Origin of the sequence: Taklimakanibacter lacteus (assembly GCA_003576695.1) — a bacterium.
GTDB classification, from domain to species: Bacteria; Pseudomonadota; Alphaproteobacteria; order Rhizobiales; family Aestuariivirgaceae; genus Taklimakanibacter; species Taklimakanibacter lacteus.
Window position 1 is genome coordinate 56,209 of record QOZQ01000004.1, and the last position, 55,136, is coordinate 111,344.

Here is a 55,136-nt window from a genome sequence, read left to right on the forward strand (position 1 = left end):
CGTTCCAAGAGTTCGGGTGTCTCGGCGCCCGCATATCGTTGCCTGCGGGCAGCGCCGGCTCCGGCTTGAAAGTACCAATAGCGACGTCCCTTGATGATTTTGGCGACAAAGGCGCCCTCTTCGCCGAAAGCCTCGTCGAACGCAGCATTCGCACAGCGTTCCAGAAGTTCGGCGTAGGTTGTCTGCGCGACGAGCGGGGGAACTGCCATCGCGGCCTCCCATCTATTATACTCAGTTTGCAAAAGTGAGTATAACCGCTTTCGAACGGGAAATCTATCTAATTATACTCAATTCACAAAATGAGTATAATTCTGCTGACAAGAGACAGGCCCTGGTTAACCTCCGCTACCATCCACCAAATCGCCGATCTCCACGCCGAGGGCTTCGGCGATCTTCTTCATCGCCGACACGCTTCCATCTTTCTTGCCGGTCTCGATCTCCGAAATATAGGCGGTGCTGAGTTCCGTCCTTTCCGCCAGATCGCGCGCCGACAGGCCGCGATGCCGGCGCCAGACCCGCACGGGATTTTCCCCGGCCAGGATGCGCTTGACGGTCTCGGAAGGGATCATCTCGTCACGTCCGGACGCAATATCGGCCCTGACCCGGTCCGCCGCAGCGATTTCTGCCGCATCGATCAAACGCTCATATTCCGCCAATGGCAGAAGAACGAGAGTTTCACCCCCGGGCGTGACGATCTTTTGCATCATGGCCACCTAATCATAAATTCCACCGCGCGGGCCGATCTTGAGGATACCGAGAACCTGCCCCTGATCATCCATGATCACCCGCCAATCGCCGACCCTCAGCCTTAAATAGCTCGAGCCCGTCAGCGCCTTGACATTGTTCGCCTGGCTCCCGGGATCGCTCGCATATTGCTCGATCTTATCGACGATCCGCCGGGCTTCGTTTGCTGGAATACGGCGGAGGGTCCTCAACGCCGATTTGCTGTAGGCGATCGACTCCATCACAAATCTATAGCTTATAGCGAATTGTTGTCAAGTCGATATTCGCTATTAGTGAATTATAAGAGGCGGTCAATCCGGCAAAGCGAATATCGTGCAGGGTGTGGCGATGCCGCGCAGCATGTGCTCGCCCAGCGGGATCAGCTCCGTCGCCGTCGCCTCGGCCACCGCGCCTGAGACGAGCACGCTCCTGCCCATGAGCTTGCACAGGCCTTCGAGCCGGCCCACCAGATTGACGGCCGGGCCGATGGCGGTGAAATCGAGCCGGTCGGCGGTGCCGATATTGCCCCACAGCATGTCGCCCAGATGCAGCGCCATGCCGAAGGGGAGAGGCGGCAGGCCCTGGCGCCGGCGCGCCTCATCGAGGCTCGCCATGCCGGCCCGCGCCGCAGCGGCAGCGCGCAGTGCCGCGTCGCAGGCAACGGACGGGGAATTGTCGCCAACGGGGAAAATCGCCAGCACGCCGTCGCCCACGAATTTCAACACCTCGCCGCCAAAGGCATGCACCGCGCCGGCAATGCGGTCGAACCAGGCATCCAGGGTCGCGACCACGAGATCGGGAGGCATCGTCTCCGACATTGCGGTGAAGCCGCGCAGGTCGCCGAACAGCAGGACCGCGCGAATGGTTTCGCCCGGCTCGCGGCGGGAGCGCCCGTGCAATACCTGCGCGGCGCTGCGCCGGCCGAGATAGGCTTCGAGCAAGGCGGCGAGCGTCGATCGGGTAACGAGCGCGGCAAGTGGCGCCGCGGCGAAGCGCGCCGCCTGATGCAACAGGTCAGCCTCGGCCACGGCGAGGGGACGCGACAGCGCCCATCCCAGGCGAGGTCCATCCTGTTGTGCTCCGACAACATCTTCCCGCGCGATCCCGGCGCCGAGGCCCGAGAGCCAGTTGCGTCCAACGGCGCCGGGCTCGTTCGTTTCATTGCCCAGGGTGCTGAAATCCAAGGCCTCGATCACCGTTCCGGTCTCCGCCGTCCACAGCCAGGTGCGATGCCGGATGATCGGATGCGGCGCGGAAAGGGTGAGCGCGCCGCCGGCGAGCGGCATGCCATCGGCCATCAGCCGGGTGCCGAGTGTCATCAGAAAGCGGTCGCCGCCGGGCGTGGCACTGGCCTCGTCGATCAGCCAGGTGAGTGCGGAAGGCAAGTTCATGCGAGGATCATGCGGCGATAGGGGAACATCTGTCATCGCGTAACTGTCACAAAAGCAATTTGTGTGAAAGAAAAATTGCCATGGCCGGCTTAAGGTGAAACTCTGTTGCGCTCACGCTTGTCGAAGGAGATTCCGTGATGGCTGAAACCCTGGTCGTCCGTCGTGAGGTACAGGTCGCGGCGCCGCCCGCAACCGTCTTCGCCTTCCTCACCGATCCGGACAAGATACTGCGCTGGCTGGGCACGGAGGTGACGGCCGAGCCGCAGCCGGGCGGAATCTACCTCGTCAATGTGCAGGGCAAGCACAGAGCGCGTGGTCAGTTCACCGAGGTCGTTCCCGTCCATCGCCTGGCCTACAGTTTCGGCTGGGAGGGAAGCGGCAAGACGCCGCCCGGATCAAGCCTGGTCGAGATCGATCTCGTCGATGAGGCCGGCGGTACACTGGTGCGCTTCACCCATAGCGGCTTGCCCGATCTGGAAGAGTGCGAGAGTCACGACAAGGGTTGGGCCTATTATCTCGGAAGGCTTACTGTGGCCGTCGCCGGTGGCGATCCGGGCCCAGATATTCCGCGCGACATGTGAGCCATTGCGGCATCGATGAAAATTCGTGTCGAAAAGGACGCCAGCGCCGTCGGCGTGGCGGGCGCCGATCTGGTCAGCGCTGCCACCGGCGGAATTCTTCCGCACCGATCCGGGTTCCTGAGTGCATGTGTCGCATTCATGCTCACAGGAGCGTACGATCAAAGCTCCTTCTCCGCGAGCTCGCGGAAGGCATCGGGAACCGAGCGCGTCAATCCCAGCGCGACCGAGGCATAGCCGACGGCTTCCCAGCCGAAGCGCCGGCGCAGCTTGTCGATGGCGCGGTCCGCGTGGAAGCGCGCCATGCCCAGCGCGGCGCCCGGCCGGCGATTCTCATCTGCGAGCCCCAGCGGCAGCTCGAGCTGCAGAAGCGGCCGTTCGTCGAGATGCGACACCGAAATGGCGAGCAGCGAGATGAAGCGCTCCCCCGGATGATCGGCGAGCGCCGAGCGCACCAGATCCTCGGCGATTTCGGCCAGGATCGCCGTCGCCGAGATCGGCGCATCGAGGGTGATCGAGCGCGTGACCGAACGGAGATCGGCAAAGCGGACGCGCACCGTCACGGTGCGGCCGGGGCGGGCCTTGGCACGCAGCCTTGTGGCCACCCGGTCGGCAAGGTGGCGCAGCGCAGGGCGGTAGACGTGCTCTTCCGCAGGCCTTCTTCCGAGCGCCGATTGCGCGCCGGCCGAATGGGCGCGCTGGCGGGTCCTGATCTCGCGCGGGTCGCGATTCCAGGCCAATGACGAGAGCTTCTCGCCGGCGGCCGGCCCCAGCAGCCGGGTCAAAGCCATGCGGTGCGTCCGGGCCAGCTCGCCGATCCTGGTGATGCCGGCCGCGGCGAGCCGCGCCTCGGTCACAGGTCCCACGCCCCACATGAGCCCGACGGGGAGATCATGCAGGAAGGCGAGCTCGTTGCCGGGCTCGACGGCCACGAGTCCGTCGGGCTTCGCCACTTGCGAGGCGATCTTGGCCAGATGCTTGGTGCGCGCCACGCCGATGGAGATGGGAAGACCAAGCTCGGCGCGCACGCGGTTGCGGACCGCCTGGGCTATCTCGGTAGGCGACCCAAAGAGATGCGTGCAGCCTTTGACATCGGCGAAAGCCTCATCGATGGAAATGCGCTCGACGAGCGGTGTGAAATCGCCGAGCACGCGGATCGCGGCATCGCCCAGCCTTTGATATTCCGAGAAGTGGCCGCCGACAAAAATGAGATCGGGACACAGCTCGCGCGCGGCGCGCCCCGGCATGCCGCCGCGCACGCCATAGGCCTTCGCTTCATAGGAGGCGGCCAGCACGACGCCGCCACCGACGGCGATCGGCTTGCCGCGCAATGACGGGTCGAGCAGCTGCTCGACCGAGGCATAGAAGGCGTCGAGATCGGCATGGAGGATGGTGGCGGTCGATTCCATTCCAGCAGCCTTGCACCCTATTGAGTATGGAACATAATGAGAACATTGTGACTCCGTGTCAATCCGGCTCGATCTCCGCGGCAGAAGCGGTAGGATGCTGACATTGTTCGAAAATATTCAAGGATTGCGCGTGACCCAGCCCTGCATCATCACCGTCGCCATCACCGGATCGGTGCCGCGCAAGGAAGACAATCCGGCCGTGCCGATCACGGTTTCGGAGCAGATCGAATCGACCCAGGAAGCCTTCGAGGCGGGCGCCACCATCGCCCATGTCCATGTGCGCAAGGACGACCAGACGCCGACATCCGATCCGGAACGGTTCGCGCGGCTGGGCGAGGGGTTGCGCAAGCACTGTCCCGGCATGATCATCCAGTTCTCGACCGGCGGGCGCTCCGGCAAGGGCTCGGAACGCGGCGGCATGCTTCACCTCAAGCCCGACATGGCCTCGCTGTCGACGGGCTCGTGCAACTTCCCGACCATCATCTATGAGAACCATCCGACTCTGATCCGCGAGCTTGCCGCCAAGATGCTGGAGCATGGCATCAAGCCCGAGATCGAAGTGTTCGATCTCTCGATGCTCTATCAGGCCCTGGCGCTGGCCGAGGAAGGCGTGCTGCGCAAGCCGTTGCATGTGCAGTTCGTCTTCGGGGTGAAGAACGCCATGCCGGCGATCCGCGACGTGCTCGAATTCCAGGTGAGCCAGCTCAGGAAACTGATGCCTGAGGCGACCTGGACGGCGGCCGGCATCGGGCGCCACCAGCTCGAGGTCAATCGCTGGTCGCTGGAGCTCGGCGGCCATTGCCGCACCGGTCTCGAAGACAATGTGCGCATGGATCGTGATCGGCTGGCGAAGTCCAATGCCGAGCTCGTCAAGCGCGTCGTATCATTGTGCGGCGATTATGGCCGCAAAGTCGCGACTGCCGCCGAGGCGCGGAAGATGCTGACGCTTGATTGAGCGCCGGAGCTACTTCACTCTCTCGATCAGCGCCATCGCGGCAGCAGGCGCCTTGGGCTTGAAGCCGTTGATCATGTAGATGAAGACATCGCGCGCTTTGGGTGGCTTGCTTTCGGGCTTGCCGATGGGGTTGAGATCGTCCGGGGCCTTGCCCTCGGCCCATAATTTGGCGCGCCTGGCCCATTCATCGAGTGCCTTCGGTTTGTAACCGGTCGCCACCGTTTCGTCGGCCCGCTGGAGTCTCGCATAGACGAAGGGTGCCGTCACATCGGCGATCTCGGGGAATTTCTCCTTGTCGGTATAGACGGTCGCCACCTTGTAGGCGCGCAGGAGGTCGATGAATTCCGGCACGAGGAAGCTGTCATGCCGGACCTCGACGACGTGGCGCAGGGAATGGCCTTCGTGGGAAGAGGGCAGGAGCTTGAGGAAGGCTTCGAAATCCTTGAGGTCGAATTGCTTGGTCGGCAGGAACTGCCAGTTGATGGGGCCGAGCTTCTCCTTCAGCTCGGTGACGCCGCTCGATATGAAGCGCTCGACCGACTGGCCGGCCTCGGCCAGCACGCGGCGATTGGTGCTGAAGCGCGTGCCCTTGACCGAGAAGACGAAGCCTGGCGGCGTCTCCTCGCGCCAGCGCGCGAAGCTTTCCGGCTTCTGGCTGCCATAATAGGTGCCGTTGATCTCGATCGAGGTCAGATGCTGGCCGGCATATTCAAGCTCGCGCTTCTGCGCCAGGCCCTTGGGATAGAAGGTGCCGCGCCAGGGCTCGAAGGTCCAGCCTCCGATGCCGACACGGATATTGCCGTTCTGAGTCTTGGCCATGACATGCTCCCGGAAAATTCGCCAGCTTCGGGAGAGGATACTTAAGTGCCCCTGCTGTCAATGTTTGGCAGCAGTCGCGCCATAGGCCTTGAGGAAGGTCTTCACCGCCACGGCGGCGGACTTCCGGACTTGCGCTTCCGACGGCTTGTCGCCGAGAAGCGTGCCGATATAGAGATCGGAATTGACCAGCGCCTGGAACTGGCGCGCGGCGATGTCGGGATCATCGATCTCGAGATAGCCCGCATGGTGGAGCCTGGCGAAACGCGCGCCGATCGCGGTCCAGGCGCGCTCGGGCCCAAGCTCGCGCCAGGGGGCGAAGAGCTCGGGATAGCGCCGGCCCTCGGCCTGGATCAGCTTACGCAACGCGATGCAGTCATTGTTGCACATGCAGTTGCAGGCGAGGCGCATGGCGAAATCGACAAGCTCGGCCTCGAGATCGGCCGGGTTGTCGGGAAAGCTCGATATCGCCGCGAACAGGCCGGCATTGGCGCGCTCGGTCAGATCCTTGACGACCGCGATAAAGAGTTTCTCCTTGTCGCCATAATGATTGTAGATAGTCTGGCGCGAGACGCCCGCTTCCGCGGCAATAAGCTCGAGGCTGGCGCTCGCAAATCCATCCCGGCAGAAAACGATGGAAGCCGCTTCGAGGACCGAAAGCCGCTTGGCGATATGGCTCCGCGGATGTGGGGTCGCCTGGCTGATGCTGCCCGTATCTGTCATTTCGTCTCTGTATGTTGCACGGATGATAAAAGAGCTTGACTGTTTTGACAACTATGTCCAATAATTTGGGCTAAGTTGTCCAGCGGTTTGCGAGCCAGGCCCGCCGGCACCGATTTCAGATGGGAATTCAAGTGTTTCGACGACGCGAGAGGGAACGATCGCGTCTCAGGATATGGGAAGTGTCTGCCATGCAAACGAGATTCGTCCGCAATGCCGTCATTCTGGGGCTGCTCTCGGCGATCGGTCCTTTCGCCATCGACATGTATCTGCCGGCGCTGCCCACGATCGGCCAGAACCTCAATGCCGATATCCGCTCGGTGCAGCTCAGCCTGATGCTGTTCTTCGTCTCCTTCGGCGCCTTCCAGCTCATCTTCGGGCCGATCTCCGACATGTTCGGGCGCAAGCTGCCGCTCTATATCGGCCTCATCCTGTTCGCCATCGGCGGCATAGGCTGCGCGCTGGCACCCGATATCACCACGCTCAATTTCTTCCGCTTCATCCAGGGCATCGGCGCCTGCGCCGGCATGGTCATCCCGCGCGCGGTGGTGCGTGACCTCCATACCGGCATCGATGCGGCGCGCATGATGTCGCTGCTCATGCTGGTGTTCAGCATCTCGCCGATCCTGGCCCCGGTCACCGGCAGCCTGGTCATCAGCCTCGCCGACTGGCGTGCCGTGTTCTGGGTGGTGACGGTCGCGGCCGTGCTCGGCTTCATCATGATCGCCACCATGCTGCCTGAGACGCGGCCCAAGGAATTGCGCGTCGCCAGCGGCGTCGGCACGGCGCTCTCCGGCTACCGGCTGCTGCTCGGCGACTGGAATTTCCTGGCGCTCTCCTTCATCGGCGGCTTCGGCATAGCGAGCTTCTTCTCCTATCTCGCCAATTCGCCCTTCGTGCTCATCGGCCATTTCGGCCTGTCGCCGACGCTCTACAGCGTGTTCTTCTCGATCAACGCGGTGTCGTTCTTCACCGTCGCGCAGTTCACCGGCAAGCTCGCCGACCGCTTCGGCCTGCGCAAGGTGGTGCGCATCGCCGTGGTCGGCTATTTCGCCGCCATGGCCCTCCTGTTCGCACTCACCGCGTCGGGGGTCGACCGGCTCGACGTGCTCGCCGCCTGCCTGTTCGTGGGCTACGGCTTCCTCGGCCTCGTGATCCCGACCACCGCGGTGCTGGCCATGGAAGAGCATGGCGAGATCGCCGGCACGGCCTCGGCGCTGATGGGAACCCTGCATTTCGTCACCGGGGCGGTGGCGGTCGCCGTCATCGGCCTCTTTGCCGATGGGACGGTGCTGCCCATGGTCACCGGCATTGCCGCCTGCGCGCTGATCACTTTCATCCTGTCGCAGGTGGCGTTGCGTCAAAGGCGTGTGGCGGAAGTTCCGGCCGAATAATTCGCGGGAGACACGGAACCACATTTGAGGCTTCGCGTTTTCAGGAAGTCTCAGCGGAAGGAGCCGTCCCGCAGCTGAGGCAGGGCTCGCTCCAGAGATCAGATCTGTGGAGCGGGCCTTTCATTTGGACTGGCTTTTGACAAACCTCCGGAATTCGACGAGCTTGGCGCGCCACCGAGCAAGGGAGCTGTCATGCGGGCCAAGTCGAAAGCCATCATCACCTGTGCGATAACGGGATCCATCCACACGCCGTCCATGTCGCCGCATCTGCCGGTGACGCCGAGCGACATCGCCGAGCAGGCGGTCGATGCCGGCAAGGCGGGGGCCGCGATCCTGCATCTGCATGCGCGTGACCCCAAGGACGGGCGGCCCTCGCCCTCGCCCGAGCTGTTTCTCGACTTCCTGCCGCGGATCAAGCAGGGGACGGACGCCATCATCAACATCACCACCGGCGGTGGGCAGGGCATGTCGCTCGACGAGCGGCTGGCGGCGGCGGAGCGTGCCTCGCCTGAAATGACCTCGCTCAATATGGGCACGATGAATTTCGGCCTGTTCCCGATGCTCAACCGCTACAAGGATTTCGCCCATGAATGGGAGCGCCAGCATCTCGACCGCTCGCGCGACTTCATCTTCCGCAACACTTTCGGCGATATCGAGCAGGTGCTGCAGCGGCTGGGCGAGGGGCACGGCGTCAAGTTCGAATTCGAATGCTATGATGTCGGCCATCTCTACACGCTCGCCCATTTCCTCGACCGCAAGCTGGTCAAGCCGCCGCTCTTCGTGCAGACGATCTTCGGCATTCTGGGCGGCATCGGTCCCGATCCGCAGAATGTGCTCGTCATGCGCGACACGGCCGAACGCCTGTTCGGCGATCAGTATCACTGGTCGGTGCTGGCGGCCGGGCGCTTCCAATTGCCCTTCTGCACCATGGCGGCGACCATGGGTGCCAATGTGCGCGTCGGGCTCGAGGACAATCTCTTCATCGGCAAGGGCAAGCTCGCCAAATCGAATGCCGAGCTCGTCGCCAAGATGCGGCACATATTGGAGGAGCTGTCGATCGACGTCGCTTCAGCCGACGAGGCGCGCCAGATGCTCGACCTCAAGGGCCCGCAGAATGTGAAGTTCTGATGCTGACGATCACTTCTCCCATTCCGTCATCCCGGCGAAAGCCGGGATCCATTAAACTCGCGAAATAGAGCAGCGCCGCCCGGACGGCTCCTATTCAGTGGATCCCGGCTTTCGCCGGGATGACGGAAAAGAGGGAAGGCTGATCATTTCTCGATGATCGCCACATGCGGGGCGGCTTCGCGGGGCATATGGCCGGTGAGGCGCGGATCGGGATGGACCTCGACCTGCACGTCATAAGGCGTGAAGCCCGAGCGCCTGTAGAAGCCGATAGCCGCCGGGTGATCGAACGTGCAGGTATGCACCCAGAAGCGCTTGATCGGCCGCGCCCAGGCGCGGCGAATGGCTTGCGTCATCAGGAAACGGCCGGCGCCCTTGCCGATCTCCTGCGGCACGAGACCGAAGAAGGAGAGCTCGCATTCGCCAGGGCTGGTGAAATCGAGCTCGAGCAGGCCGGCGACGGCCTCGGCGCGGAACAGGCGATAGATCTCGACATCGGGATTGCGGAAGATGCCCTGAAGCCTCTCATCCGCCATGAACAGGCGCGACTGCCATAGCCAGGCCTCGCCGACCGTCCTGAAGAGCGCGCGATAGGCGGCGGGATCGGGATCCTGCCATTGGCGGATCGACAGATCGTCTGCCTGAATTTGCGGCAGCATACCGGGTCTGGATTTCATCTCCAGGAAGGTCGCGACATTGGCGACATGGCCAGGGGGAAGGGGTGAATAGCCCGGGGGCAGCGGCGGATTGGCAGGCGTCATGGGCGTGTAACCAGCTGTTGCGCGCCGGCTTGTCAAGCCAAGGGATGCCGCATCACAGGCTGACCGACAATCCGCCATCGACGGCGAGCACATGGCCGTTGACATAGGAGGCGGCATCGGAGGCGAGGAACACCACAGCACCGCCAAGCTCGGACGGCCTGGCCCAGCGTCCCGCCGGGGTGCGGCTTTCAACCCAGGCCGTGAAGGCCTTGTCCTCAAGCAAGGCGGTGTTGAGCTCGGTGGCGAAATAGCCGGGCGCCAGAGCATTCACCGTGACGCCGTGGCGTCCGATCTCGGCGGCCATGGAGCGGGTGAGTCCGTGAAGGCCGGCCTTCGCCGCCACATAGGCGTGAATCGTCGGGCGACCGAGGATCGCCGCCACCGATCCGGTATTGATGATGCGGCCGAATTTGTTGGGCAGCATCAGCTTCGCCGCATCACGCGCAAGGCGGAAGCAGGCGGAGAGATTGACGGCGATGACGCGGTCGAAATCCGCATCCTCCCACTCGGTGAGAGGCTTGCGGTGCTGGATGCCGGCATTGTTGACGAGGATGTCGAGCTTGCCATGTTTCGCGACGAGCTTCGCCAGGCCATCGCGGCATTGCGCCGCGTCGGTCACATCGAAAGCCGAATGATCGGCGCCGAGCTTCTTCGCGGCATCGGCCAGCGATTTCGCATCGCGCGCATTGAGCACGACGGTGGCGCCATGCTCGGCCAGGGCTTCCGCCATGGCGAAGCCAAGCCCACGCGAGGCGCCGGTGACCAGGGCGACGCGTCCGGCGAGAGAGAAACGATCGGTCATTTGCGGGATTTCGAAATGAGGGACATGAGAAAGCAGGCGGGATCACCCCGCCTGCTTCAGTTCATCGCGCTTATTTGCCGATACAGGTGTCGGCGGTCTCCGGCGTGCAGACATCGAGGCCGGTATAGGTCGGATCGGCGACCGACTTGCCGTCCTTGAGGTCCTTCAGGAAGAACATCGACTTGTAGCCCATCTCGAAGGGACGCTGGCCGACCTGGCCCTTGGAGAGGCCGTCCTTCATCAGCTCCATCTGCACGGGCAGCGTGTCGGCGACGACAAGGGCGAGAGCGCCGGAGGCGATCTTGTCCTTGTAGGGCTCGACCGCCTTGCGATAGGCCTCGGGCACGAATTGCGGGAAGCCGCCGGTCGGCACGAAGGCGTCGAGATCGGGATATTTCGCCAGCGTATCTTCGAGTTGCGCCACCGAGCGCGGGAAGTCGTCATCGGTGTAGAGCGGGCAGCCCTCCGCTTCCTTCCAGCCATTCTCGCCATTGAGCCGGTCGCCAGGAGAGGCGGCACTCTGCTTGCCGGACAGCGTGTCGCGAATGCCCTGCATGCGCTCATTGTGGTTGGCGGCCGCCGCACCACCCGACTGGATGCAGATCGTGCCGCCCTTCGGCTTGATCTGCATCACGATCTTGGCGAGGTTGACGCCGATGTCATAGTTCTTCGTGCCGACATAGGCGACGCGCAGATCCTTGCTCTCGGGCAGGAGATCGGAGTCCCAGGTGAGGACCGGGATGCCGGCCGCCTTGGCCTGCTGCAGAGCGCCCGCCATGGCCGCCGCGTTGGACGGCGACACGGCGATGCCGGCGACGCCCTTGGCGATCAGGTCGTTGACGATCTGCACCTGCTCTTCGCCGCCGCCATGCTCGCCGGGGCCGATATACATGCATTCGAAGGCGCCGTTCGATTCAGCTTCCGCCTTCTTGCAGCCATCGCGCGCCTGGTCGAAGAACGGGTTGTTCATGTTCTTCGGCACAAGCGCCAAAGTCAGCTTGTCCGCGGCGGCGCCGGTGGCGCCGAGCGCCATGAGGCCGGCCACGATCGCGGTTCCCATCAGGTATTTCATCATGCTCATTCCTCCAATGTTCATTCTGGTCAGGCTAGGCACGTGAGCGTCCGCGGATCCGTTCCAGATAGACCGCGAGGACGATAAACAGGCCGACAAAGGCGCCCTGCCAATTGGCATCGACGCCCGCCATCAAGAGGCCGTTGCGGATGACTTCGATCAAGGCGGCGCCGATGAAGGCGCCATAGGCGGTGCCGGCGCCGCCCATGAGATCGGCGCCGCCAATGACGGTCGAGGCGATGACGCGCAGCTCATAGCCGATGCCGAGCGCATTGATGGCCGAGCCCTGCCAGCCGAGGATCAGGATGGAAGACAGCGCCGCCATGCAGGCCGAGAGCACATAGACCTGGAACTTCATGCGCTTGACCGGCACGCCGGTGAGCTGGGCTGCCTGCTCATTGCCGCCGATGGCGAAGAGCCGGCGCCCCCAGGATGTGTAATTGAACACGAAGCCGAAGATGAAGGTGAGAAGGATCAGCACCCAGACCGGATTGGCGATGCCGAGGATCTGACCGCCGCCGATCTCCAGCACCACCGCCTTGTCGGGGCCGAAATCGGTGATCATGCGGTTGCCGGAGAGGATCTGGGCGAAGGACCGCCCGGCGGCCAGCATGCCCAGAGTGACGACGAAAGGCGGCAGGCCGATATAGGCGATGATATAGCCGTTGATGGCGCCCAGCGCGGCGCCGGCCAGCATTCCGGCGGGGAGCGCGACCCACCAGGGATAATGCGCTTCCAGGATGACGCCGGCGACGATGCTGACGAAGCCCATGATCGAGCCGACCGAGAGATCGATGCCGCCGGTGATGATGACGGCCAGCATGCCCATCGCCATGATGCCGATGAAGGCGAAATTGCGCGTGATGTTGTAGAAATTGCGCTCCGTCGCATAGGCTGGCTCATAGAAGCTCATGAAGGCGATGATGGCGAACAGCGCCATGGTGATCCAGAAGGGCTGGCTGGCGAACAGCCGCTGAATGAAGGTCGTCTGCTGGATGCCGACGACATCCTGGATCGAGACATTGGCGGCTTCGGCTTTTTCAGGCGGCACGGATCGCTCCTGTGATGAGGCCGGTCACCTCTTCGGGGGTTGTGTGCTTGATCTCCTTGTCGGCCACCTTGGCGCCGCGGCGCATGACGATGACGCGGTCGGAGACGGCGAACACGTCGGGCATGCGGTGGCTGATGAGGACCACCGATATGCCCTGCTGCTTGAGGCGGCGGATGAGCGCCAAAACCTGCTCGACCTGGCGCACGCTGATGGCGGCGGTCGGCTCATCCATGAGGACGAGCTTCGCCCTGGACAGGCGGGTGCGCGCGATGGCGACGGCCTGGCGCTGGCCGCCCGACATGCGGCGCACGATATCGCGCGGCCGGGTCTCCGACTGCAGCTCCTCGAAAAGCTCGCCCGCCTTCTTGAACATCGCGTCGTAGTTCATGACGCGGAAGGGCCAGATGCCCTTGCGGATCTCACGCCCGAGGAAGAGGTTCTCGGCCGCCGTGAGATTGTCGCACAGAGCGAGATCCTGATAGACGATCTCGATACCCTTGGCGCGGGCGTCGAGCGGCTGGTTGAAATGCACCGTCTCGTCGCTGAGCACGATCTCGCCCGTGGTGGGCGGAAAATTGCCGGCGATGATCTTGACCAGGGTCGACTTGCCGGCGCCATTGTCGCCCATGAGGCCGACGATCTCGCCCGGATGGATCTCGATATCCACCCCGTTCAGCGCATGGATCGCGCCGAAGGATTTGGTGATGCCCTTGAGCCTGAGCAGTGCCATTCCGGAGGGTCCTCCCATCACGCAGCGCTCTGCCGGCCTGCTTTACGAAAAACTACCCGGCCGGAATTTTGCATGGCTTATGCGGACTTGTCGAGCGCCTTTGCGGCGGGTCCGGCATATTTGTCATACTAAAGACAACTCCCTCTCGTCATGGCCGGGCTTGACGAGTTGGGGCAGAGCGCGCAACCCGGTTGTTGGATGGCCGGGGCCGTGACGAATGGGTAGGGCGGCGTCCGTCTAGTCGTCCGTATCCGACAGTTTTTCCAGATTCTGGTCGGCGCGGCGCGTGGCCGCCTCGAAGCGCTCTTCCATCGACTGCATGTTCTTCTTCGGCTCCTGATAGTAAGCCGTCATCTTGATCAAAGACACGAAGGTCCTGTTGAGCACGCGTCCCCAGAATTTCATCGGACGGTCGAAGTCGAACAGCAGGATGACGCGTTCCTCATCCGTGTCGTTCCACACTTCATGCTCATAGGTGTCGTCGAAGACGAAGATCTCGCCCGGGCGCCAGACCTGGACCTTGTCGGCGACGCGGATGCGGCACTTCTCCGCATCCTTCGGGATGATCAAGCCGAGATGCGAGCGCAGGATGCCCTTGGATACGCCGCGATGGGCGGGAATGTGATAGCCCGGCCCCAGGATCGAGAACCAGGCGGTCTGCAGGTTGGGAATGCTCTCGAGGATCCGGGTGGAGAGCGGCGCCTGCTTGCAGTTCTTCTCGAGCTTGGTGCCGAAGCCGTAGAGAATGAAGGTGCGCCAGTTGTTGCCCTTGGCGATGCGCATCTGGTCGGGGGACACGTCCTGGAACAGCGGCACGGCTTCGCGGTGCTTCAGAATTTCCACGACCTCGGCGCGAATGCCTTCCCAATTGTCGACAAAGGGCTTGAGGAAGGGAAAATCCTTGTTGTCATGGATCGGCATGTCGCCGACCAGCGACTGACGGCCAAGGAAGTCGGCCAGCCCACGGATCATGTTCTTGCCGAATTTCTTGATCTTCCTGCGGCGCTGCTTCTTAAGCTTCTGGCCCAGCGTCAAGTCGGTATTGGCCATTCTGTCCTCTTAAACCATTGAAGGCATCCTTGCGGATGCCCCTCCATATAACATTCCAACCCGGTCATTCACCTTAAACTGTGTAACGGAAGTTGGCACACGGGCTGGCTTCGAGCTGGCTCTGGCGCTATGGGATGTCCGTCGAAAGGTATTTAGGCAAATGTGGGTCAGAACGCAACTCAAGATCGGCTGGATGGACCTTCTCGCCGGAGCCTGGAATTGTATTAATTCCAAGGACCGCGAGGCGCTCAAGCGCTCGGTCGAGAGCTTCTTCTCGGACAATGATGACACGATTGTAACCTATTCGGTGCGCTCGGGCTTCGACCTCCTGATCCAGGCGCTCGATCTCAAGCCCGGCGATGAGGTGATCTTCTCGGCCCTCAATGTGAAGGGCATGGTGCGCGTGGTGCGCGATGCGGGCCTGGTGCCGGTGCCGGTCGATCTCGACCCCGGCTCCATGGGGCCAAGCCTCGAGAAGCTCGAAAAGGCCATCACGCCCCGATCGCGCATTTTCGTCGCCGCCCATCTTTTCGGCACCAGGCTCGATCTCGATCCCTTGTTCGATCTCTGCCGGGACCGGGGGATCGTCACGGTCGAGGATTGCGCCCAGGCCTTCAATGGCCGGGCCTATCCGGGCAGCACCAAGGCCGACCTCAACATGTTCTCCTTCGGGCCGATCAAGACCTCGACGGCGCTGGGCGGCGCCCTGATCCGGGTGCGCGACGGCACGCTGCGCGGGCGCATGCGCGCCATCCAGGCCAACTATCCGGTGCAGCCCGACAGCAAGCAGCTGAAGCGCGTCCTGCAGTTCATGGGGCTCAAGCTCATCACGTCGCGCTTCGTGCTCGGCGCCATCTATCGCTACTATCATTCGCGCGGCCAGGACTACGAGGACTCGCTCGCCGACCGGGTGCGCGACGTGGCGCCGCTCAAGACGGCGAAGAACCTGCGCTTCCAGCCCTCGACCGCGATGCTGGCGCTGCTCAACCGCCGGCTCGAGGAATTCGACATCCAGGCGATCCGTGTGCGGACGAACAAGGGCGAGACCTTGCGCGACCTGATCGGGGCGACGGTGACGATGCCGGCGCAGACCAACAGCCATCATGACTACTGGGTGTTCCCGCTCATCGTCGATGAGCCGCGCAAGTTCATCGATGGCCTGCGGGCGGAGGGCTTCGATGCCGCCGACCTGCCGCGCTCGCAGCATATCGCAGCGCCCAAGGACCGCCCCGAGCTCGAGCCCGAAATTGCGGCCCATGTCATGCGCGATCTGGTCGTCATTCCCTGCTACGACACGATGCCTGATGCCGAGCTCAGGCGGCAGGCGGAGGTGATCAAGCGGCTCGCCGGCGCCACGCCGGCAATCGCAAAAGCCTGAATCAAATCAGTATTTTGCGAGAAATCGCTGAGAAAACGATTCAAATACGATCGGTTCCGAGCCTGTCAAATCCCGCCGCTCTTCTGTCAAGCCGCCGGGCCGCCGCCCGGCTAGTGTGAGATCACCGCAGAATTTGCCTTTGGGGTCTCGCCGATGAGCAAGAAAAAAGACGATTTCATCGCCAGGTCGAAGGAATACTGGAATCCCGGCAAGACATCCGACTGGCAGCGCATGGGCGTCGATCTCGTCATCGACCGGCGCGAGGCCTATTATCTCTGGGACGTCGATGGACGGCGCCTCATCGATGTGCATCTCAATGGCGGCACGTATTCGCTGGGCCACCGCAATCCGGAAGTGGTCGAGGCGGTGCGCGAGGGCATGGCCTATTTCGATATCGGCAATCATCACTTCCCATCGATCATGCGCACCCATGTCGCCGAGATGCTGGAGCGGCTGACGCCCCAAGGCCTCAAGCGCACGATATTCGCCTCGGGCGGAGCCGAGGCGATCGACATCGCGCTCAAGAGTGCGCGCAATGCCACCAAGCGGCGCAAGATCATCTGCATCGAGCGCTGCTATCACGGCCATACGGGCCTTGCGGTGCAGGTCGGCGATGACCGCTTCTCCAAGCTCTTCCTGTCGGATGCCCCGACCCAGGAGGTGGTCAAGGTGCCGTTCAACGATCTCGACCGGATGCTGTCGGCCATTGCGGTCGGCGATGCGGCCTGCGTGATCATGGAGACGATCCCGGCGACCTATGGCTTCCCGATGCCGAAGCCGGGCTACCTCAAGGCCATCAAGCAGGCCTGCGAGAAAGTGGGCACGCTCTATATCGCGGATGAGGTGCAGACCGGTCTCATGCGCACCGGCGAGATGTGGGGCATCGAGACCTATGGCGTCAGTCCGGACATGCTGGTCACCGGCAAGGGCCTGTCGGGCGGCATCTATCCGATCGCCGCAGTGGTGGTGAGCGAGACGGCGGGCAAGTGGCTGAGCGAGGATGGCTTCGGCCACATGTCGAGCTTCGGCGGCGCCGAGCTTGGATGCCTCGCGGCCGCCAAGGTGCTGGAAATCTGCTCGCGCCCCGAGACCCGCTCGCAGGTCCACTATATTTCGGCCTATCTCGCCAATGGCCTGCGCCAGGTCCAGGCCAATTACCCCGATTTCTTCACCGGCATCCGCCAGCGCGGCATCGTCATGGGGCTCGAATTCAACCATGACCAGGGTGCCGTCCATGTGATGAAGCATCTCTACCAGAACGGCATCTGGGCGATCTTCTCGACCCTCGACAAAAGGGTGTTGCAGTTCAAGCCGGGCCTGCTTATCGATCGCGAGATGTGCGATGAGATCCTGACCCGGCTCGATACCTCGGTCGCCCAGGCTCAGGCGGAAGTCATGGGCGGGCGGGCGAAGAGCTATATGACGACGTCCAGGCCAGCCCATTCGCGCCAGTCGGCGGCCTGATGCATGTCGTCGCCTGATGCCGCCCACCAGCAGAAGCTGAAGGAACTGCAGCAGATCGCCGAGTCAGCCCTTGCCCGCTACGACCTGCCGGCGGGCGCCACGGCGACGATGATCAACCTGTCGGAGAACGCCACCTACCGCATCGATGGCGGCGGGCAAAAATGGGCGCTGCGCGTCCATCGCGAATTCTATCATTCGAAGACAGCCATCGGGTCCGAGCTCGCCTGGCTGCAGGCGCTGCGCCGGGACGATGCGGTCATCACGCCGGTGCCGCGCAAGGGCAGGGATGGCGATCTCATCCAGAGCATCCAACCTAAAAGCGGCGCGCTGCGACATGTGGTGCTGTTCGACTGGGAAACGGGCGCGGAACCGTCGGAAGCCGAACTGCTCGGCCCCTTCGAGGTGCTGGGGGCGGCGACGGCGCGCATGCACCTGCATGCGCGGGCGTGGAAGCGGCCACAGAATTTCGAGCGCTTGACCTGGGATTTCGATGGCGCCTTCGGCAAGGTGCAGCATTGGGGCTCCTGGCGGCAGGGCATGGGGCTCGATGCCGACAAGACCAGGCTGTTCCAGCGCACGGTCGACCTCATCGAAAGGCGCCTGGCCGCCTTCGGCAAGGGACCTGAACGCTATGGCCTCATCCATTGCGACATGCGGCTCGCCAATCTCCTGATCGACGGGGATGAGACCAAGGTCATCGATTTCGACGATTGTGGCTTCAGCTGGTATCTCTATGACGGGGCGACGGCGCTGTCCTTCATCGAGCATCGCCCCGACGTGCCGGCGCTCATCGAGGCCTGGGTGAAAGGCTACCGCACGGTGGCGCCGCTCCCGGCCGAGGATGAGCATGAGATCCCAACCTTCGTGATGTTCCGAAGGCTCCTGCTCGTCGCCTGGATCGGCTCGCATGCGGAGACCGATCTCGCCAAGTCGATGGGTGTTCCCTATACGCGGGATACCGTTGCGCTGTGCGAGAATTACCTGCGCAAATTCGGCTAGTGAATGAAGCTGCGATCGAGTCCCATCTGATCGGCAAAAGGCGCTTCTTCCGCCAGCGCGGCACGCAAAGCGGGTGTGTCGATATGGCGCCGGAAATAGCGATCGAGCCTGGGAAACTGCGGCGCGATCCGATAGCCGAGATAGTGGAACAGGATCAGATTCGAAATCACCGCGAGATCGGCGATGGTCAGCCTGTCGCCAACAAGGAAATCCCGGAGGTCGAGATTTTCGAGGTAGCCGAATGCCTCAGGCGCAGCCTTGTCCCTTGCCGCTTCAATGACGGCCGAATCGCCCGGGACGTTGCGGATTTTCGGCCCCACGATCTGATTGTGGAAAATGGGGTGGATCACACTGCGAAACAGCGCCGAGCCCGCCCAGGCATCAAGTGCCAGTGCTGCGGCATACTCCCTGTCGTCGGCGGGAAGAAGCGCCGGCGTCGGCTGCTTGCGCTCGAGATAGCAGATGATCGCCGTCGAATCGGCAAGGCGGAAGCCATTGTCCTCGATTGCCGGGATGAGGCCGGTCGGGCTTATGTCGCGCCAGTTCGATGGCGGATTGCCCGGGACGACCGGGATGACGATCTCGGACTCGAGGGGAATTCCCTTGAGCCTGGCAGCGAGGATCACCTTTCTCGTATGGACCGATAGCGGCACGCCATAGACTTTCATTTTCCACTCCTGTGATCGAGTTCGGACGACAAATTCCGGGATGGTGGGTTCAGGCTGCGCGGCGCACCGGAAACTGGATTTCCACCAGCGCCTTCTCGAATCCGGACTGGCCGGTAAAGGATTCGAGAAAGACTTCGCGGCAGGGGCCGGCGATCTCGTATCTGTTGGCGTCTATCCAGCTTCCGATGGCGGCGAAGGACGAGTGGCTCGCCGCATTGGTCCCCGGTCTGACGATGGTCGCCATTGTCGGCACGGCGGGAAGCTCGCCTGCCAGCAACAGGCCGCCGCCCGAAAGACTGAGGCTTGCATTCGAGGGGCGCGTCAAGGTGAAGCCTATTTCGAGATCGAGCTTTTCGTCCTCCGTGTCGTTGCGGGCGACGACGATGAGCTTGTCGCGCAGGCCGGCGCGGATCTGCTTCGCTCCTTCCTCGGCTATGGAGCAGAGCACGCCGGGCACGTCTTCGATGCCGTCGAAGGATTGGCGCAGGGCGAGAAAGGGAGCCGCCGCCACGGACTTCACCACCACATCATAGCCCTCGATGCGACCCTGGCGATCGATCTCGGCAATGCGCGATTCGATGTGACGCAGACGCGCCTCCTCCGCCTGCAGCGTCTGCTCGACCTGCGCCCGCCTCATGGTCAGCATGCCGCGCAGCTCCGCTGCAGGTATGTCGCCATCGAGGAGAGGTCTTATCTGGTCCAGTGAGAGGCCGAGCTCCTTCAGGGCCAGGATGCGGTTGAGGGTCTGGAGCTGCCGAATGTTGTAATAGCGGTAGCCGCTGCGCTGGTCCGTATGGTCCGGCTGCAGCAATCCCAGCTGGTCGTAGTGGCGCAGCTGCCTTGTCGACACCTGGGCGATCTGAGCGAATTCACCAATCCTGAACATCTGCACTTCCTTTGTGCCAAGGTTGTGCGGGCTTGACACAGTGTTAAAGTCAAGCGGAAAAATTCACCGGGCGCCGTTCTGGCATCCTGGCGCGGATTATTCAGCGTGCAGAGATGACCCCGGCTACGACGATCATGATTCCGCCGGCCAGCAGCCCCCGTGTCGGGCTGGCGAAGCCCGCGGCGATCAGGATCAGGGCGCTCACCAAGGGCGTGGCATAGGCCAAGACGGAGAGCAAGACACGGTCGCCGCGGCGAATGCCGTAATCCCAGGCGAGGTTGCCGAGCGCCAGGGGAATGATCCCGACCAGCACGGAGCAGATCAAGGTGCCGGCGGGCGGGATCATCGTCGTTTCGAAGAGGAGATGCAGGCCTAAGGCAATGATGGCGGACAGGGCAAATCCCCGCATCAGGGCATCGGGCGCGTTCTCACCCTGCCACAGGCGGAAGACGACGAAGATGGCCCAAGCCAGGCCACCGGCAGCCGCCAGAGCGACTCCGAGCCAGTCGATCGTGGTCACCTCGGCGCCAATGACCAGCGCAGCCCCGGCAAGGCCGATCGCGACGCTCATCAGATGATTTGCCTTGAGCGCGAAGAGGCCGAGCATGACGCCGAGCAGGACCACCATCAGCGGCCAGAGATAGAGGATGAGATTGGCTTGCGCCGGCGGGATGTAGCCAAGCGCCCAGATGAAGAAGACATCCGATACGAGAAGGCCCAAAGCGACCATGAAAGCCGGCAACCACGCTGTGAGCCAGCTCCGGTTGTCGCTCGTCTCGGTGGCTTGCGGAGAAGCCTTGGGCAGACAGAAGAGAAAGACTGCGCCGACGGCGAATATAATGGCCAGGAACTGAAAGAGGGGAACCGAGGTCGAGAGGACGGCGAGCAGCGGCCAGGTTGCCCAGAGCGGGATGGCCGTCACCCCGACAATGGTCCAGAGCGTGCGCGGCTTCAGCGGGAGCCCGAGGACCCTTGGCGCCGGAAGCGAAAACACCGTGGTCGTGCCGTTCATGTCTTTCCCTATGATTTCAGGCCGTTGCCTTTGCCCGGTAGCTGCGCGGCGAGGTGCCGGTCCAGCGATGGAAGGCGCGCGAAAAGGCCGACAGCTCCGAATAGCCGAGCAGGAAGGCGATCTCCGAGAAGGGCAGTTCGCGCTGGCGGACATAGACGAAAGCGAGATCGCGGCGCGTCTCCTCGACCAGATCCTTGTAATTGAGATTGTCGCGCGCCAGCTCGCGCTGGATGGCGGCCGGCGATGACTTGATCGCCTCCGCCACATGCTCGAGCGCCGGATAGCCCTCGGCAAGACGGGCGCGCACCGCCGACCTGATCTGATCCTTGAGAGTCTGGCGCGGCACGGGGCGGGTCGCGACGCTCATCAGGCACATGCGGGTGATGGACAGCAGCTTCAGATCGGGCGCCGGCATCGGGCGCTGGAACAGATCGCGGCGGAAGACCAGCGCGTTGGTCGACTGCGAGAAGAAGACCGGCGCATCGAAAGCGCTCTCATGCTCGCGCCAGGCCTCGGGCTTGGGATGCTCGAAATGGACTTCTTCCGGCGCCCATGAGCTTCCCAGGCCTTCGCGCATGATGTTGAGGAACATGCCGAGGGAGAGCTCGGCGTCCTGGCGGCGCGCCAGGATATCGGGCATGCGGATCTGGTATTCGAGACGGACCAGGCCGCGGCCGGCATCGGCGATCGCCATATGGGTCGATTGCTGGTGCAGGCCGAACAGCCCGACGAAGTTCTCGAGCGCCGCACCCAGGGTCGGCGACGAGATGGCGGTATAGCCAATGAGTCCCAGGTCGCGCGGCTTGAAGCTGTTGCCGAACCACAGGCCGAAATTGGGATTGCGGGTGTTGCGCGCGGCTTCCTCGAAAAGCGAGCAGAAGGCCGAGAGCTCGAGGCTCAGGGTAGGCTGGCCGACCGAAGCCGGGTCGACGCCGGCTTCGCCACAGACGCGGTCGATGTCGCCGCCCCAGCGGGCAACGTGATCGGCCAGGCCGGTCGCGGCTGAGGCCAGGATCCCGGGATTGGCGCTGTCTTCCCCAGGCTGCATGCGAAGCCCCTGTTAGAGAATGCAGCCTTGCACGGAAAGCCAGGCGACGCAACTTTCCGGCTGTAGAAAGAGTTAAATAGGAGACATCTTAAATAATTCTTCTCAGTAGCGGTCGGATAGTTATGATGTCCCTATTTTATATGAACAAGGTGATGTCAAGCGCATCCCATGTGGTGTCAAGCGCCGGCTGGCGCCAAGGCCTAGTTTCAGCCCATGGCCATACATCCTCTTCTCGAAGACAGGGGCTTCACCGGTTTTCACGCCAAGCAAATGGTGGAGAAAGCGCGCTGGGCGGCGGAAGCCTTCTCGACCTATGGCCGGCCTGAGGTCCTGAGAATTGCCAAGGCGGTCGCGGAAGCCGGATACGCCAAGGCCCAGAATTATGCCCAATGGGCGGTCGAGGAAACGGGCTTCGGCGTCGTCGAGCACAAGGCGATCAAGAACCAGGCCTGCTCGCGCGGCCTCTACGAGCTCTATCAGGACGAGGACTTCACCGGTACCAGGCTCGATGCGGAGCGCAAGATCCTGGAGATCGCGCGGCCGGCCGGCGTCGTCTTCGCGCTGACGCCCTCGACCAATCCGGTCGCCACCGTCTTCTACAAGATCATGCTGTGCCTGCTGACCCGCAATGCCATCATCATCTCGCCCCATCCGATGGCCAAGGCCTGCTGCGCCGATGCGGCGAAGCATCTCGCCCAGGCGGCCGAGGATGCGGGCGCCCCCGATGGTGTCATCCAGGTCATCAAGGAGCCCTCGCTCGCCATCGTCGAGACGGTGATGAAGTCCGACCGCATCGATGTGATCCTCGCCACCGGCGGCACGCCGGTGGTGCGCGCGGCCTATAGTTCCGGCAATCCGGCCATCGGCGTCGGGCCCGGCAATGTGCCGGCCTATGTCGATGAAACCGCCGATGTCGCGCAGGCGGCCAAAGCGATCGCCGACTCGAAGTCCTTCGACAACGGCATATTGTGCACCAATGAGAGCGCCATCATTGCCCATGGCGCCATTGCAGCCGCGCTCGAGCAGGAGCTCAAGCGCAATGGCTGCCATGTGTGCAGCACGGAGGAACGCGACCTCCTCGAAAAGACCCTGTTTCCGGGGGCTAAGTTCGACATCGCATTGATCGGCAAGAATGCCGAGATCATCGCGCAGCAGGCCGGGTTCCGGGTGGCGCCGCGCACCAGGGTCCTGGTGGCGCCGCTCGAGCGCATCGGCGACGACTATCCTCTGAGCCGCGAAAAGCTCTGCCCGGTCATCGGCCTTTATGTGGCGGCGACGCGCGAAGCGGCGATGATCGCCTGCCGGGCGATGACGCGGCGCTCGGGCGGCGGGCATTCGGCGGCGATCCATGCGAAGGACGCCAGCATCATCCGGCGCTTCGGCGAAGAGATGAATGTGCTGCGCATCAGCGTCAATGTCGGCAACAGCCTGGGCGCTTCCGGCTTCGAGACGCATCTGGCGCCGACCATGACGATCGGCACCGGCTATTTCGGCCGAAGCTCGGTGGCCGAGAATGTCGGGCCGCAGCATCTGGTGCAATGGGTGAAGATGGCGTGGAACAAGGACGAGCGCGTCGCGATGCCGTCCTTCGCTGACGTCCATCCAAACGAGAAGCCGCATATCGGCACGCCGCCCAAGGGCGATATCGACTATGATTTCGGCAATCACCCGCCGGGTGTCGCCTCGCCAACCGTCGCGAGAGCGTCGGGAGAGGGCGATGACATCAGAGCCGAGATCCGCCGCATCATCCTCGAAGAGCTCAAGGAGCTGACGAGGCGCTGATGGCCAAGCTCCGTTCCTATATCTTCATCGATCAATTGCAGTCCGGCACCATGTGCTATCTGGGCTCGTTCTGCCGGGGGTTCCTGCCGCGCGCCAATATGGCGGCGATCGTCATCGAAGTGGCGCCAGGCCTCGATATCGAGCCTTTGACCGATATCGCGGTCAAGACCGTCGATGTGAAGCCCGGCATCCTGGTGGTCGAAAGGCAGTTCGGCTATCTCGAATTCCATTCGCATTCGACCGCTTCGGTCAGGGCGGCCGGCGATGCCATACTGGCGGAGCTCGGCTCGAACGAGAAGGATGCGCTGAAGCCGGAGATCCTGGCATCCAAGATCGTCAAGCGCGTCGACAATTATCATGCGCTCCTCATCAACCGGAACAAGTCGGGCTCGATGATCCTGCCGAGCGAATCGCTCTTCGTCCTTGAGATGCAGCCGGCAGCCTATGCCATCCTCGCCGCCAACGAGGCGGAGAAGGCGGCCAATGTCAAAGTCGTCGACTACCGGATGATGGGCGCCACCGGGCGGGTCTATCTCTCGGGCGAGGAAAGCAATATCAGAGCCGCCGCGCACGCGGCCGAGCAGGCCCTTGAGCTCCGGAGGGCAGCATGAGCGGCATTTCCTCGGACGAGATCCGCCAGCTGGTGCGCGATGCCTTGCGCGAGCTGCTGCCGGGGGTGGGCAAGGCGAGGCCCGAAACCGGGGGCGGCGGCACGCTGCTCGCCCGTCTCAGATCGGCCCTGCTCGATCCCAAATCGGCGCGCGTCGACGTCAAGCTCGACACCGCGGCGGATCTCAGGAGCTTCGCGCGCGATCTTCTGCAGGCGCCGGAAGACATCAAGACCGGCATACTGTCGGGCCGGATCGAGCTCGGCATCGCCTCCCAAGGCGCCGTGAGTGCTGCCGTACCAGTGGCGGCGCGCCGGAGCCAGCATCAGATTTCGAAAGGGGTGGTGACGGAGATCATGGTGGCCGAGATCGGCAAGAGCCATGACCGCCTCGTCATCGGCAAGGGCGTCGTCGTGACGCCGCTCGCGCGCGACAGAGCGCGCGAGGTGAAGCTTGAAATCGTGAGGGACCGCTCATGAAGACAGGAATAGTCGTTGGAAAAGTCTGGGCCACGAAGCGCCTGGCCGAACTGCCGGGGGGCGCGCTGCTCGAAGTCGCCGGCGAGGAAGAGGGCGGCGCGGGCGAGCGTATGATCGCGTTCGATCCGCTGGGCGCCGGCGTGGGGGAGCGCGTGCTGGTCACGCAGGGCTCCGTCGCCAAAGCATGGTTCAGGGACGGCAACAATGTCGTCGATGCGCTGGTCATCGGCATTCTCGATGAGCAGGCTTCGTCAAAGCCATCCCGGAAAACTTGATTTAGTCAGATTGCGAAAAGGAGGACAACATGTCTAACGCAATTGGTTTTGTCGAAACGCGTGGCTTCGTCGCGGCCTTTGCCGCCGGCGATGCGATGGTGAAGGCCGCGAATGTCACGATCATCGGACGCGAGCAGGTCGGCGCCGGCCTCGTCTCGGTGCAGGTGCAAGGCGATGTCGGCGCCGTGAAGGCGGCGACGGAAGCCGGCGCCGAAGCCGCGCGCAATGTCGGCGAAGTGGTGTCGGTGCATGTCATTCCGCGTCCGCATCCCGATGTCATCAAGCATTTCGGCACCGCGAAGTAATCTTTCGCCGTGGCGGAGCTGCGCGTCTATCTCAAGCTTGTTGCCCTCAAGCGGCAGTTCGCCGCCTATATGGGATCGCCGACCCGCGCGCGGGGCTATGTGCCGCTCGAGGGCATGCATTCGCTGATCATCGAGATAGCCCCGGCGCTCGCCATCCATCATGTGAGCGATGTGGCGCTGAAGTCGGTGCCGGAGGCGGAGCCCGGCATTCTCTATACCGAGCGGCAGTTCGGCATCCTCGAGCTGCATTCCTTCGACATGGACCATGTCGACAAAGCGGGTGCTGCGGTGCTGAAGGCGATCGGCCGGAAGCCTGAGGACCAGCTCAAGCCGCAGCTGCTGTTCGCCGAGATCGTGCCGGAAGTGACCGACAGCCACGCCGTCATCCTCAACCGCAACCGCGAAGCCTCGATGATCCTGCCGGGCCAGTCGCTGCTCCTGGTCGAGATGATGCCGGCACTCTTCGCCGCCTATGCGGCGAACGAGGCCGAGAAGGTGGCGCCCGACGCTACGCTGGTCGATTGCCAGATGATCGGCGCCTCGGGGCGGCTGTTCATGGCGGGCGAGAAGGCTGAGCTCGAAAAGGCACGCGAGCATATCGTCGGCATGCTGGGGACGATCAAGGGACGCGGTTGACCCAACAACAATAGGAAAGTCCGACGAACTCATGCTATTCATCCGGCTGATCGCGACGATCGGATTTCGGGAGTTGATGAGCATGCGGCTGAATTCGAAGATCCTCTGGCTTTTCTGTTTCCTGATCGCCGTGCCGAGCCTGCTGACCGCGGCAAGCGCGCGCGCCGAGGTTGCCCTCGATGGTTCCTTTGTCGCGGGCGCGAATTGCAGCGCCTTCCAGTCGATCAAGAAGCAGGCAAATCCGGTGGCGCTCGAGGCCGGGCGTTCCTATCAGATCGTCGCCGGCAACAAGGACGCCGCCACCCACTTCCTCATCATCGTGCCCGGCGCCTCGCCGGAACGGCGCTGGGCGCCGGTCGGCTGTGGCACACGTCAGGGCGGTGAGCCCATGGATCAGGCGACGGCGCCTGAGCCCAAGCCGGATGACGGCCAGGTATCCGGCAAGAAACAGGGCGATCTGCGCACGCAATATGTGCTGGCGGCGAGTTGGCAGCCGGCTTTCTGCGAGACCAAGCCCGACAAGGTGGAATGCCGGACGCAGACGGCGGAACGCTTCGATGCCAGCCATTTCGCGCTGCATGGCCTGTGGCCGCAACCGCGCAACCAGGCTTATTGCAATGTCGATCGCGCGGATATCGAGGACGACAAGTCCGGCCGCTGGGCCGATCTGCCGGAAGTGACATTGTCTGCGCCGGTGAGCGATGAGCTCAAATCCGTGATGCCGGGCACCCAGTCGCATCTCGAGCGGCATGAATGGATCAAGCACGGCACCTGCTATGGCGCGCCCATGGAAGAATATTTCGCCGATGCGCTTGGGGTCATGCGGGCGCTCAACGGGTCCGCCGTGCAGGAGTTGTTCGCCAGCCGCATCGGCCAGTTCCTGTCCTTCGACGATATCCGCAAGGCCTTCGACCAGAGCTTCGGCGAGGGCGCCGGCAGGCGTGTGCGCATGCAATGCGCACGCGACAAGGGCCGGCTTGTCATCTCCGAGCTCACCATCGGCCTCACCGGCAACATCACGCCCGACTCGCCGCTGAAGGACCTGATCGCCGCCGCCGCGCCGACCAAATCGGAATGCCCGGGCGGCATCGTCGACGTGGCGGGGCAGCAATAGGAAGACGAGAGCTTTATTAATCCTCGTGAAAGCCTGAATGCTTCGATGTATCTGCCGAGGATGTATTTCCCGACAGCTCGGCAAAGTTGGTGATCTTGACGGTATGATTGCGGAAGCGTGCAACGATCTCCAACTCGCCACCCATGGCCTCGATGAACCGACGAAGCGTGCTGACATACATATCAGCGCGTTTCTCAATTTTGGCGACCGATCCTTGCCCTATCTGAAGCGTCTGTCCGATTTCCTCCTGTGACAGCTTGAGGGCGCGGCGGATTTCGGCAAGGTCCATTTCCTCATCGAGACGCAATGCCTCTGCTTCGGCCTTGGCCTTTGCCTCAGGCGACATGCGGGCGCGCAATTCCGCGAATGAATGTCTACCTGCCATCGTCTTTCTCCTTTTCCAATTCCACCAGATGTATGTCGTAGAGAGCGTCAGCTATTGGAATCATCCGGTGATAGAAACGTTTGTCGCCGGTCTTATCGCCACCAATGAGCAATATCGCCATGCGACGCGGATCGAAGGCGTAAAACACCCGCAAGGGTCTGCCGCCGCTCTGCACACGCAATTCCCGCATATGGGCGTGGCGTGATCCGGTGACGCCGCTCGAATAGGGAAAAGGCAGGTTGGGGCCACGCTGCTCCAGTTTGCGGACATGGGCGGCGATGCTGATCTGCTCGGCTTCGGTCAGGGTTTCCCCACCACTCGCCGAACTCATCGGTGTATTCGACCGGCCATTCCATTAAAGGAATAGTATTCCTTTAATGGAATAAGTCAAGGATTATCCTCGAGGTGTCACGCCTGGTTTATGGCGTCCATAGACTCAGGGAGGATCTGCCCGCCATCGACGATGATCGTCTGGCCGGTCACATAGCCCGCTTCCCGGGTCGCGAAATAAAGCGCGGCATAGCCGATGTCCTCCACGACGCCGAGGCGCTTCAAGGGGATCGACGCCGCCATGGACTTCTCATAGTCGGGACCGAGATCGGTGAGGCCCTCGGTCTTGATATTGCCCGGCAGGACGGCATTGACGGTGATGCCGTATTTGGCGAGCTCGATGCAGGCGGTGCGCATGAAGCCGAGCTGGCCGGCTTTGGTGGCGCCATAATGCGTCCAGCCGGGAAAGCCCGTCACCGGGCCGGTGATCGAGGAGGTGAGGATGATGCGGCCCTCGCCGCTTTTCTTGAGCGCCGGGAGGCAGGCTTTCACCGACAGGAAGGTGCCCTTGAGATTGGTGTCGACGGTGATGTCCCAGGTCTCGTCCGACATGTCCTCGATCTTCACCTGCGGGAAGATGCCGGCATTGGCGCACAGCACGTCGAGGCCGCCATGCACCTTGACCGCGTAGTCGGCCGCCTTCTGCATGCTCCTGAAGTCGGTGACGTCGGCGGCGAAGGCGGCAGCCTTGCCGCCGGCCTTCACCAGCTCATCGGCGCAGGCCCTGGCGCCATCCTCGTGGCGTGCGGTGATCAGCACCTTGCAGCCCGACTTGGCGAAGACGCGCGCAATGCCCTTGCCGATGCCCTTGCTGCCGCCGGTGACGAGTACCGATTTGTCCTTCAGTGACGAAAACATGAATGAGCCCTCTCTATTACGTTCATTTTACGCGCTTCCTTGTCGCGAAAGTCGAGCAACTTTCGCGGGAAGCTAAGACTGCGCCCGCCGGCGCAAGGTGATCAGCCAGTAGCCGCCGAGCAGGAGCAAGGCGGCCCCGAAGGTCGACACGGTGCCGAGCACCGGCACGCCCGGCGTGTAGCCCGCCACCATCTTGGCATAGAGATATTCGGGGATCGTCGTGTCGGCGCCGTCGGTGTAGAGCGAGAGCGGGAAGTTGCCCCAGGAGAGCAGGAAGGCGAAGAGCGAGCCCGACACGATGCCGGGGAGCAGCACGGGCAAGGTCACTTCGCGGAAGACCTGGAAACGCGAGGCGCCCAGATCGAAGGCCGCTTCCTCGAGCGCCGGATCGAAGCTGTAGACCTGGATCGAGATGACGAGCGTCACCACCGGAATGATCCAGACGAGATGGGCGAAGACCGCCGTCATCCATGACATCTGGAGCCCGATGGCGTTGAACCACAGGAGAAGCGCCAGGCCCAGCACCGATTGCGGGAAGAAGATCGGCAGCAGCACGATCTTCTGGAACAGCGTGCGGCCCTTCCAGTTGTAGCGCGCAAAAGCCAGCGCGCCGAAGAAGGCGATGGCGACGGCAATCACCGTGACGCAGAGCGCAATGGTGATCGAGGTCTTGAACAATTGGTGGATCTCGATCGAATCGAAGGTCTTGCGCCACCAGTCGAGACCCCATTTCTGGATCGGGAACAGGAAATAGCGGCTCGAAGTCAGCGAGGCGAGCAGAATGCACATAGCCGGGAGATAGATGAAAACCAGGACCGCCAGGGTCCAGGCCCAGATCAAGGCATGGCGTGAACGTTCGCTCATGGCCTCACCTTCTCCCCAATATCGCATCGAGATCGAAGCGCTTGAGCACGAGCAGGACCAGCGTGCCGACGACGATCATCAGGAGCACGGCCAAGGCGGCGCCGAGCGGCCAGTTCTGCGCATAGGTGAAGGCGATCTCTATGTCATGGGTGATGGGGATGATGGTCTGGCCGCCCAGCACCTTCGCTTCGGCAATGGCGCCGACGGCGAGCACGAAGGTCAGCAGCAGGCCGATCATGATGCCGGGCATGGAGAGGGGCAATTCGACCTCACGGAACACCTGGAAGCGCGAGGCGCCGAGATCGCGGGCGGCTTCACGCGTCTCGTTGGGCACCATGGAGACGCCGAGCGTCATCGGGAACAGCATGAAGGGCAAATAGACATAGACCATGCCGAGCAGCACCATGCCGCGCGTGAACAGCCAGCTTTCAAGCTCGACGCCGAACCAGCTCTTCAGCGTGCCGAGCAGCACGCCGTTCTTGATGAAGAACAGGATCCAGCCATAGAGCCTGACATTCTCGGAGACGAAGAGCGGGATGGTGAAGAGCAGCGTCAGGAGCGGTGCCCAGCGGCCGAAGACGCGCGACAGGCCATAGGCGATCGGGTAGCAGACCACCGCCAATATGCAGACGGTGAAGGCGGCGAAGGACAGCGACCACCCGAAGGAAATGTAGCTGTTGCCGGTGAATATCCCGGCATAGTTGATAAGGGTGGGCGAATGAACCAGGCCGAAGGAGCGTTCCGGCATGAAGCTGTAGGCAATGACCGCGAGGAGCGGCGCGGCGAAGCCGACCAGCAGGAAGATGAGGAGCGGCAGCGCGTTGCGCGCACCTTGCGACAGGCCCTTGCCCGTTTCATGGAGCGCCGCCATCAGCCGGTCACCAGAATGCCGTCCTTCGCGTCCCAGCCGATCAGCACGGTCTGGTCGCGGCGGAGCGTGGAAGATTGCTGGCGCAGCTTCTCGACAATGAACACATTCTCGCCGACGCGCACCTGGTACTGGATGCGCGAGCCCAGCGCATATTCATTGTAGAGCTTGCCCTCCAGCACATTGTCGGCGTCCTTCGCCTTGTCGACGAAGCGGATGAATTCCGGCCGGATCACTAGGTGGCCGGCGCTGAAGGCCTCCGGGATGGCGGCGACGGCGAACTCCTTGTCGAAGCTGTCGGCGGTGACCTTGCGGCTGCCATTCATGCTGACCGGGATGACATTGACGTCGCCCATGAATTCGGAAACGAATTTGTCCCGGGGCGCCGAATAGATCTCGTTCGGCGTGCCGACCTGCACCAGCTTGCCGGCGCGCATGACGCCGATGCGGTCCGACATCACCATGGCTTCCTCGAGGGAGTGGGTGATGTAGACAAAGGTCTTGCCGGTCTCGCGGTGAATGTCCTTGAGCTCCTTCTCCAGGGTCTTGCGCAATTTGTAGTCGATGGCCGACAGCGGCTCGTCGAAGAACAGGATCTGCGGATCGAAAGCGAGCGCCCGGGCGAGCGCCACACGCTGGCGCTCACCGCCCGAGCAGCGCAGCACCGACTTGCCATAGTAATTCTGCGGCAGGCGCAGCTGGTCGAGCAAAGCGAGCGCCCTTGTCCTGCGCTTGGCCGGGTCGACGCCCTTGATCTTGAGGGGAAACTCGATGTTCTCGCCAACGGTCCGGTGGGGAAACAGAGCCAGCGACTGGAAGACCATGCAGGTCGGACGCTTGTTGGCGGGCATGTCGTTGATGCGCGTGCCGGACAGGATGATGTCGCCGCTTGATGCCTGTTCCATGCCGGCGAGCATGCGGATGAGGGTGGTCTTGCCCGAGCCCGAAGGGCCGACGATGGTGAAGAACTCGCCTTCGGCGATGTCGAGATCGATGCCGTCCACGGCGTTGAAGGTGCCGAAGGACTTGGTGAGGGATTTCAGCTGCAGAATAGGCGGGCGCTTTGACATGCGATCCTTGTGAATGGTCAGGGAATCTCCCCAATCCGTCATCCCGGCGAAAGCCGGGATCCCCTGAATAGAACCAGACTGGGCAGCAGTTCCTGCGCCTCACCAATTCAATGGACCCCGGCTTTCGCCGGGGTGACGGTATTTGGGTGATCCCTCCGGTTCAGGGGAGGGATCCGGTCGTCATTTATGTTCTTCGACTCTATCCCGCCGAGGCTTCTTTCTTGGCCGCGGTCATGATGTCGAGCAGCTTGTCATAATCCGGAACGATATCGTACTCGACCGAGCGCGCCATTTCCTCCTCGAGCGAATCCCATTGGATCGCGTCGAGCTCATCGGCCGTGAAGAGGTCGAAGCATTCCTTGTTGCCCATCTGGGCCACGGGATTGAAGGTACCCTCGGCGAAGGCGACGACATGCGCAGTCTTGGGATCCTGCACATAATGCAGGAATTCGGTGGCGAGCGGCGACAATTCGGGATTGTTCACCGTCGAGGTGATCTCGATCCAGGAGATGCCACCCTTGCCACCCTCCATCGGCCCGGATTTGGGCGTGATGGCGCGGATGTTCTTGGCGCCATCGGCGCGGGCCGGCGAGGCGGAATAGGTGCCGCCGGTCATGTGGAAGTCGATCTCGCCCGAGACCAGCGACTGGTTCATGGTCGCGATGTCGCCGACGAGCTTGGCGCCCTTGAAGACCTGCTTCGCCGTCTCGGTGAATTTCTCGACCTCGTCGTCGGAATGCACCTTGAAGGGATCGAAACCGGCGATGCAGCAGATATTGAAGACATTCCAGTCGTCCGATTCGAGAATGCCGTATTTCTTGGCATTGGCCGGATCGGCAAAGAGGCTCCAGCCCTGATCCTCGGCGGCCTCGCGGCTGATCTTGTCGGTGTTGACGACATAGGAGTAAGGCCCAAAGCGCTGCGCCATGCCGATGAGCTGCTCGCCCTTGTCGTCCATCGCCCATTTATAGGGCGCCTTGAAGGCCGGCATCATCTTCTCGAAATAGGGTTCGAAAGCGGCTCGGTCGAGCGGCTTGATCAGGCCTTCGGGCAGCATGATCTTGCGCGCCCAGGGATTGTTCACATTGATGAGATCCCACACTTTCGTCTCGCCGGCGCGCAACCGGTTGATCATGGTGGGATCGTTGGTCAGCGACTCGGCCTTGACGGTGGCGCCCTTCGACTGGCGGAAGGGATCGAGCACCTGGGCGGAATTATATCCCTCCCAGCACAGGATGTTCAGCTCCTTCTCGCGGGCGGCCTCAGCCTCTCCGATGGTGAATTTGCCGCCGGCCGCGAACGCTGCCGCAAGGGCGGTCGAGCGCTGCATGAAGTTGCGGCGGGACAAGGGTGATTTCAGCATGCGACTTCCTCCGTGTTCAGTGCCCATCATTCGTGTGGTGTAGGGGCTTTTCTGGCGTTTCCCATTTGTAAGTCTAAAGCACGTTCATTGTAATGGCTTGACTTTTGACGATCCCGACTTGACACCCTCCTTCCCGGCGCGATGGCTTCACATCCACATTGCCTTAGCGCTTAGCTTTTTGTTTGCGCATGATCTTTTCGGAAAACCGGCGTCCACTTCTCCGGATCATGCGTGAGGCCCATCATCGCCACAAGCTCGGCGCTCGAGACGACGTGGCAGTAGATCATGTTGATGATCTCGAGCTCCTTGCGGTGAAGCTCGTCCGAGCCCGCGGCACAGCAATCCTCGACAACGACGACATTGTAGCTCTCATCCGCCAGGCTGCGCACCGTGGACGACACGCACTGGTCGGTGAAGATGCCGGTGCAGACGACATTCCTGACCCCCAGATTATGCAGGATCAGTCGCAGGTTAGTGCCGGTGAGCGCCGAATCCGTGGTCTTGGTGACGACGATCTCGTCACCCACCGGTGCCAATTCAGGGACAAGTTGGGAGGAGGCCTCATCCTTTGGCAAAAGCAGGTTGTTCCAGCCGGGCATCTTCTGGCTGAGGGAGCGGTCGCGGCCATCTTTGGTGTGGCAGGCGATGCGGGCGAAGAGCCGCTCTATGCCCCGGCGGCGAAAGAGATCGAGCAGATGGCGGGTGCGCGGGATGACCGTGTCGCGCATGCGGGTATGGAAGGGCGTCCAGGCATCGTAGCGGCGCTGCTCCCCGGGTGCGAGCGACGCCCGGTCCGGCCGGGCCAGATAGGTGTTCTGAACATCGATGACGAGGAGGGCGGTCTCGGCCCAGGCAAGATCGAGGTCCGCCGGTTCCGGCGCTCCGTCATAATAGATCGAGCGGAAAGATTTCTTCCAATTCATCGCCAACTCTATGCACTTCCCAGCGAGTGCTTCGCCGGGAGGACGCGCGTCGAATCCAGTTGGGGCAAATCCTCATCGCCAAAGTCTCCAACTTTGGCGGGATGTGCCCTAGAAATAGCTTGCGCCAGATATGTCAGCTATGCAACATGTTTGTTGTAAGTCCAACATTGAGGCGGGAACATGGATTTCATCTTTATGCTGACCCATCACGACAGGACGGTCCAGAACTGTCTCGACGTGTATGATTCACTTTCCGGTGTCGGCCTGAAGCATGTGGGGTTCAAGGATGTGGGGGTCGACAAGGCGACGCTGAAGGAGCTGACCCGGCGCATCAAGGCCGACGGCTCGATCGCCTATGTCGAGGTCGTCAGCCAAACCCCCGATACCATCCGCCAGTCGATCAAGGCCTCGGCCGAGCTCGGTGTCGACCGGGTCCTGGGCGGGCAGGACATCAAGCTCGCCATGGAGACCTTCAAGGGCGGCGCGCCGACCTACTATCCCTTTCCGGGCCGCCCCGTCGGCCATCCGACCAAGCTCGGCGGCACGGCCGCTGATGTCGAGACCGATTGCCGCAACGCGGTGGCTTCCGGCTGCCCGGGCGTGGATCTCCTGGCTTATCGGGCAACCGATGCCGATCCGTTGGACCTGATCCGCGCGGCGCGGCGCGGGGTGGGTGAGAAGGGCTATCTCATCGTGGCGGGCAGCATCGATTCGCCCGAGCGCATCAAGGCGGTGGCGGCCGCAGGCGCCAATGCCTTCACCATTGGCTCGGCGGTGTTCGAGGACGCCTTTGCCCAGGGTGTGCAAGGCGTGCGCGAGCAATGCAAGGCGGTGCTGCGCGCGGTCGGAATGTGAGATGGGTCGTCTGCGCCAGATGGAAAATCTGAGAAAACTGCTGGCCGGCACCTATCGCGATCCCGATACGGGTGAATTCCTGCATGTACCGATGAGGATGCTCAAGATCGAGCCGTCGCTCGCCGGATGCGAGGGCGATCTCATCAAGGCGCTCGACCTGCCGGGGCCTTTCGCTGTCCTCTCCGACGACAACACCCATGAGGCGCTGGGCCACCGGATCGAAGCCGCGCTCAAGCCCCTGGGCGAGGTCGTGGCAATCAGGCTGGGCAAGCGTCCGCATCCCGACGACAAGACAGCCGCGCGGGTGATGCGCGAGGGGGAGAAAGCGGGGTCCTATATCGCGGTCGGATCGGGCAGCATCACCGATCTCGCCAAATATTCCGCCGCCCGGCAGGGCAAGAGATGCGCCGTGTTCGCCACGGCGCCGTCGATGAACGGCTATACGTCGGTCAATGCCGCCATCACCGTCAACGGCCACAAGAAATCCCTGGCGGCGGTCTCGCCCGATGGCGTGTTCATCGATCTCGATGTGCTCGCCAAGGCGCCGAAGCGGCTCATCCAGGCGGGTTTCGGCGATGCGATCTGCCGATCGACAGCGCAGGCCGACTGGCTGCTGGCCAGCCGGCTTCTCGGCCAGACCTATCGCCTGGCGCCTTTCGCCTTCATCGCCGATCTCGAAAACGAGCTCATCGCCGATCCGGCGGCACTGCTCAAGGGCGACCGCGCGGCGCTGAGCTGCCTCATCCAGATCCTGCTGCTCTCGGGCTTCGGCATGACGATCTGCGGCGGATCCTACCCGGCGAGCCAGGGCGAGCACCTGATCAGCCATCATGTCGAGATGATGCCGCCTGAAGGCTGGGAGCCGGCTTTGCATGGCGAGCAGATCGCCGTCACCACGCTGGTCATGGCCAAGCTTCAGGACGACATCCTCGAGCGCGATGTTCCGCCCGAGCTCGGCGCCAGCAGGCTCAGCGTCCATAGGCTGCGCTCGCATTTCGGCGAGGATGTAGGCCTCGCCTGCTGGAAGGACATCCAGCCGAAGCTTGCCGACGACACGAGTGCCGCACGGCTCAACGAGCGCCTGCAGGCGCTCTGGCCGCGGCTCAGATCCGAGATCAACCTGGTGCGACGCCCGGCGGCCCAGATCGACAAGGCGCTCCGCGATATCGAGGCTCCGCGCCGCTATGGCGACATCGGTCTCACCCGCACGGCCTTCACCGATGCGATCCTGCATGCGCGCGAAATCCGCAACCGCTATACCTTCCTCGACCTCGCGGCCGATTCAGGCCTCCTGGAACCGGAAAGACTGATCGATTGACGCAAACCCTGCTGCCGCTCGCTTCCTTCGCCCGTCCCGACATGCGGGGCGTGAAAGTGATACTCACCGACATCGACGACACGCTCACTTTGCACGGCCGGCTGCCGGCCAGCGCCTACAAGGCGCTGGAAGACCTGCGCAAGGCGGGCTTCATCGTCATCCCGATCACCGGCCGGCCGGCCGGATGGTGCGATCACATTGCGCGCATGTGGCCGGTCGACGGGATCGTCGGCGAGAACGGCGCGTTCTACTTCCGCTACGATGACGAGCATCGCCGGATGCTGCGCGTCTATGGCCAGCCGTCGGAAGAACGGCGCATCAACAGCGGCAAGCTCGAAAGCATCGCCGCGCGCGTCCTGAAGGAATTCCCGGGCACGGCCATCGCCTCCGACCAGGCCTATCGCGAGATCGATATCGCCATCGACTTCTGCGAGGACGTGCCGGCCCTGCCGCTCGCCACCGCCGAAAGCATCCGGCAATTCTTCGAAAAGGAAGGAGCGGTCGCCAAGGTCAGCTCCATCCATGTGAATGCCTGGTTCGGCCGGCATGACAAGCTCACCATGACCCGGCGGATGCTGGCTGAATGCTTCCGCATCGATGTGGATCAGGCGCGCCAGCATGTTGTCTATGCGGGCGATTCCCCCAATGATGCGCCGATGTTCGCTTTCTTCCCGAATTCGGTCGGTGTCGCCAATGTGGTTCCCTACAAGGAGATCATGGCGCATCTGCCGCGCTATGTGACCCAGACCGAGGGCGGCGATGGATTCGCCGAGCTCGCCAAAGCCCTGCTGGAGGCCCGCCATGGATAAGCTGTCGAAGCGCGAGAGGCAGGACCGCATCGTCAACCGCCTCAACACCACGGTCGCGGTGCGCATTTCCGATCTCGCCGAGGAATTCGACGTCACGACCGAAACGATCCGGCGCGACCTCGATGCGCTCGCCGTGCGCGGCCTCCTGGCGCGGACCTATGGCGGTGCGGCGATGCGGGCGCTGACGGACGAGCCCGGCATTGCGGCGCGAGCCCAGACCTATGTCGCCGAGCGCGAGCGCATCGGCCTCAAGGCGGCAACCCTGGTCAAGTCGGGCGATGTCCTCATCATCGATGCGGGATCGACGACGGCGCATCTCGCCAAGGTGCTGGCGCAGCTGCCGCTCGAATTCAAGGTGATCACCAATTCGATCGGCGTGGCGCGCGTGCTCGGCCAGTCCGATACCGCCTCGGTCCTGCTCTGCCCCGGCGATGTCAGGCTCACCGAGGAAGGCGTGTTCGGCGCCGAGACGCTCGATTTCCTCGACCGCTACCATGCCAACATGGCCTTCATCGGGGCCGGCGGCTTCACCGCCAAGGAGATCAGCGACGCCGACGCGGCAGGCGTCGCCATCAAGCGCAAGATCATCACGCGCTCCGAGCGGGTCTATCTGCTGGCCGATCACACCAAGGCCGGCATCACGCAATTCGCGACGATCTGTCCGTTGAGCGCCATGGACGGCCTGATCACCGATGCGATGGCGGATGACGGAATGCGGCAGGCGCTGGCGGAAGCGCAGGTCGAGCTCATGATCGCCGAACAGGGAAAAGCCGGCCTCGCCGCATGATCGTCGGCGTCGATATCGGCACGCAGAGCCTGAAGGCTGTGGTGCTGGCGCCGGAGATGAAGATTCTCGGCGAGCATGCGGTGCCTTATGCCCCAAGCTTTCCCCAGCCCGGATGGGCGGAACAGGACCCGCTCCTGTGGGAGAAGGCGCTCGGGCCCGCCATCGCCGGGGCGCTTGGCAAGGCTGGCGCCGGAGCTGCCGATGTGAGGGCGTTGGCCTTTGCCGGCCAGCTCGACGGCTGCATCGCCATCGACCGGGAAAGCCGGCCGCTTCATCCCTGTCTCATCTGGATGGACCGGCGCGCCGATATTGCCGGCATCGATGCCGACCTGGTGCATGAAACCTGCGGCGTGGTGCTCGATGCGACGCATCCCGCGGCCAAGATCCGCTGGCTCAAGACCCATGTGCCGGCCGTGACGCAAGCGGTGAAATTCCATGTGCCGGTGTCATACCTGGTGGCGCGCGTCACCGGCGCCCATGTCATCGATCACGCCACGGCCTCGACCAGCATGGTCTATGGGTTGAAGGCGCAGTCCTATGACGATGCGCTGCTCGAGGCTTTCAACATCAGCCGGGACGAGCTGCCGCAGGCGATGGATGCGGACGCGGTGGCCGGACTTCTCTCGAAAGCCGGAGGCGCCTTGACCGGGCTCAGCCCCGGCATCCCGGTAGCGGTCGGCACCGGAGATGATTTTTCATCCGCTCTTGGCGCCGGCCTCGTCGATACCAGCCGTTTCCTCAATGTGCTGGGCACGGCGGAAGTCACCGGCGCGCTCCACGACAAGCCCGTCATCGATCCGGACCGGCTGGTGGAGACCCATGCCTTTCCGGGCGGGCACTATTATATCGAGAATCCGGGCTGGCTCTCGGGTGGCGCGCTGGTGTGGTTCCGCGACACATTCAGGCTCGAGAGCTTCGAGCATCTGACCGCGCTCGCCGACCAGGCGCCGCCCGGGGCAGGCGGCGTCATCTTCATCCCGGCCCTGTCGGGCGCCATGGCCCCCGAATGGATCGCCTCGGCGCGCGGCGCCTTCTATGGCCTCACCCCTTCGCACGGCACGCCACATCTGGCGCGGGCGCTGCTCGAGGGGCTCGCTTTCGCAATGCGCGATGTGTTTGAGCGAACACAGGCGCTGGGCGTCCGGACGCAGGCCCTGCGGATCGCCGGCGGCGGGGCGCGCAGCGCCTTGTGGACGCAGATCCGGGCCGATCTCGTGGGCCTTCCGGCCGAAACGCCACTTCACATCGATACCTCGGCCATTGGGGCGGCGCTGCTTGCCGCTAAGGCAGCCGGGCATATTGGCGATATAGCCTCGGCGGCCATTACCCTCAATCCGCCGGCCAATGTGACCTCACCGCTTGCCGGGCACCGCGAAGCCTATGACAATGCGTATCGGCGCTATCGCCAGGTTTTCTCGTCGTTGAGGCCATTGTTCTGATCCGCATCCTGTTTACGCTTGCATTGGGCGCTGCCGGTGGTGCCCTGTTCGCCGTGATCCATTTCCCGGCTCCGTGGCTTGCCGGCAGCATGATCGCTGCAATTCTTGCCGTGCTTGCCGGGCTGAAGCTGTCGGTGCCGACCTATTTGCGGACCGCGGCCTTCATCGTGCTCGGCGTGCAGATCGGCAGCAGCGTCACGATGGAGACGCTCATGGGCGCTGTGCGCTGGCCGCTCAGCCTCGCCATGCTGGCGGCGACCGTGACCGTGGTGACGGTCGCCTGCTATCTCTTCTACAGCCGGGTGCGCGGCTGGCCCACGGTCGATGCGTTGTTCTCGAGCCTGCCGGGCGCGCTCGGCCTGGTCGTGGCGCTCGCCGATGATGCGAAGGCCGACATGCGCCGGGTGATCATCGCGCAAAGCATCAGGTTGTTCTTCCTCGTCGCCGCCTTGCCGATCGTGATCAACAGCCTCTCGGCGTCGCCCGCCGGCACCGCTGCCACGCCGACAGGGGTATGGTGGGAGATCGCCCTCGTGCTTGCGGCGGGTGCCGGCGCTGCCCTGCTGCTCGAACGGCTCAAGGTGCCGGCCGGGCTGTTCATCGGCGCGATCTTCGTCAGCGCCGCCTTCTATGTCGGCGGCATCGCCCATGGCGCGCTGCCGCAACCCTTCCTCATCCTGGCGAATGTGATTCTGGGGACGGCGCTGGCAAGCCGCTTCCAGGACTTCACCCTGGGCGAGCTGATGCATGCGCTCGGCGACGGCGTCGCCGGCTTCGCCATCGCGCTGGCGCTTTCCGTCATCGGAGCGGCGCTGGCCAGCTGGCTCGCCGGCTTGCCGTTCACCCTGACGCTGCTCGCTTTCGCGCCCGGCGGTCTCGATGTGATGACCATCATCGCGCTGGCGCTGCATCTCGATCCCGCCTATGTCGGCGCCCATCAGCTGGCGCGCTATCTCGCCATGTGCGTCGTCATTCCCCCGCTCACCGCCTGGCTGATGCGCCGCCGGCCGCTGCCGCCTGAAAAGAGCGATTCCAGCGAGTTTTAGCGGTCCGATGCTTGGCCACCGTTCCGCCGCAATGCGGTGGTGGAAGGCACGCGTTTCCATCGGAGCCCATCAATGTCCACGGCACGACCCATGCGCGATCTCCTGGTCCAGGTCGCGGCGACCGTCATGATCCCGCTGACGGTGGCCGGAACCGGCCTCTACTATACGAGCTGGCAGCAGAATGTGAGCGATCTGAAGACCATGATCGATCTGGTCAGCGACGAGAACAGCGAGAAGCGCAAATTCGGCATCGCCATGCTCGAATATCTGCTCAAGAACAACAAGGTGCCGGTCGAGTTCGTCGCCGCCCAGCTTGAATATGCCAATTCGTCCTCCGACAAGCAGATGCTGCCGATGATGGAGAACGCGTTGATGAAGGCGGCGGATGAGAATGCCTCTGTCGCCGAGACGTTCCGCAAAGCGCTCGAGCGCCTGCCAAGCCGGCTCTTCGTCCATGCGATGACCGATCAGCAGCGCGCCTGCATTGCCACCATGCTGCTGTCGCTGAAAGACGGCGATCGCGCCCAGCTCTCGGTACCGCTCATCGCCCAGGTGAACTGGGACGGCAAGCAGCATGAATTGCGCGTGCTCAAGGACAGCGACATGGAGCGCGGGCAGGCGATCGCCAATATATTCGGCAGCCTCGGCCTCGAACTCAAGGTCATCAACCTGACGACCATCTGGGAAGGCGCAAAGAAGGTCCGGCCGAACACATTCGAATTGTGGTTCGGCAATGCCCCGCTGCCGACGGTCTGCGGCGGCACTGCCGTGCCGAAAACTCATTAGACGCTGATCTGTATCGCGCCTGTCTTCGCCTGCAGATCCCGTGACGCAAGCTGCATCACGCAGTTCGGTGTTCCCGCCGCGGCCCACACATCGGCATAATCGAGAAGATCGGCGTCCATGAAAGTCTTGAGCGGCTGATCATGGCCGAAGGGCGGTATGCCGCCGATCGCGAAGCCGGTGGCGGCGCGCACGTAAGCCGCGTCCGGTCGCAGCAGGGCTTCGCCGATCGCCTGGGCGGCTTTCTGCTCGTCGACCCTATTCTTGCCGGAAACCAGAAGCAGATAGGGCATGCCGGAACTGGCCCCCCGGAAGACAAGCGACTTGACGATCTGGCCCACTTCGCAGCGGCAGGCCGCGGCGGCTTCCTCGGCGGTACGTGTGCTCGACGCCATGGTGACGATATGGGGCGAAAGACCCAGCTTGCGCGCCGCTGCGGCGACACGCCCGGCACTCGAAGGCAGTGGATTGTCCAAATCGGTCATGGCGTGGCTGGTGCGGGAGTTGCAAGATGAGGGAAAAGCCGGAGTATTAGAGTCTAATTCCGGCCTATTTTGGCACAGATTGTTCATTTTTCAGGAGTCTTTTTGAGTGGTTTCCCCTCTGTCGACGAGATTGCCGGGAGATCAGGGCTTCAGCGGGGCGCTGCGCCAAGCGCGCCTGGCCGAGGCGGCGCATTTCGAGGCCGTTCTCGACATCAGGGACGCGCAGACGCTCAGACTCCAGGTGCTCAAGGACGAGCTCGCGCCTGATCTGCTGGCCAATGTGGACGCGGCGGCATTTGTCGATCTGGCGCTGGTGCCGGGTGACCCGCCGCGGCTGTGGATCGATCTCATCACCTCCGTCGTCATGGCGCCCGATCCGCGCACCTACCGGCTGGTTCAGGATGGACCGGCAGGGCGCCAGACGTTGCTCGAAACGCCCAACAGGGCCGAGATGATCGGCACCATCAAGCAGCATATCGCGCATCGCCTCATCAGCCGCGAGCGTGAGAAGACCGCTGCTGCCCCGCCCAAGCCCGTCGTCATGGGCTATTCCACCGGCGCCTTGATCCTTGCCTGGCTGTCGGGCTTTTCGATCGGCGCGCTCGCGCTCTTCGTTGCCGGCATCCTGATCAGCAGGCTCACGGGCTGATCCCTTTACAAATCGGGGGCGTTTGCCCCGTTATATTCTGAAATACCTTTTGATTTTAAGCTTGCGGGTTGCGCTGTTAGCTAAGGACTCGGAAATACAGCGAGTCCGGGCGGGTGCGGGCGCGCATTACAAAAGCTTATATAAAACAAGAGGTTAGTTTTGCACGGCACGGTGGCAAAGGGGAACATCAGACAGGATGACGGAGAATTCGTCCTGAGGCCTACCCCGCATCAGAATCCGGTGCTGGCGAAAGTGCTTGGTGGCTTTGCCACTTTGACCGCCGGTCTTGACTACGCGGCCCGCGGTGTGACCGGGTTCAATTTCTATTCCTCGCGCGGCCAGCTCGAGCATGTCCTGCCCTATCGGGAGCTCAGGACGCGCGCGATCGCGACGGCGCGCAAGCTGCTGACGACCGGCCTCAAGCGCGGCGAGCGCGTCGCCATCGTGGCCGAGACCAGCCCGGATTTCATGGCCGTCTTCTTCGGCTGCCAATATGCCGGCCTGGTGCCGTGCCCGATGCCCTATTCGATGTATATCGGTGGCAAGGACGCCTATGTGTCGCGCATCGCCGGAATGCTGAAGACGGCGCGCGCCCGCGCGGTCATCCTGTCGAGCGACCTCGCCTCGCATATCGGTGAAGCGGCCAGGATCGCCGAGACGACCATCGTCAAGACATTCGGCGAGCTGCAGGCGCAGCCCGAAAGCATCGAGAAGCTCAGGCCCTTCGACGTCGACGATGTCGCCTATATCCAGTATTCCTCCGGCTCGACCTCGAGCCCGAAGGGCGTGCTGATCACCCAGAAGGCCATCGTCGCCAATACGCGGGGTATTCTGCGCGACGGCCTCAAGATCACCAATGACGATCGCGCCTTTTCGTGGCTGCCGCTCTATCACGACATGGGGCTCGTCGGCTTCTGCCTGTCGCCGATGATGGGTCAGGTGACAGTCGACTACCTGTCGACGACGTCCTTCGCCCGCCGCCCGGCGCTGTGGCTCAAGCTGATGTCGGAGAACCGCAATACCATCGCCTATTCGCCGTCCTTCGGCTTCGACCTCGCGGCGCGGCGCATCAATGGCGAGGCGGCGACGCTCGACCTGACGGCCTGGCGGGTTGCCGGCATCGGCGGCGACATGGTGCGTGCCGACGTGCTCAACCTGTTCAGCGAGAAGATGTCGGTCGCGCGCTTCGATTCGAAGGCCTTCACGCCGAGCTACGGCATGGCCGAATCGACGCTGGCGATCACCTTCGCCGACCTCAGCAAGCCGGTTAAGATCGACGTCGTTGATCGCCTCCACTACAAGCTGGCCCAGAAAGCGGTGCCGGCCAGCGAAGAGCTCAGGCAATCGCCGGAAAAAGTGCGCAGCTTCGTCGTGTGCGGCAGGCCGATCGCCGGCCACGAGATCGTCGTGCGCGACGACAATGGCAAGGATCTCGGCGAACGCGACATCGGCCATATCCTGTTCAAGGGCCCGAGCCTCATGGCGGGCTATTTCGAGAATGTCGAGGCGACCCAGGCGATCATGACCGCCGATGGTTATATGGATACCGGCGACATGGGCTATTGGCTCGACGGCGAGATCGTCATCACCGGCCGCGCAAAGGATCTCATTTTGCACAACGGCCGCAACATCTGGCCGCAGGATATCGAATGGGCGGCGGAGCGGATCGAGCCGTTGCGCAGCGGCGATGCCGCGGCCTTCGCGGTCGAGGGCCCGGATGGCGATGATGATGTCGTCGTGCTGATCCAGTGCCGCGTCATGGAAGGCGCCGAAATGGAAGAGCTTCGGCGCAAAGTCGCCGCAGTCGTCCATCAGACAGCCGGTGTCGAATGCGAAGTCGTGCTGGTGGCGCCCAAGAGCCTGCCCTTCACCTCGTCCGGCAAGCTTTCCCGGGCGGGCGCCAAGGATGGCTATCTGACGGGCGAGATCGCCGAGATTTCGCCGGTTGCGCGCGTGCCGCATCGTCCTTCGGGTGAAGCGCGGCTTCACGCGGCCGAGTAAGCCTTGAAGCGGCCCGGCCCATGAAGGGGCCAATAGCAGTCACCGGCAGCACCGGCTTCGTCGGCCGGCATATCGTCAAGGCGCTCGATGAAGCGGGCTTTGCGCTGCGTCTCCTGGTGCGCGCCGGACCCCGCGATTGCGGTTTCGGCTCGGCCGAGACCATCATTGGCGGACTTGATGACGAGGCGGCCCTCAAGCAGCTGGTCGAAGGCGCTTCGGCGGTCATCCATCTCGCCGGCGCCATTGCCGCGCCCGACCGTGCCACCTTCTTCGCCGTCAATGCGCAAGGCAGCGAGAATGTCGCGAAGGCGGCGCTGACGGCGGGGGTGGAGCGCTTCATCCATGTGTCGAGTCTCGCGGCGCGCGAGCCGCAGCTTTCCGATTATGGCGCCAGCAAGCGGGCGGCCGAGGATGCGCTCGCCGCGCTCGGCCCCAAGGGACTCATCACGGTGCGGCCGCCTGTCATCTATGGGCCGGGCGACCGCGCCACGCTGCCGCTGCTGGGCCAGCTCACTCGGCGGATGGCCGTCATTCCGGGCTCGCGCCGGGCGCGCTTCTCGCTTCTCTATGTCGAGGATCTCGCCAAATTCATCCTGGCGCGGCTCGCCGATGACGCGCAAGGAGTGTGCGAGATCGATGACGGCCGGCCGCGCGGCTATGGCTGGCCCGATCTTCTCGACCTCGCCGCGACGGTCGAGGGGCGCAGGGCGCGACCGGTCTTTCTGCCGCAATGGCTGCTCGAAGGCCTGGCCTGGCCAGCATCGCTGCTGGGATCGGCATTGAATCTGCGCGTACCGCTGACGCCGGGAAAGGTGCGCGAGCTCTATCATCCTGACTGGGTCGTCTCCGGCAGGGCCCCGAGCCATCCCCATTGCCTTCCATTCGCCGAAGGTTTTCGCCTCACGATCGCCTGGTATCGCGAGCAAGGGTGGTTGCCCGCCAGGGACGGTGCCGATACAAGGCGGCAGTCTACCAAGCTTTATGGAGAAAACAGCAAATGAGCGCCGGCGAAGACACATTCACTGTCCTGTGTCAGCTGCTTGAGCCGTTCAACACGGCCAAGATCGCCCTCAAGCCGGGGACCGACATCTCGGCCGACCTCAATATTGATTCCGTTTCGGTGATGGATTTCGTCATGGAAGTGGAGGATCATTTCAACATCGATATCCCGCTCAATGTCCTTTCCGAAACACGCTCCATCGCCGACCTCGTTAAAGTCGTCGATGGCCGGTTGGTAAAGGGATGACGCCATGACCGATCTCTTCGACAAGCACCGCCACACCGCCGAACGCCATGAGCGGATGTTGTCGCTCGGCGCCAATGCCGTCGGCCTTACCAATGACCGCATCCTGTCGCCGACGCGCGCCATCATCGATGGCCGCGAGACGGTGCTGGCCGGCACCAACAACTATATGGGCATCACTTTCGAGGCCGATTGCATCGCCGCCGGGCAGGAGGCGCTCGCCCTCTATGGCACGGGCACGACGGGATCGCGCATCGCCAACGGCTCCTATGCCATGCATCGCGAGCTCGAGCGCGAGCTGGCGGGCTTCCTCAACCGCCGGCATTGCATCATGTTCACCACCGGTTATCAGGCCAATCTCGGCATGCTGGCGGGACTGGCAGGACCCAAGGACACGATCTATCTCGACGCCGACTCGCATTCCTCGATCTATGACGGCTGCACGCTGTCCGGCGCCAAGCTGGTACGCTTCCGTCACAATGACGCAAGCGATCTCGACAAGCGGCTGACGCGCTCGGAGGACGAGGGCGGCGGCAGGCTTGTCGTCGTGGAGGGCATCTATTCGATGCTGGGCGACCGCGCACCGCTCGCCGATTTCGTCGCGGTCAAGAAGAAGCACGGCTTCCAGCTTCTGGTCGATGAGGCGCATTCCTTCGGCGTCCTCGGCAAGAACGGCCGCGGCCTCGCGGACGAAGCCGGGCTCGAGGATGATGTCGATTTCGTCGTCGGCACCTTTTCAAAGAGCATCGGCGCCATTGGCGGTTTTGGCGCCGGCAATCACCCCCTCTTCAACATGCTGCGCTACGCCTCGCGGCCCTATATGTTCACCGCCTCGCCGTCGCCCGCGACCGTCGCGACATCGCTGGCGGCGGTCCGCAAGCTCAAGGCCGAGCCTGAGCGACGCGAAAAGCTCGCGGTCAATTCCGCCCGGCTGTTCAACGGGTTCAAGGCGCTGGGCCTGGCGCTCGGCTGCGACGCCGTCAGCCCGATCGTGGCCGTGAACTGCCCGGATGAAGTGTCCACCATCGCCATGTGGAACGCGCTGCTGAAGGCCGGGGTCTATGTCAATATCGCGCTGCCGCCCGGCACGCCCGGCAAGCAATGCCTGCTGCGCTGCTCAGTGTCGGCGGCGCATTCATTCGAGGACATCGACCGCATCATCACGCTGTTTGGCGAGGTCGTCGCCCAGGGCCATTACAAGAAGGCCGGGTAGGCTTCAGCTCAGCCGACCTCGCGGATCGTCGAGGCCTGGCGCGCCGCGAGCGGGCTCCATCTCTCGATCATGGCGAGGCAGGCGAGCCGGCTGACCGGCCTGCTATAGAGATAGCCTTGCCCGTAAGCGCAGCCGAGCCGATGAAGCTCCGCGGCCTGCTCTTCCTGCTCGATCCCCTCGGCGGTGGTTTTCATGCCGAGGCTCGCGGCAAGGCCCAGCATCGAGCGGACGATCTTTGCGTTCTGTTGCGGATCGACCGACGGGCGAATGAAGGACTTGTCGATCTTGATCTTGTTGATCAGGAGTTCGGAAAGATGCTGCATGCTCGAATAGCCAGTGCCGAAATCATCGAGCGCTATCGAAATGCCGAGCTTGCGCAGATCGGTCAGAGGCTGGCGAACCGAGGTGAAGTTCGCGGCAAGCGCATTCTCGGTGATCTCGATCTCTAGCCGGCCGGGCGAAATGCCGGCTTCCTCCACGATAGCGCGAATGCGGGACGAGATGTTCGGGTTGGCGAGCTGGGTGGGTGAGAGGTTAACCGAGACCGATAGGTGCTGCGGCCACATGCGGGCATTGGCGCATGCCTGCTGCAGGATGGCGAAGAACAGGTCATCGATGAGTCCGGCTTCCTCGGCGACGGAAATGAAGGCGTCCGGCGCGATCAGGCCTTGGTCGGGATGCTCCCAGCGCGCCAGCGCCTCGAAGCCGACAAGGCGACCGGTCGAAAGCTCGACCACCGGCTGGAAATAGGGAACGATGAAGCCACGCTCGATGGCGCCGGGCAACTCCGTCTCGATGCGGGCGCGCGACCGGATGCGGTCGTCCATCGACGTGTTGTAGTGGACGGCACCCTCGGCCTGCTCGCTGCGCGCCTGCTGCAGCGCGATGTCGGCCTTGCGATAGAGGGACTGCGGATCGGTCGCGTCCTGCGGCGCCTTGGCGATCCCAAGCCTGGCATTGAGGGAAATGGTGCCGGACGCCGCGGCAATAGGCTTCTCGAGATGCCGGATGAGCGTATTGCACTGATCCTCGAGCTCTGCGTCATTGGCGAATTCGCTGAGGACGACGAATTCGTCGCCACCGACGCGGAACGCGCTCGTCCCGCTGTCCTCATCCGCCCGCAGCCGCTTGGCCAGCGCCACGAGGATAGTGTCGCCGGCGACATGGCCATAGAGACTGTTCACCTTCCTGAAGCCGGCCATGTCGATCGCGATCAAGGCCAGTTTCCTGCCGGCGATGGAAATGTCATGCAGCTTGTCGTTCAGCACCTCGACGCAACTGCGGCGATTGCCGAGCCCGGTCAGCTCGTCATGCATCGCCAGGTAGCGGATATCGTCCTCTGCCTCGGCGAAGACATCCTCCGAGCGGCGCAAGTTGCGATAGAGCGCGGCCCACAAGATGCCGATGCCGATCAGTACCAGACAGAATTTCGACAGTTGGGAAAACCTGACGACCGAGAAGAAGTCGGATTGCAGGCTCTGGCGCGTCGCCTCGACGAGCCGCCCCGTCTCGCTGGCGAGCGTCGCCTTTTCGGTCGCGTAGGTGCGGGAATTGAGAATGGCCTCGGCTTCCGACTTCTGGCCTTTCTGCACCAGGCCCATGGCCTGACGCTCCATGTTCATCGTCGCATCATTGGCGATCTTGCCATAGGTGGCGAAGCGCCCGGCAGCGGCATCCGGCGCCATCGCGGTGGCGTCGGCAATCGCGCGGCCGAGCAGGGGGGCCGCATTCTCATAGCGGATCACCCAGCGCCAGTCGCTGCTGGCGACGGCCATATTGGCGAACATGGAGAGGCGCTCGTCGAAGAGCGAAATCTGGTTGGCGATGTGGCTCGCCCGCTGCAGCCGGGCGTCGATCTGGCGCGACCAGCTCTCGAATATGGAACGCTCGATCATGCCGGCGACCGCGAGGAGGAAAGCACCGAACAATGCTATCACGACACTGCGGTGCGCGACCGAGATAGCCCGCTTGACGATCGAGTGTTTCATTTCCCCACTGGAGCCTGAAACGCCGATAATGCTTACGACAGAACGCCGTAAGAAGTGCCTAATCCCGAATATCTGGTGGCGGCGTGGTTAACAAAGGGTTAAGCGATTCACTCAAATGCCGTGCAACTCACTTGAGGGCGCCGCGGCGCAACAGGCGCGGCAGCAGCATGAGGCCGGCAAGAACCGGATGGCGTTGCTGCCAAGGGGTGAGGGTGATCTTCTCGCCGCTGTGACGCTCGATCTTCCAGGCGGCATAGGAGGCGCCGCCTTCGAAAGTGAAGCCTGCCTTGATCAGTCGGGCCAGCGACAGAAACTTGCCGGCCAGTCGCCGTTGCGACCAGGACACGGGCCGGACATGCGCGCGGCCGATGAGGCGGGCAGCCTCTTCATAGAAGGAGGCGTTGGCGGCAGCGATCTCGCCCGCCCGTTGATCGGCCTCCGGCCTGAGCTCGGTGCGGTAGGTTTCCTCGAAGCCGCGGCGCCAGATATCCACAGGCGCCGCGTCCTCGGGCGCGGTGGCCAGGGCAACGCCATACATGGTGGCGACGGCATCGGCGACCGCCGCGACGACGCGTTTGCGGCTCGCCTCATCCGAGGCATGGACAAGGATGGCCGGCTGGGAGAAACGTGCCCAGAAATAAGGGTTGGTCGTCCCGGGCTTCATCCGCTCGGCAAAGGCGCCGAGCGTCATCACTGCATATTTGCAGCGCAATGTCCGGCCGGAGTGGCTCATCTCGGCATAATAGACATTGGGCGGCAGCAGGCGGGCGGCGATGCGGCTGAGCGGGCTGGCGCTGATGCCCTCGTCACGCTCCACCAGCAGATAGAGGTCGATCAAGCTGTCCTGCGTGCTGACGCCCCTGAGGCAGGAGCCATAGGCGAGGATGGCCGCGGTGCCCGCATGGCGCCCGCGCACGTGATCGGCGATAGCCTGGACGTCGGCTGGCGTCCGGCGATCGAGATTCCTGGCGACGAGGGCGGCGAGATCCATCAGCCGCAAATATAAGTGAATTCGGGGCCGGTTTCGAGCCGAAGCGGCTCGGCTTCCGGCGCCTCGAAGAATTCTCCGTCGATGACGAAGGGTGTCGCCGTGTCGATATGGAAGGTGCTTCCCGAGACGCTGTACGAGCCGGCCGGAACCTTGCGGTCCTCGTCGCCATACATCAGCGGCAACAGCCAGCGCATGATACTGGGAACCGGATAGGGAATGGTGGTGATGCGTATAGGCCCGTTCTTGCCGTTCCAGAACGGGCGGGTGCCGAGAATGAGCTTGTCGAGGGTGGTGGCCATCAGGAGAAGTTGCTGTCCATCAACGATGTGGCCGCCGCTTCCTGACAGCCCGATCCGATAGGGCCGGTCGATGCGCGTCTGATCGTCCGGGTTGGCCGGCGTGAACAGCGATTTACCGATCGCCGATGCCAGCGTCGCAAAAGTAGCAAGATCGCCTTTCAGGCCGACACCATGAATGGCGTCCTGACAATAGAGCGTCGCCTGCCAGACCGCGCCGGTACCGAGAAACATGCCGTGACGCACCTTGCCGTCCCGGGGATTGGCTACCCGCAAGGTGGGCCGCACGAGCAGAAAACGCGCCTCGCGATGGGCGATGAAATCAGCCTGAACCTTCACATTGCGGTTGCGGAAGCCGAGGTCGGCCGCCGTCATGTTGGTGGTCCCATGCGGCAGGAGGGCCAGGCGCGGAAAGAAAGAGGGGCTGAGGCGCTCGGCGATCTCGGTCTGAACGGCCTGGACCGTGCCATCGCCCGAGCTGATGAACAGCTCGCTGACCCGGGCCTCGGCCATCTCGTCGAGAAAGCCGTCGAGCTGGCCAAAATTATCCAGCACGCGCACCAGGACCTGCTTGTGCGGCGCAAGCTGCGAAGCAAGCGCCAATCCCTTTCCGCTTGTCTTGCCGGACTTCGGGTTGACGATGAGGCCGCGCATCATCAGCTTTTCGCCATCCAGGATTCGAGGGGCGCGCTGCGCCTGGCGATCAACGCGTGGGCGAGTTGCAGCCCATGCAGAACGAGACAGATGACCGTCCACCAGGCCACCGCGATAAGCCCCCAATCCGGACGTCCGATAAAGGTAAAGGCGGTGAGGATGACCAGGTTGGGATTGCGCCGTGCCGTGATCTGGCGGAAGAACGTGTCGACCTTGCGCCAGATATGGATCTCAAGGCCCAGCCATTTGATGGCGATGCCTTCCATGATGCGCTGGAGGATGTAACCGCCAAGGATCGCGGCGATCATGATCCAGAAGGTGCGGGCGTCGAGCGCGTAGGCGGTCTTGCCCAAGCCCAGCCCCCAGGCGACATACCAGAAGGGCGGGTGCACCAGATCGAGACCATGGTCGAAGATGTCGCCCCATTTGCTGGAGGTGAGCGTGGTGCGGGCGAGCTTGCCGTCGACCGTATCAAGGAACGTCATCAACCAGGCGGCGGCGAGGCCCAGCGCGAACTGGCCCTGCAGGAAGAACCAGAAAGCCAGGAACACCATGACCGCGCCGACCATGGTCACCATGTTGGGCGTGATGCCGCGCGGCGCCAGCCATCTGGTCACCAGGAAAGCGGGGCGGGGCCAGACATGCTTGGTGACCAGGTCGGTGGCGCCTTTATAGGTGCCCATGAACATGCGCCATTCGACATCGGGCCGGTTGTCCGCGGTCAGGCGGATGGCATAGGGCGTCTCGCGCTTGCGCAGCGCCTTCCAGAATTTGGCGTCGAGCTGATCGGGCGTGCGCGCCAGCAATTGCAGGTCGGACGGCGGCTCGCCGCCCTTGTCGAGCAGCTCGGCGATAGCATCGGCATGGCGTCCCAGAGCCTGCACGGCAAGGCCTTGGCCGGGGGCGCCCATCATCAGCAGGTTCGGCCGCTTCACCAGGATCGGAATAAGCGGCTGGTCGATGACTGCGTCCGCCCGGATGAAGATCACCGGCCCATTATGGCTTCTTGCCTCTTCGAGGGAGAGCTCTCGCGTGATCGCTTCGCGGGCAAACTGACGGCGCAGCCGCTCAACCGGCGTCAACGACCACAAGCGGATGTCGCCCGAACCGATGAAGCAAAGGACGGGCGTGAAGGTGCGATCGGCGATCGGCTCGGCCGCCGTCTTTTCGGCAACGGGCTCTTCCGGCCGAGGCTGGGCCGCGCTCCGTTTGATCGCCATCTTTCGTGCAGCGGGCTTCTTCACAGCGGCCTCTTTCGCGGCAGGCTTGTCAAGCGCCTTGCTTGCGCCGGCCTTCGGCGAGGCCGTCTTCCTCTTGCGTGGCTTGGTTGTCATATGTGCTCGGTGCGGAATGAGACGACGCCGGCGATGGCGGCAAGGCCGAGGACCGGCGCCCAGGCGGCGAACCACGGGGTGACAAAACCGAGCTCGCCCATGGTCAGCGAAATGCCATCGACGATGAAGAAGAGGAAGCCCAGCGAGATTCCGACCGCGAACATCACCCCGATGCCGCCGCCGCGGCGGAAGCGCACGGCGAGCGGTATGCATAAGGCGACCATCGCCAGTGCCGTCACGAAGAGCGTCAGGCGCTTGTGCCACCAGGTCTGGTAGACCCAGGTCGGGCGGATGCCGAAACCTGAATTCTCGATGAAGTAACCGAGGTCGTTCATGCTCATTTCCTCGGGATCGCCGGAACGCGCGCCGGCCGCGGCGGGACGGAAGGAGCCGGAATAGATCATCTGGTCGAGCCGGTTGGGCGGAAGGTTGTCGCGGTAGTAGACGAGCACGTTCGACAGATGCCAGCGGTCCTGGTTGAGCACCGCGTGTTTCGCCATGATCTGCTCGCGCAGGAGGCCGGATTCGTCGCGGCGGAATATGATCACGTCTTCGAGTTCGGTGGCCTGCGCATTGGCGTTCCCGGCGCGCAGGATGTCGCGCCCGGCGCGCATCCAAATCGGGTCTCGCTCGCCGCCCACCTTGAGTTTCTTCTCGCCATAGTCGCCGATGCCCCATTCGCGCAAGGTCGGCGCCGCGTCCGGCACCGCCCGGTCGTTGAGGAGGAAGTTGAGGCCGCCTGCGAGAAGGGCAAAGGGCAGGAGCATGAGCACGATGCGGAAAGGCGACAGGCCGGCCGACCAGAGGGCCGGCATCTCATTGCGGTAACTCAGTTCCATCAGGACGAGAAGCAAAGCGAGCAGCACGCTGATGGGCAGGAAGGTCGACAAGGTGCCGGGTGCGCGCATCAGGAAATAGGTGAACACCACTGCGGGGCTGCCGTTATCCAGCGCCAGGATTTCCTTGGCGTAGGTCACGACGTCCAGTGTGATGACGAAAATGGATATGCCGAGGAGAATGAAGATGAAGCGTATGAGGAGCATACGCGTGAGCATCCAGCCGATGATCTTCATACCGGATCTCCGTGCAGAATGCGTCGCATGATGCCCCTGAAGAACCGGCGTAGCGTAACCGCGATACGGTCGATGATGATGTCGAGCCCACCGGCCTTGAGCGTAAAGCTCGCTGACCAGAACCGCCAGGCGGCAAAGGCCGTGACGGACAGGAAGGGCAGCCACATTGTGAGCAAGGGCGATGCGCCATTGGCGGCGGTGGCGATGGCGCCTTGCTCGATGATTTCATGCAGTGCGACCAGCAGGATGAGGGCCACGCCGAAGCGGTAGTTGCGCTGGTTGCGACGCCGGCCGAGCGCGAAGGGAACGGCAAGGAAGGGCAGCATCGGCAAAGTGAGCATGGCGATCAGCCGCTTGTGCAGCTCCGAGCGCATCTGGTCCTTCGTCGTGCCCTTGGGCGGGGTATCCTGTCGGGCGATGAGCTCGGGCAGCGTCAACTCGCGCTCATCGTCGCCGCGCGGCCGGAAAGTCTTGTCGGTCACCTGGCCGAGTGGCGTATCGGCAACCTCGAAATTGCTGACGGTCGATTTGGGCGGCTCCTGGCCGGCATCGAGGCTCGGCATGCGCTCGAGCTGCAGGCGGTGCCCGTTCTGCAGGCGCAGCACCGGCAAGGGCGTGTTGGGATTCTCGATCAGCTTGCCGGATGACGCGGTCACGGTCTCTATGCCGCCGGCGCCGCGGTTGTCGAAGAGGAATATGCGCTCGAACGAGCCGGCCGAGCGGTCAAGCTTGTCGAGGATGAAGGTGCGCGTGCCGGCTTGCATGAAAATGCCTTCCTCGGCCAGATAAAACACATCGACATTCTGCACATCGAAAACGACGGCACGATAGGCATAGCGCGTGTGCGGCTGCAGCCAGCCGACGATCAGCACCGAGAAGGCGGCCAGGATGAGCGAGAGGATGGCGACCGGCTGGGCGATGCGATGCAGGCCGATGCCGGAAGCGAGAAAGGCGTCGATCTCGCTGTCGCGCGACATCTTGTTGAAGCTGAACAGCAGGCCGAGGAACAGGGCGGCGGGGAGCGCCACACCCAGGTAATGCGGCACCAGATAGGCCAGCATCTCGAAGACGACCCCGAAGGAGTTCTTCTTGCCAAGGGTCGTGTCGAGCAGACGAACCATGCGTTCGGCCAGCAGCACGAGCAGGCCGATGGCGATCGAGGTCACCAAAGGTTTGGCGAGCTGACGCAGGACGTAGCGATCGACGATGCGGAACACCGGCGCCTCAGTTCGTCGGCCAGTGGCGGCGCAATTCGTCGCGCAAGCGGGCCTGGATCTCGGGGGAAGTCGCGGTGGCGGCAGCCAGATTGGGCTGACCGGGCCAGCCGGCATCGGCGAACTCCACGCCGGCGAAACGCTGCGGCTTCGCATAACGCGGAATGACGTGGAAATGAACGTGCGGATCGACCATCATGAGCATCAGATAATTGATCTTGTCATAGGCACTGAAATTCCTGAGGCCGGTCTCGATAGAATGGGTTATGTCGGCCAATTCCGCAAAAGCCTGGGGTGGAATTTGGGAGAATGCCACCCAGTCTCCTTTGGCCCCCAGGATCAATGATCCCAAGGTGGCCTGCGCCGGGCGCAGCAAAACAACCCAGTGCTTGTAGTCTGCGATCAAGGTGGCGGGAAGGCCAAATTTGACGAGGGTCGCGTTCGACATAATTTGTAACATGCCCTAGCGTGAGAGTGTAAGCGATTTCTCGCTTCTTTACAGGGTAAAGGCTGTTTGGGCCACAAAAGCCCCCTTTACACCATCCCAGTTGCGGATCGTGACCTGGGTGGTCCAGGCACCGTCGAGACGGCGGATTTTATATAGGTACCAGGCTGCGGGATCGTAATGGCTCCCGGCTGGTGAAGTGGCAGACGGCACACCGATGATATGGGCAGGGCCGGAGCGGGTCGGCAGAGCCATCCGCCCGTGGCGATGATTGTGCCCATAGAGCACGAGGTCGGCGCCGTTTGCCTCAAGGACCTGCTTCAGTTTCGCATCGTCATCCAAAGCGCGCCGCCGCGATGTGAGGCCTGGGATCGGCGGGTGATGGATGAGCACGATCCTGTAAAAGCCGCGCTGGTGCAGGTCGTGGAGGAGGCCCCCCAATCTGTCGAGTTGATCGGCGCCGAGCCGTCCGCCGGCCCTGAACAGCGAAGTGGGGACAGCAGTGGACAGGCCGATCAGCGCGATATTGCGGCGCTGGCGGACGAAGGGAAATGCAGGTTCGGCCGCCTCGCCAGAGCGCGCCAGCCTGATGTCGCCCTTCATATAGTCGGCCCACAGGCC

At 63.1% G+C, this 55,136-nt stretch carries 60 protein-coding genes (2 of these 60 only partly in view); 26 read left to right on the forward strand and 34 right to left on the reverse strand.

What is annotated here, in order from left to right; all coding sequences use genetic code 11:
* The 4 genes from DT068_RS28305 to DT068_RS08455 all read right to left on the reverse strand — a co-directional run.
* On the reverse strand, window positions 1–209 hold the beginning of the coding sequence (locus DT068_RS28305) for a GSU2403 family nucleotidyltransferase fold protein (RefSeq protein WP_368904624.1). It extends 1,159 nt beyond the left edge of the window; only the first 209 of its 1,368 coding nucleotides appear in the window; its start codon is at window positions 207–209; its stop codon lies off the left edge, out of view.
* Between the two features lie 126 nt (window positions 210–335).
* A complete protein-coding gene (locus DT068_RS08445; RefSeq protein WP_119389780.1) occupies window positions 336–704 on the reverse strand; it encodes a helix-turn-helix domain-containing protein in 369 nt (122 codons plus the stop codon).
* A gap of 9 nt (window positions 705–713) precedes the next feature.
* On the reverse strand, window positions 714–965 hold the full coding sequence (locus DT068_RS08450; RefSeq protein WP_119389381.1) for a type II toxin-antitoxin system RelE family toxin: 252 nt from the start codon (window positions 963–965) through the stop codon (window positions 714–716).
* 69 nt (window positions 966–1,034) lie between these two features.
* Window positions 1,035–2,114, reverse strand: coding sequence for an adenylate/guanylate cyclase domain-containing protein (locus DT068_RS08455; protein WP_119389382.1), 1,080 nt, complete (start codon window positions 2,112–2,114; stop codon window positions 1,035–1,037).
* Between the two features lie 137 nt (window positions 2,115–2,251).
* Between DT068_RS08455 and DT068_RS08460 the strand changes: the two genes are divergently transcribed.
* Window positions 2,252–2,695 carry an SRPBCC family protein gene (locus tag DT068_RS08460; protein WP_119389383.1) on the forward strand — a complete coding sequence of 148 codons (444 nt, stop codon included), beginning with the start codon at window positions 2,252–2,254 and terminating at the stop codon, window positions 2,693–2,695.
* A 158-nt stretch (window positions 2,696–2,853) separates the two neighbouring features.
* Here DT068_RS08460 and dinB read toward each other — a convergent pair whose 3' ends face one another.
* Complete coding sequence (gene dinB, locus DT068_RS08465) at window positions 2,854–4,101, reverse strand: DNA polymerase IV (RefSeq protein WP_119389384.1); 1,248 nt, start codon at window positions 4,099–4,101, stop codon at window positions 2,854–2,856.
* Window positions 4,102–4,195: 94 nt separating this feature from the next.
* On the opposite strand from dinB, the gene DT068_RS08470 reads away from it, so the two are divergent.
* On the forward strand, window positions 4,196–5,056 hold the full coding sequence (locus tag DT068_RS08470; RefSeq protein WP_119389385.1) for a 3-oxoadipate:acetyl-CoA acetyltransferase: 861 nt from the start codon (window positions 4,196–4,198) through the stop codon (window positions 5,054–5,056).
* Window positions 5,057–5,065: 9 nt separating this feature from the next.
* Here DT068_RS08470 and DT068_RS08475 read toward each other — a convergent pair whose 3' ends face one another.
* Both DT068_RS08475 and DT068_RS08480 read right to left on the reverse strand, forming a co-directional pair.
* Window positions 5,066–5,875 (reverse strand): DUF72 domain-containing protein, encoded by an 810-nt coding sequence (locus DT068_RS08475; protein WP_119389386.1) that lies wholly within the window; start codon window positions 5,873–5,875, stop codon window positions 5,066–5,068.
* 57 nt (window positions 5,876–5,932) lie between these two features.
* Window positions 5,933–6,595 carry a TetR/AcrR family transcriptional regulator C-terminal domain-containing protein gene (locus DT068_RS08480; protein ID WP_119389387.1) on the reverse strand — a complete coding sequence of 221 codons (663 nt, stop codon included), beginning with the start codon at window positions 6,593–6,595 and terminating at the stop codon, window positions 5,933–5,935.
* 188 nt (window positions 6,596–6,783) lie between these two features.
* On the opposite strand from DT068_RS08480, the gene DT068_RS08485 reads away from it, so the two are divergent.
* Both DT068_RS08485 and kce read left to right on the forward strand, forming a co-directional pair.
* Window positions 6,784–7,986 carry a multidrug effflux MFS transporter gene (locus DT068_RS08485; RefSeq protein ID WP_119389388.1) on the forward strand — a complete coding sequence of 401 codons (1,203 nt, stop codon included), beginning with the start codon at window positions 6,784–6,786 and terminating at the stop codon, window positions 7,984–7,986.
* A gap of 192 nt (window positions 7,987–8,178) precedes the next feature.
* Window positions 8,179–9,114, forward strand: coding sequence for a 3,5-dioxohexanoate:acetyl-CoA acetone transferase (gene kce, locus DT068_RS08490; protein WP_119389389.1), 936 nt, complete (start codon window positions 8,179–8,181; stop codon window positions 9,112–9,114).
* 143 nt (window positions 9,115–9,257) lie between these two features.
* Here the strand turns inward: kce and DT068_RS08495 are convergent, their stop codons facing one another.
* From DT068_RS08495 to DT068_RS08520, 6 genes are all read right to left on the reverse strand, one after another.
* Window positions 9,258–9,872, reverse strand: coding sequence for a GNAT family N-acetyltransferase (locus DT068_RS08495; protein WP_119389390.1), 615 nt, complete (start codon window positions 9,870–9,872; stop codon window positions 9,258–9,260).
* Between the two features lie 52 nt (window positions 9,873–9,924).
* Entirely contained in the window at window positions 9,925–10,674 is a 750-nt protein-coding gene (locus DT068_RS08500) for an SDR family oxidoreductase (protein WP_119389391.1), read from the reverse strand.
* Between the two features lie 70 nt (window positions 10,675–10,744).
* Entirely contained in the window at window positions 10,745–11,749 is a 1,005-nt protein-coding gene (locus DT068_RS08505; protein ID WP_119389392.1) for a sugar-binding protein, read from the reverse strand.
* A 31-nt stretch (window positions 11,750–11,780) separates the two neighbouring features.
* On the reverse strand, window positions 11,781–12,797 hold the full coding sequence (locus tag DT068_RS08510) for an ABC transporter permease (protein WP_438816420.1): 1,017 nt from the start codon (window positions 12,795–12,797) through the stop codon (window positions 11,781–11,783).
* The gene (locus tag DT068_RS08515) at window positions 12,787–13,527 is read right to left on the reverse strand and encodes an ATP-binding cassette domain-containing protein (RefSeq protein ID WP_119389393.1); all 741 of its coding nucleotides are present in this window, start codon (window positions 13,525–13,527) and stop codon (window positions 12,787–12,789) included. The genes DT068_RS08510 and DT068_RS08515 overlap by 11 nt, the downstream gene beginning before the upstream one ends.
* Window positions 13,528–13,764: 237 nt before the next feature.
* Complete coding sequence (locus tag DT068_RS08520; protein ID WP_119389394.1) at window positions 13,765–14,577, reverse strand: aspartyl/asparaginyl beta-hydroxylase domain-containing protein; 813 nt, start codon at window positions 14,575–14,577, stop codon at window positions 13,765–13,767.
* Between the two features lie 160 nt (window positions 14,578–14,737).
* Here DT068_RS08520 and DT068_RS08525 point away from each other — a divergent pair, with 160 nt between their 5' ends.
* The 3 genes from DT068_RS08525 to DT068_RS08535 all read left to right on the forward strand — a co-directional run bounded on the left by DT068_RS08525 (window position 14,738) and on the right by DT068_RS08535 (window position 18,418).
* On the forward strand, window positions 14,738–15,955 hold the full coding sequence (locus DT068_RS08525; protein WP_119389395.1) for an aminotransferase class V-fold PLP-dependent enzyme: 1,218 nt from the start codon (window positions 14,738–14,740) through the stop codon (window positions 15,953–15,955).
* A 153-nt stretch (window positions 15,956–16,108) separates the two neighbouring features.
* The gene (locus tag DT068_RS08530) at window positions 16,109–17,419 is read left to right on the forward strand and encodes a class-III pyridoxal-phosphate-dependent aminotransferase (RefSeq protein WP_119389396.1); all 1,311 of its coding nucleotides are present in this window, start codon (window positions 16,109–16,111) and stop codon (window positions 17,417–17,419) included.
* Between the two features lie 3 nt (window positions 17,420–17,422).
* Window positions 17,423–18,418, forward strand: coding sequence for a phosphotransferase enzyme family protein (locus DT068_RS08535; protein ID WP_119389397.1), 996 nt, complete (start codon window positions 17,423–17,425; stop codon window positions 18,416–18,418).
* Here DT068_RS08535 and DT068_RS08540 read toward each other — a convergent pair.
* From DT068_RS08540 to qhpR, 4 genes are all read right to left on the reverse strand, one after another.
* A complete protein-coding gene (locus DT068_RS08540) occupies window positions 18,415–19,086 on the reverse strand; it encodes a glutathione S-transferase family protein (RefSeq protein WP_119389398.1) in 672 nt (223 codons plus the stop codon). The genes DT068_RS08535 and DT068_RS08540 overlap by 4 nt on opposite strands.
* Window positions 19,087–19,135: 49 nt before the next feature.
* Complete coding sequence (locus DT068_RS08545; RefSeq protein ID WP_119389399.1) at window positions 19,136–19,972, reverse strand: MerR family transcriptional regulator; 837 nt, start codon at window positions 19,970–19,972, stop codon at window positions 19,136–19,138.
* 100 nt (window positions 19,973–20,072) lie between these two features.
* Window positions 20,073–20,984, reverse strand: a complete 912-nt coding sequence (locus DT068_RS08550; RefSeq protein ID WP_119389400.1) for a DMT family transporter — start codon at window positions 20,982–20,984, stop codon at window positions 20,073–20,075.
* 16 nt (window positions 20,985–21,000) lie between these two features.
* Window positions 21,001–22,032, reverse strand: a complete 1,032-nt coding sequence (qhpR, locus tag DT068_RS08555) for an AraC-like transcriptional regulator QhpR (RefSeq protein WP_119389401.1) — start codon at window positions 22,030–22,032, stop codon at window positions 21,001–21,003.
* Between the two features lie 213 nt (window positions 22,033–22,245).
* On the opposite strand from qhpR, the gene DT068_RS08560 reads away from it, so the two are divergent.
* From DT068_RS08560 to DT068_RS08590, 7 genes are all read left to right on the forward strand, one after another.
* Complete coding sequence (locus DT068_RS08560) at window positions 22,246–23,814, forward strand: aldehyde dehydrogenase family protein (RefSeq protein ID WP_119389402.1); 1,569 nt, start codon at window positions 22,246–22,248, stop codon at window positions 23,812–23,814.
* Window positions 23,814–24,425: a BMC domain-containing protein gene (locus DT068_RS08565; protein WP_119389403.1), complete on the forward strand. Its 612-nt coding sequence runs from the start codon at window positions 23,814–23,816 to the stop codon at window positions 24,423–24,425. Before DT068_RS08560 ends, DT068_RS08565 begins: the two co-directional genes overlap by 1 nt.
* Window positions 24,422–24,901: a hypothetical protein gene (locus DT068_RS08570; RefSeq protein ID WP_119389404.1), complete on the forward strand. Its 480-nt coding sequence runs from the start codon at window positions 24,422–24,424 to the stop codon at window positions 24,899–24,901. The genes DT068_RS08565 and DT068_RS08570 overlap by 4 nt, the downstream gene beginning before the upstream one ends.
* Complete coding sequence (locus tag DT068_RS08575; protein WP_119389405.1) at window positions 24,898–25,176, forward strand: EutN/CcmL family microcompartment protein; 279 nt, start codon at window positions 24,898–24,900, stop codon at window positions 25,174–25,176. The genes DT068_RS08570 and DT068_RS08575 overlap by 4 nt, the downstream gene beginning before the upstream one ends.
* Window positions 25,177–25,205: 29 nt before the next feature.
* On the forward strand, window positions 25,206–25,481 hold the full coding sequence (locus DT068_RS08580; RefSeq protein ID WP_119389406.1) for a BMC domain-containing protein: 276 nt from the start codon (window positions 25,206–25,208) through the stop codon (window positions 25,479–25,481).
* 9 nt (window positions 25,482–25,490) lie between these two features.
* Complete coding sequence (locus DT068_RS08585; RefSeq protein ID WP_119389407.1) at window positions 25,491–26,117, forward strand: microcompartment protein; 627 nt, start codon at window positions 25,491–25,493, stop codon at window positions 26,115–26,117.
* Between the two features lie 82 nt (window positions 26,118–26,199).
* Window positions 26,200–27,231, forward strand: a complete 1,032-nt coding sequence (locus tag DT068_RS08590; protein ID WP_119389782.1) for a ribonuclease T2 family protein — start codon at window positions 26,200–26,202, stop codon at window positions 27,229–27,231.
* Window positions 27,232–27,247: 16 nt separating this feature from the next.
* On the opposite strand, the gene DT068_RS08595 is transcribed toward DT068_RS08590, so the two are convergent.
* The 8 genes from DT068_RS08595 to DT068_RS08630 all read right to left on the reverse strand — a co-directional run bounded on the left by DT068_RS08595 (window position 27,248) and on the right by DT068_RS08630 (window position 33,892).
* Entirely contained in the window at window positions 27,248–27,616 is a 369-nt protein-coding gene (locus tag DT068_RS08595; protein WP_119389408.1) for an XRE family transcriptional regulator, read from the reverse strand.
* Complete coding sequence (locus DT068_RS08600; RefSeq protein ID WP_368904576.1) at window positions 27,606–27,947, reverse strand: type II toxin-antitoxin system RelE/ParE family toxin; 342 nt, start codon at window positions 27,945–27,947, stop codon at window positions 27,606–27,608. The genes DT068_RS08595 and DT068_RS08600 overlap by 11 nt, the downstream gene beginning before the upstream one ends.
* Window positions 27,948–28,024: 77 nt before the next feature.
* On the reverse strand, window positions 28,025–28,804 hold the full coding sequence (fabG, locus tag DT068_RS08605; protein ID WP_119389409.1) for a 3-oxoacyl-ACP reductase FabG: 780 nt from the start codon (window positions 28,802–28,804) through the stop codon (window positions 28,025–28,027).
* 72 nt (window positions 28,805–28,876) lie between these two features.
* Window positions 28,877–29,668 carry an ABC transporter permease gene (locus DT068_RS08610; RefSeq protein WP_119389410.1) on the reverse strand — a complete coding sequence of 264 codons (792 nt, stop codon included), beginning with the start codon at window positions 29,666–29,668 and terminating at the stop codon, window positions 28,877–28,879.
* A gap of 4 nt (window positions 29,669–29,672) precedes the next feature.
* Entirely contained in the window at window positions 29,673–30,539 is an 867-nt protein-coding gene (locus DT068_RS08615; protein ID WP_119389411.1) for an ABC transporter permease, read from the reverse strand.
* Window positions 30,539–31,606, reverse strand: coding sequence for an ABC transporter ATP-binding protein (locus DT068_RS08620; protein WP_162914070.1), 1,068 nt, complete (start codon window positions 31,604–31,606; stop codon window positions 30,539–30,541). The genes DT068_RS08615 and DT068_RS08620 overlap by 1 nt, the downstream gene beginning before the upstream one ends.
* Before the next feature lie 199 nt (window positions 31,607–31,805).
* Window positions 31,806–32,969, reverse strand: coding sequence for an ABC transporter substrate-binding protein (locus DT068_RS08625; RefSeq protein ID WP_119389413.1), 1,164 nt, complete (start codon window positions 32,967–32,969; stop codon window positions 31,806–31,808).
* Window positions 32,970–33,139: 170 nt separating this feature from the next.
* Complete coding sequence (locus tag DT068_RS08630) at window positions 33,140–33,892, reverse strand: cysteine hydrolase family protein (protein WP_119389414.1); 753 nt, start codon at window positions 33,890–33,892, stop codon at window positions 33,140–33,142.
* A 180-nt stretch (window positions 33,893–34,072) separates the two neighbouring features.
* Here DT068_RS08630 and DT068_RS08635 point away from each other — a divergent pair, with 180 nt between their 5' ends.
* From DT068_RS08635 to DT068_RS08665, 7 genes are all read left to right on the forward strand, one after another.
* Window positions 34,073–34,747 (forward strand): hypothetical protein, encoded by a 675-nt coding sequence (locus tag DT068_RS08635; protein ID WP_119389415.1) that lies wholly within the window; start codon window positions 34,073–34,075, stop codon window positions 34,745–34,747.
* Between the two features lies 1 nt (window position 34,748).
* Window positions 34,749–36,065, forward strand: coding sequence for an iron-containing alcohol dehydrogenase (locus DT068_RS08640; RefSeq protein WP_162914071.1), 1,317 nt, complete (start codon window positions 34,749–34,751; stop codon window positions 36,063–36,065).
* Between the two features lie 41 nt (window positions 36,066–36,106).
* Entirely contained in the window at window positions 36,107–36,874 is a 768-nt protein-coding gene (locus DT068_RS08645) for an HAD-IIB family hydrolase (RefSeq protein WP_119389783.1), read from the forward strand.
* Window positions 36,867–37,661 (forward strand): DeoR/GlpR family DNA-binding transcription regulator, encoded by a 795-nt coding sequence (locus DT068_RS08650; RefSeq protein WP_162914072.1) that lies wholly within the window; start codon window positions 36,867–36,869, stop codon window positions 37,659–37,661. The genes DT068_RS08645 and DT068_RS08650 overlap by 8 nt, the downstream gene beginning before the upstream one ends.
* Window positions 37,658–39,100: a xylulokinase gene (locus DT068_RS08655; protein WP_119389418.1), complete on the forward strand. Its 1,443-nt coding sequence runs from the start codon at window positions 37,658–37,660 to the stop codon at window positions 39,098–39,100. Before DT068_RS08650 ends, DT068_RS08655 begins: the two co-directional genes overlap by 4 nt.
* 8 nt (window positions 39,101–39,108) lie before the next feature.
* A complete protein-coding gene (locus tag DT068_RS08660) occupies window positions 39,109–40,146 on the forward strand; it encodes an AbrB family transcriptional regulator (protein ID WP_368904626.1) in 1,038 nt (345 codons plus the stop codon).
* Between the two features lie 72 nt (window positions 40,147–40,218).
* Window positions 40,219–40,932 carry a hypothetical protein gene (locus tag DT068_RS08665; RefSeq protein ID WP_162914074.1) on the forward strand — a complete coding sequence of 238 codons (714 nt, stop codon included), beginning with the start codon at window positions 40,219–40,221 and terminating at the stop codon, window positions 40,930–40,932.
* Here DT068_RS08665 and DT068_RS08670 read toward each other — a convergent pair.
* Window positions 40,929–41,414: a YbaK/EbsC family protein gene (locus tag DT068_RS08670; RefSeq protein ID WP_119389421.1), complete on the reverse strand. Its 486-nt coding sequence runs from the start codon at window positions 41,412–41,414 to the stop codon at window positions 40,929–40,931. The two genes, DT068_RS08665 and DT068_RS08670, sit on opposite strands and share 4 nt — an antisense overlap.
* Window positions 41,415–41,520: 106 nt before the next feature.
* Here DT068_RS08670 and DT068_RS08675 point away from each other — a divergent pair, with 106 nt between their 5' ends.
* The 5 genes from DT068_RS08675 (at window position 41,521) to spt (ending at window position 46,520) form a co-directional block, all read left to right on the forward strand.
* Entirely contained in the window at window positions 41,521–42,063 is a 543-nt protein-coding gene (locus DT068_RS08675; RefSeq protein WP_162914075.1) for a hypothetical protein, read from the forward strand.
* Window positions 42,064–42,303: 240 nt separating this feature from the next.
* The gene (locus tag DT068_RS08680; RefSeq protein WP_119389423.1) at window positions 42,304–44,064 is read left to right on the forward strand and encodes a fatty acyl-AMP ligase; all 1,761 of its coding nucleotides are present in this window, start codon (window positions 42,304–42,306) and stop codon (window positions 44,062–44,064) included.
* 20 nt (window positions 44,065–44,084) lie between these two features.
* Window positions 44,085–45,065 (forward strand): NAD-dependent epimerase/dehydratase family protein, encoded by a 981-nt coding sequence (locus DT068_RS08685; RefSeq protein ID WP_119389424.1) that lies wholly within the window; start codon window positions 44,085–44,087, stop codon window positions 45,063–45,065.
* Window positions 45,062–45,310 (forward strand): acyl carrier protein, encoded by a 249-nt coding sequence (locus DT068_RS08690; RefSeq protein WP_119389425.1) that lies wholly within the window; start codon window positions 45,062–45,064, stop codon window positions 45,308–45,310. Before DT068_RS08685 ends, DT068_RS08690 begins: the two co-directional genes overlap by 4 nt.
* 4 nt (window positions 45,311–45,314) lie before the next feature.
* Window positions 45,315–46,520, forward strand: a complete 1,206-nt coding sequence (gene spt, locus DT068_RS08695) for a serine palmitoyltransferase (protein WP_119389426.1) — start codon at window positions 45,315–45,317, stop codon at window positions 46,518–46,520.
* 8 nt (window positions 46,521–46,528) lie between these two features.
* Here spt and DT068_RS08700 read toward each other — a convergent pair whose 3' ends face one another.
* The 8 genes from DT068_RS08700 to DT068_RS08735 form a co-directional block, all read right to left on the reverse strand.
* On the reverse strand, window positions 46,529–48,508 hold the full coding sequence (locus DT068_RS08700) for a putative bifunctional diguanylate cyclase/phosphodiesterase (protein WP_119389427.1): 1,980 nt from the start codon (window positions 48,506–48,508) through the stop codon (window positions 46,529–46,531).
* 127 nt (window positions 48,509–48,635) lie between these two features.
* Window positions 48,636–49,499, reverse strand: coding sequence for a hypothetical protein (locus DT068_RS08705; RefSeq protein ID WP_119389428.1), 864 nt, complete (start codon window positions 49,497–49,499; stop codon window positions 48,636–48,638).
* Window positions 49,499–50,452: an acylglycerol kinase family protein gene (locus DT068_RS08710; RefSeq protein WP_119389429.1), complete on the reverse strand. Its 954-nt coding sequence runs from the start codon at window positions 50,450–50,452 to the stop codon at window positions 49,499–49,501. The genes DT068_RS08705 and DT068_RS08710 overlap by 1 nt, the downstream gene beginning before the upstream one ends.
* Window positions 50,452–51,783 carry a CDP-alcohol phosphatidyltransferase family protein gene (locus tag DT068_RS08715; protein WP_119389430.1) on the reverse strand — a complete coding sequence of 444 codons (1,332 nt, stop codon included), beginning with the start codon at window positions 51,781–51,783 and terminating at the stop codon, window positions 50,452–50,454. The genes DT068_RS08710 and DT068_RS08715 overlap by 1 nt, the downstream gene beginning before the upstream one ends.
* Window positions 51,780–52,856 (reverse strand): LptF/LptG family permease, encoded by a 1,077-nt coding sequence (locus tag DT068_RS08720; protein WP_119389431.1) that lies wholly within the window; start codon window positions 52,854–52,856, stop codon window positions 51,780–51,782. The genes DT068_RS08715 and DT068_RS08720 overlap by 4 nt, the downstream gene beginning before the upstream one ends.
* Entirely contained in the window at window positions 52,853–54,073 is a 1,221-nt protein-coding gene (locus tag DT068_RS08725; RefSeq protein ID WP_162914076.1) for an LptF/LptG family permease, read from the reverse strand. Before DT068_RS08725 ends, DT068_RS08720 begins: the two co-directional genes overlap by 4 nt.
* A gap of 7 nt (window positions 54,074–54,080) precedes the next feature.
* Entirely contained in the window at window positions 54,081–54,476 is a 396-nt protein-coding gene (locus DT068_RS08730) for an HIT family protein (protein WP_368904581.1), read from the reverse strand.
* A 90-nt stretch (window positions 54,477–54,566) separates the two neighbouring features.
* Window positions 54,567–55,136 carry the 3' portion of a metallophosphoesterase family protein gene (locus DT068_RS08735; RefSeq protein WP_119389434.1) on the reverse strand. It continues 339 nt past the right edge of the window, so 570 of the gene's 909 nt are visible here — the last part of the coding sequence; the start codon falls outside the window, past its right edge — the gene reads right to left on this strand; it ends in the stop codon at window positions 54,567–54,569.

Coding starts and splice junctions, on each gene's coding strand:
- DT068_RS08445 (WP_119389780.1), bottom strand. CDS start 704: ATGCAAAAGATCGTCACGCCCGGGGGTGAAACTCTCGTTCTTCTGCCA.
- DT068_RS08450 (WP_119389381.1), bottom strand. CDS start 965: ATGGAGTCGATCGCCTACAGCAAATCGGCGTTGAGGACCCTCCGCCGT.
- DT068_RS08455 (WP_119389382.1), bottom strand. CDS start 2,114: ATGAACTTGCCTTCCGCACTCACCTGGCTGATCGACGAGGCCAGTGCC.
- DT068_RS08460 (WP_119389383.1), top strand. CDS start 2,252: ATGGCTGAAACCCTGGTCGTCCGTCGTGAGGTACAGGTCGCGGCGCCG.
- dinB (WP_119389384.1), bottom strand. CDS start 4,101: ATGGAATCGACCGCCACCATCCTCCATGCCGATCTCGACGCCTTCTAT.
- DT068_RS08470 (WP_119389385.1), top strand. CDS start 4,196: ATGCTGACATTGTTCGAAAATATTCAAGGATTGCGCGTGACCCAGCCC.
- DT068_RS08475 (WP_119389386.1), bottom strand. CDS start 5,875: ATGGCCAAGACTCAGAACGGCAATATCCGTGTCGGCATCGGAGGCTGG.
- DT068_RS08480 (WP_119389387.1), bottom strand. CDS start 6,595: ATGACAGATACGGGCAGCATCAGCCAGGCGACCCCACATCCGCGGAGC.
- DT068_RS08485 (WP_119389388.1), top strand. CDS start 6,784: ATGCAAACGAGATTCGTCCGCAATGCCGTCATTCTGGGGCTGCTCTCG.
- kce (WP_119389389.1), top strand. CDS start 8,179: ATGCGGGCCAAGTCGAAAGCCATCATCACCTGTGCGATAACGGGATCC.
- DT068_RS08495 (WP_119389390.1), bottom strand. CDS start 9,872: ATGACGCCTGCCAATCCGCCGCTGCCCCCGGGCTATTCACCCCTTCCC.
- DT068_RS08500 (WP_119389391.1), bottom strand. CDS start 10,674: ATGACCGATCGTTTCTCTCTCGCCGGACGCGTCGCCCTGGTCACCGGC.
- DT068_RS08505 (WP_119389392.1), bottom strand. CDS start 11,749: ATGATGAAATACCTGATGGGAACCGCGATCGTGGCCGGCCTCATGGCG.
- DT068_RS08515 (WP_119389393.1), bottom strand. CDS start 13,527: ATGGCACTGCTCAGGCTCAAGGGCATCACCAAATCCTTCGGCGCGATC.
- DT068_RS08520 (WP_119389394.1), bottom strand. CDS start 14,577: ATGGCCAATACCGACTTGACGCTGGGCCAGAAGCTTAAGAAGCAGCGC.
- DT068_RS08525 (WP_119389395.1), top strand. CDS start 14,738: ATGTGGGTCAGAACGCAACTCAAGATCGGCTGGATGGACCTTCTCGCC.
- DT068_RS08530 (WP_119389396.1), top strand. CDS start 16,109: ATGAGCAAGAAAAAAGACGATTTCATCGCCAGGTCGAAGGAATACTGG.
- DT068_RS08535 (WP_119389397.1), top strand. CDS start 17,423: ATGTCGTCGCCTGATGCCGCCCACCAGCAGAAGCTGAAGGAACTGCAG.
- DT068_RS08540 (WP_119389398.1), bottom strand. CDS start 19,086: ATGAAAGTCTATGGCGTGCCGCTATCGGTCCATACGAGAAAGGTGATC.
- DT068_RS08545 (WP_119389399.1), bottom strand. CDS start 19,972: ATGTTCAGGATTGGTGAATTCGCTCAGATCGCCCAGGTGTCGACAAGG.
- DT068_RS08550 (WP_119389400.1), bottom strand. CDS start 20,984: ATGAACGGCACGACCACGGTGTTTTCGCTTCCGGCGCCAAGGGTCCTC.
- qhpR (WP_119389401.1), bottom strand. CDS start 22,032: ATGCAGCCTGGGGAAGACAGCGCCAATCCCGGGATCCTGGCCTCAGCC.
- DT068_RS08560 (WP_119389402.1), top strand. CDS start 22,246: ATGGCCATACATCCTCTTCTCGAAGACAGGGGCTTCACCGGTTTTCAC.
- DT068_RS08565 (WP_119389403.1), top strand. CDS start 23,814: ATGGCCAAGCTCCGTTCCTATATCTTCATCGATCAATTGCAGTCCGGC.
- DT068_RS08570 (WP_119389404.1), top strand. CDS start 24,422: ATGAGCGGCATTTCCTCGGACGAGATCCGCCAGCTGGTGCGCGATGCC.
- DT068_RS08575 (WP_119389405.1), top strand. CDS start 24,898: ATGAAGACAGGAATAGTCGTTGGAAAAGTCTGGGCCACGAAGCGCCTG.
- DT068_RS08580 (WP_119389406.1), top strand. CDS start 25,206: ATGTCTAACGCAATTGGTTTTGTCGAAACGCGTGGCTTCGTCGCGGCC.
- DT068_RS08590 (WP_119389782.1), top strand. CDS start 26,200: ATGCGGCTGAATTCGAAGATCCTCTGGCTTTTCTGTTTCCTGATCGCC.
- DT068_RS08595 (WP_119389408.1), bottom strand. CDS start 27,616: ATGGCAGGTAGACATTCATTCGCGGAATTGCGCGCCCGCATGTCGCCT.
- DT068_RS08600 (WP_368904576.1), bottom strand. CDS start 27,947: ATGAGTTCGGCGAGTGGTGGGGAAACCCTGACCGAAGCCGAGCAGATC.
- fabG (WP_119389409.1), bottom strand. CDS start 28,804: ATGTTTTCGTCACTGAAGGACAAATCGGTACTCGTCACCGGCGGCAGC.
- DT068_RS08610 (WP_119389410.1), bottom strand. CDS start 29,668: ATGAGCGAACGTTCACGCCATGCCTTGATCTGGGCCTGGACCCTGGCG.
- DT068_RS08615 (WP_119389411.1), bottom strand. CDS start 30,539: ATGGCGGCGCTCCATGAAACGGGCAAGGGCCTGTCGCAAGGTGCGCGC.
- DT068_RS08620 (WP_162914070.1), bottom strand. CDS start 31,606: ATGTCAAAGCGCCCGCCTATTCTGCAGCTGAAATCCCTCACCAAGTCC.
- DT068_RS08625 (WP_119389413.1), bottom strand. CDS start 32,969: ATGCTGAAATCACCCTTGTCCCGCCGCAACTTCATGCAGCGCTCGACC.
- DT068_RS08630 (WP_119389414.1), bottom strand. CDS start 33,892: ATGAATTGGAAGAAATCTTTCCGCTCGATCTATTATGACGGAGCGCCG.
- DT068_RS08635 (WP_119389415.1), top strand. CDS start 34,073: ATGGATTTCATCTTTATGCTGACCCATCACGACAGGACGGTCCAGAAC.
- DT068_RS08640 (WP_162914071.1), top strand. CDS start 34,749: ATGGGTCGTCTGCGCCAGATGGAAAATCTGAGAAAACTGCTGGCCGGC.
- DT068_RS08645 (WP_119389783.1), top strand. CDS start 36,107: ATGCGGGGCGTGAAAGTGATACTCACCGACATCGACGACACGCTCACT.
- DT068_RS08650 (WP_162914072.1), top strand. CDS start 36,867: ATGGATAAGCTGTCGAAGCGCGAGAGGCAGGACCGCATCGTCAACCGC.
- DT068_RS08655 (WP_119389418.1), top strand. CDS start 37,658: ATGATCGTCGGCGTCGATATCGGCACGCAGAGCCTGAAGGCTGTGGTG.
- DT068_RS08665 (WP_162914074.1), top strand. CDS start 40,219: ATGTCCACGGCACGACCCATGCGCGATCTCCTGGTCCAGGTCGCGGCG.
- DT068_RS08670 (WP_119389421.1), bottom strand. CDS start 41,414: ATGACCGATTTGGACAATCCACTGCCTTCGAGTGCCGGGCGTGTCGCC.
- DT068_RS08685 (WP_119389424.1), top strand. CDS start 44,085: ATGAAGGGGCCAATAGCAGTCACCGGCAGCACCGGCTTCGTCGGCCGG.
- DT068_RS08690 (WP_119389425.1), top strand. CDS start 45,062: ATGAGCGCCGGCGAAGACACATTCACTGTCCTGTGTCAGCTGCTTGAG.
- spt (WP_119389426.1), top strand. CDS start 45,315: ATGACCGATCTCTTCGACAAGCACCGCCACACCGCCGAACGCCATGAG.
- DT068_RS08700 (WP_119389427.1), bottom strand. CDS start 48,508: ATGAAACACTCGATCGTCAAGCGGGCTATCTCGGTCGCGCACCGCAGT.
- DT068_RS08705 (WP_119389428.1), bottom strand. CDS start 49,499: ATGGATCTCGCCGCCCTCGTCGCCAGGAATCTCGATCGCCGGACGCCA.
- DT068_RS08710 (WP_119389429.1), bottom strand. CDS start 50,452: ATGATGCGCGGCCTCATCGTCAACCCGAAGTCCGGCAAGACAAGCGGA.
- DT068_RS08715 (WP_119389430.1), bottom strand. CDS start 51,783: ATGACAACCAAGCCACGCAAGAGGAAGACGGCCTCGCCGAAGGCCGGC.
- DT068_RS08720 (WP_119389431.1), bottom strand. CDS start 52,856: ATGAAGATCATCGGCTGGATGCTCACGCGTATGCTCCTCATACGCTTC.